A 57,671-nucleotide genomic window follows, 5' to 3' on the forward strand; every position below is an offset into this window, starting at 1 on the left:
AACAGAAGATGGACGAAGCTTTGCCATGGCAGATTTACCGGGACTGATTGAAGGAGCCCATCAGGGTGTAGGCTTGGGGATGCAATTCCTTCGCCATATCGAAAGAACAAGAGTAATTGTCCATGTGATCGATATGTCAGGTATGGAGGGTCGTGATCCTTACGAAGATTACTTGACAATCAATGAAGAATTAAAGCAATATAATTTACGTTTGACTGAAAGACCACAGATTGTGGTTGCCAATAAAATGGACATGCCGGATGCGGAAGAAAACTTGAAAGAATTTAAAGAAAAAGTTGGAGATTCCGTAAAAGTATATCCAGTTTCTGCCGTTTCAAGACAAGGGTTGAAACCAGTATTGTTTGAAGTAGCGGACTTGCTTGAAGTTACACCTCATTTTGAATTACATGAAGTAGTTGCAGAAGATAGCGATGCAACGGTACTATATAAACATGAGAAAAAAGGTGAAGACTTCGAAATTACTCGTGATGATGATGGAGCGTATGTACTGTCAGGCTACTCCATTGAGCGTCTATTCAAAATGACTGACTTTAGCCGTGAAGATGGTATTCGTCGATTTGCAAGACAATTACGTGGAATGGGTGTCGATGAAGCCTTGCGTGAACGTGGAGCAAAAGACGGAGACATCGTCCGCCTGCTGGAGTTTGAATTTGAATTTGTAGAATAGTTTTGGATTTTTGTATCGGTACAGATTTTGGGGGGAGAGTATGAAAAACGTTGCCAATCAACGGTATTATTTAGTAAGGGAAGATGTGCTGACTGATGCAATGCAAAAAACATTAGAGGCAAAGCATTTATTGCAAAGTGGTGCGGTTTCTTCAATTTGGGATGCGGTAAAAGAAGTGGATTTATCGCGAAGCGCATTTTATAAATATCGAGATGCCGTTTTTCCTTTTCACTCCATTGTACGTGAACGAATTCTAACGATTTTTATACAATTGCAAGATGAAAAAGGAACACTCGCAAGCCTATTGGAAATTGTTACTGTTGCGCAATGCAATATTTTAACGATCCATCAAACCATACCTATACAGGGAAGAGCCAATGTCACCCTATCCCTGGATGTAACGAGCATGGTCTATGAACTGGATGAACTGATTCAACAATTGAAGAAATTGGAATTTGTCGAGTCTGCTGAAGTGATTAGTTCAGGTGCGCTTTAACCTATAAAAATAAAGAAGAGAGCAAAGGAAAATTTTGCTCTCTCTTTTTCAACATAAAATAGATTGAATAATGATACTTATTAGTTAATTCAAGGGGGCCAACATAGTGAAAAATGATGAAGCCAAACAACAGATTGCATATTTAGGACCGGAAGCTTCCTTTACATATTTAGCAACGAAGAGTTTATTTCCGAGTGACGACCTTCTGCCTTTTTCAACCATACCTGAGTGCATTGAAGCAGTATCCGAAGAGAAGGTCAACCTAGCCGTAGTACCTCTGGAAAACACGATAGAAGGAACAGTGCCACTGACAATCGATTATTTATATCATGAGGCCAATTTGTTCATTGTAGCCGATTGCCTATCTAAAATTCAACAGCATTTAATGGTACATAAAAATCAAAAAGACAATTGGGAAAAGATCGAAGAAATTTATTCGCATCCACATGCTTTAGCACAATGCCATAAATACCTGTACTACCGTTTTAGTTCTGTTCCGTTGAACCGATACTCTTCCACATCGGCTGCAGCCAAACTAGTATCGGAAAACCCGGATCGTTGCATTGCTGCCATTGGCAACAGTTCATCTGCAGAGAAATATGATCTGGAAATCGTGCAAAGAAATGTCCATGATTTTCAATTCAATCATACGCGTTTCCTGGTACTATCAAAAAAGAATATGCGTCTGCCCATCGAGAAATCAGAGGGAAATGCGAAGACCACTTTAATGATTACTTTACCCTTGAACGTATCGGGGGCACTACATCAAGTACTATCGGTTCTTGCTTGGCGTAAGCTGGATTTAAGCAAGATTGAATCACGTCCTCTAAAAACAGGTTTGGGGGAGTATTTCTTCATTATGGATGTACATGCGGATGAAAATGATGCTATGATGAAGGGAGCCATGGAAGAACTGGCGGCTCTGGGGTGCAGCGTAAAATCTCTTGGTACTTATTATACATACTTGACACAAGAGTGATAGAGGTGTGAATATGAACATTATTCTATTTGATGGAGAATGCCATTTTTGTGATGCCAGTGTTCAATTTATCATTAAGCGGGATAGAAATAAGTATTTTAAGTTTGCTTCGATTCAAAGTGATATCGGGAAAAAATTGTTAAAAGAATTCCAGGTTCCTGAAACAGTGGATAGCCTCGTATTCATTGAAGGGAAACAGTGTTATGTAAAATCAACGGCAGCATTGAAAGTTGCTCGAAGGTTGGATGGGCCGTGGAGTTTGTTTTACCCCTTCTTATTCATCCCTTCGTTTTTGCGGGATGCAATCTACGATATTGTCGCAAAAAATCGCTACAAACTAGGAAAACAAAACGAATGTAAAATTCCGACAAAGGAAGAATTGGAACGGTTTATAAATTAATAAAAGTGGGCTGCTCGCAATTGGAGAGCCCGCTTTTTTGTTTCATTTTATCCTTCTTCGACTAAATATCCTTTTTCGCGCAGCATGTGTTCTGCCAGGTCTAATAGTTCTTCGGAAGAAGCGGAAATCTCATGCAAATGTGTACCATCTGTTAAAACGGATAGATAATTTGCATTTGTCTCATTGATACGGTGCAGGAAACTTTTTACATCATGTCGGTTTGATAACATCATGGATGCGGTAATTTCACCGTAAACAGGATGGTCTATGATGACGCTTTTTAATGTAACCCCACAATCTACTATTGTTAACATTTCATCTTCAGCTTGTGCAGCTGTATGTAAACATACAATCTTTCGTTCGAAAATTTCCCTTTGCTCTTCGCTTTGCAGATAGACATAACCCTGGCTTGTCGCAATGATAGGTTCATTCCGTGCTTTTAATAAGTTCATATCATTGACAATTACCTGCCTCGAAACATTTGCGTGATTTGCTAGATCTGTTCCTGTTATGGGATGCCTGCTCGCTTTTAAAATTTGAAGCAATTCATGTCGGCGATCCTCGCCCAACATTTTTTTCATTTTCATACCTCTTTCATATGGAATTTCATGTATATACATCACTCTAACATTCATAGTTTATCACGAGGAACAACACAAAGCGTTTTATTTTTTTGTGTCCTTTTCCTATGACTCACATATTATAAAACGAGAAAAGGAGGATGTTTGTGCAAACTCATATTGTTCAAAAAGGTGAGACACTTTGGCGTATTGCTAAACAGTATGGTATAGGGCTTGATGAATTAAAACGTTTAAATACGCATTTGGCTAACCCTGATTATATTGTTCCAGGAATGGAGATTATTTTGCCTGAAGGTGGCACAGCTAACCCGAAATCATCGATGACAAAAGGGCAGCAAACCGCACCGATGCCATCCAAGGAAATGATGACTGCACCAAAAGAAAAATTAACTAGACCGGTAGAAAAAGAGCAACCGGTGAAAGAGGTCCCGAAAAAAATGGAAACTGCTCCGATTCCGGCACCAATCCCGCAGCCAATGCCGGTACCAATGCCGATGCCGATGCCAGCACCACAGGTCGATCTTATGCCGCAATTCCAATTCGATTTTGCACCACAAATGCATTTCGAGCACCCAAAAACTTTACCTGCACCGGCACCAATGCCGATGCCACAACCACAGCCAATCTATATACAAGTTCCACAACCAAAAGTAGAAACGAAGGTTGAACAAACTGTAGAAAAAGAAGTAGAGTACGTACAAGTACCGGTACCTCAACCACAAGTTATCTATGTCTGCTGTCCACAGCCACAGCCGATGCCATGTGGATGTCATGAGAAAATGCATCACCATAATCCGTGTCATGAAAAAATGCATCATCATCACCCTTGTGGATGTCATGAGCAGGTATATTACCATAACCCATGTGGTTGCCAAGAACAGCATTATCACCAACCACATCCATATGGATTTGATGAATACGGTGATTATGATCAGGCACCATATGGATACAATGAGCAGGATTATCAACAAATGCCGCAACAACATCATTACGATTGTGGCTGCGGTGGAGGAGGATACCCTTCTCAAGAAATGATGCATTATGGTATGGATAATTTTGAGCCAAACTATGATATGGCGCCAATGACGAATGTAGCACCCGCAATGGAAGAGCCATATGAAGACCAAGATGGATTGCCGGATTGGTTATTGGATTCTTCGGAAGTAAAAGCAAATATGGTTGTTCAAGATTATGAGCAAGGTGCAGGTGCACAAAGCTTCGATGATTATAATCCATACGACCCTATGGATGAAACCGGGCAAGGAGCTAACCCTTATCAAGAAGGATACAACTATGGAAACAGCGCTGCTCCATCTTCCCAAAACTATTACGGATCTTATGACATGCAACCAGGAATGCAGGGTACCATGCAGCACATGATGCCGCAGCACATGATGCCTCAACAAATGATGCCACAGCACATGATGTCACAAAACATAATGCCACCAAATTGCCAAGGATATCCTTATAACCCTTATTCATCTCAAAATAATCCTTGGAACTACTAAAATGCAAATTAAAAGCAATATATGGAAAAAGGAGACAGATCAAGGAACACTATTTATAAAAAAATATGATCATATAAAGGTTGCAGAAAAAGTTAAAACAATTCATCGGCAGCTGGGGGATATTAAGTTTCCATATGTTATTCCGTTAGTTAAAAGCAAGGATTCGGATTTAGTTGTTCAGTATTGGCAACATGGGAGTTTTAGCGCCGATTTCTCAAATTCAGCTCATCGAAAACAAAGCTTTAAAATTTTGAAAGCATTGCATAATACGAGTGAGAAGATTGATTGGAAAAGTCAAGCAACATTCCCGAGACAACAACTTTATCAAAAGTGGAATGCAAGATTGGAACGTTTCTTAATTAATGAAAAAGAATTGCTTCCGTTATTGCAGCATGCTTATTATGATATTACATTGTTTGCAAGCAGAGTATTAAAACAAATGCGTAAGCAAAAGAACAAAATAAGCGGGGAACTTACATTGCTTCATGGCGATGTAGTACATCATAATTTTTTAATTTGCAAAGATGGCAAAATGAAGTTAATCGACTTTGATTTAGCAGTTGTAGGTGATTCAGCGGAGGAAATGATTCTTTGGATGCACCGCGTATTGCCTACAATTGATTATGATTTGGAAAAACTATTGAATGAAAACCCCTATTTATATAAGCTTTGCTTGCAAAAAATTAATTATCTCCAATATCCTAATGAGCTATTAAGGGAATGGCTATATGTGCTGCAATTAGGTAAATATGAGCGGGAAGCTTTCTTAGACTATTTAATGCCATTTACCGAAAAAGCGTTAAGGCATTGGCCTGAATTAATAATAGAAACAGAAAAATTATATTCGAATCGTCACTAAGATTGCATAGTATGATAAAATAAGTAAGGCGTTTACTAAATATAAAAGTCAATTGGACCGTCTAATGGGACGGTCTCTTTTGTTGTTCATTTAGCTCATAGCGGAAGTTGGTTTATATTGTTCGGGCTATACCCGAACAATATGCTATAATCTATTCAGTGAATGTGGGGGATCTAGATGTATGATTATATAATTGGACAAATAAAACGGATAACACCGGAATATGTCGTTTTGGAACAACAGGGAATAGGATGGCAGATTTTCACGTCAAATCCTTTTGCCTTTCGTATAAGAGAAGAGCTTCAACAAATTTTTATACATATGCATGTACGGGAAGATGCCCAAATGCTATTTGGTTTTAAATCACTTGATGAAAGAGAGCTTTTCCGTAAACTCATTCTAGTGTCAGGGATTGGTCCTAAAGGTGCCTTGGCTATTTTAGCCAGCGGTAATCCTTCACAAGTTATTTCTGCTATTGAAATGGAAGATGAAGCCTTTTTAGTCAAGTTTCCAGGCGTGGGAAAAAAGACAGCCAGACAAATGATCCTCGACTTGAAAGGGAAGCTTGGTTCACTGCTGGATCAGGTGGAATTACCAAGCACGGAAGATGAATTGCCGTTATTCGGGGTTAACGCAAACAAACAAGAATTAGAGGAAGCAATTTTAGCTTTACTGGCACTTGGCTACTCTGAAAAAGAATTAACGAAAATCAGGCCGATCCTAGAGGAGAACGATGAACTGTCAACCACTGAAAGCTATATGAAACATGCATTACAGCTGTTGCTAAAAATGAAGTAAGGAGGAGGAAACATGTCCGATCGAATTATTTCAAGTGAATCGAATGACTTTGATGAGCAGTATGAGTTATCCCTCAGGCCACAAAAACTTTCACAATATATCGGTCAGCACAAGGTAAAAGAAAATCTGAACATTTTTATTGAAGCCGCAAAGCTGAGACAGGAAAGCCTTGATCATGTATTACTATACGGACCTCCGGGATTGGGGAAAACCACTTTAGCAACTGTTATTTCCAATGAAATGGATGTTAATATACGATTAACCAGTGGACCCGCAATTGAACGACCTGGTGATTTAGCTGCAATCGTCAGTTCGCTGGAGCCGGGGGACGTTCTATTTATTGATGAAATTCACCGACTCCCAAGAGCCATAGAAGAGGTACTATATCCGGCAATGGAGGACTTCTGCCTGGATATTGTGGTAGGAAAGGGACCTGAAGCACGCTCAATCCGCCTGGATTTACCACCCTTTACATTGGTCGGTGCTACAACAAGGGCCGGAGCATTATCTGCTCCATTAAGAGATCGATTTGGCGTGTTGCTAAGACTAGAATTTTATGATGAAGAGGCACTGGTTGAAATCGTCTTGCGCAGTAGCCAATTATTTAATGTTGAAATAGACCGGCTTGCCGCAAGAGAAATTGCACGCCGTTCAAGAGGAACTCCACGTATAGCAAATCGCCTATTAAAGAGGGTACGGGATTATGCCCAGGTGCTCGGGGATGGGACCATTTCACATCCATTGGCAAATCAAGCACTGGAATTACTGCAAGTAGACCCACTGGGACTTGATCATATTGACCATAAATTGATGGTGGGTATGATCGAACGATTCCGAGGCGGTCCGGTTGGCCTTGATACCATTGCTGCATCGATAGGTGAAGAAAGCCAAACAATCGAGGATGTATATGAACCCTACTTAATGCAAATCGGGTTTATCCAAAGGACGCCAAGAGGGCGCGAAGCAACAAAATTAGCATATGACCATTTTGGTTATACTTATCCAGAACAATCATAATGAAAGAAGATGTAGATATGAAAGTAGAAGATTTTGATTTCCATTTACCTGAAGAGCTAATTGCTCAAACTCCATTGGAAGATCGAACAGCAAGTCGGCTAATGGTAGTTGACCGTAAAACAGGAGAAGTAGAACATAGTCATTTCCCTCATATTGTAGATGAACTGCAAAAAGGGGATTGCCTTGTTCTGAATGATACACGAGTTATGCCTGCAAGACTATTTGGCGTAAAAGAAGAAACAGGGGCTCATATAGAAGTATTGTTATTGAAGCAAGGCAACGATGATGAGTGGGAAACATTGGTCAAGCCGGCAAAACGCGTAAAAGTTGGTACCGTAATTACTTTTGGTGATGGTTTACTTAAAGCCACTTGCACAGGTGAATTGGACCATGGCGGGCGATTATTTAAATTTAGCTATGAGGGAATCTTTTATGAAATTCTCGATCAGCTGGGGGAAATGCCTTTACCTCCTTATATCCATGAAAAACTAGAAAATCGCGAACGTTATCAAACGGTCTATTCGAAAGAGATTGGATCTGCAGCTGCACCGACAGCCGGATTACATTTTACCAATGAAATTCTGGAACAGATAAAAGAAAAAGGCGTGGAGATTGTTTTTATTACATTGCATGTTGGTCTTGGTACATTCCGTCCAGTAAGTGTAGACTCCATTGAAAGCCATGATATGCACTCAGAGTTTTACAGCGTAAATGAAGAAGCAGCAAAAACAATTAATCGAGTAAAAGCAAATGGCGGAAAAGTGGTTGCAGTGGGTACTACTTCCACACGTACACTTGAAACAATTGCACAAAAATACGATGGCGAAATTCGAGCAGAACAAGGCTGGACAAATATCTTTATCTATCCGGGTTTTGAATATAAAGCAATTGATGGATTAATAACAAATTTCCACTTACCAAAATCCACATTGGTCATGCTGGTAAGTGCGTTAACTTCTCGAGACATAATCTTGAAAGCGTATAATCAAGCAGTAGAGGAGCAATATCGTTTCTTCAGTTTTGGAGATGCGATGTTTATTCGACCAGCCCGCAATTGATTTTTGCGTAGAATGTTTAAGAAATTGGGGCAACCTAAAGAGAAATGATCGAAGACTAAGAGGGCCCCATCGTGTGGCAACGTCTTCGTGACCAACATCGTGTTGGCCCGAAGTACTGTTTTTACTTCACAAGAGAGGAATTATTTAGAATGACAACAAAACCAGCAGTAACTTATGAATTGATTAAAACATGTAAACAAACAGGAGCCAGACTCGGTATCGTTCATACACCACATGGTTCTTTTGAAACGCCAGCATTTATGCCGGTTGGGACACAAGCAACTGTAAAAACGATGTCGCCTGAAGAGCTTAAAGAGATGGACGCGGGTATTATTTTGTCCAACACTTATCATCTATGGCTGCGTCCTGGTAATGATATTGTAAAAGAAGCAGGCGGCCTTCATAAATTTATGAACTGGGATCGTCCAATTTTAACCGATTCAGGCGGCTTCCAAGTATTTTCACTAAGCGAGTTTCGTAAAATTGAAGAAGAGGGCGTTCATTTCCGTAATCATTTGAATGGGGACAAGCTTTTCTTGAGCCCGGAAAAAGCAATGGAAATTCAAAATGATTTGGGTTCCGATATTATGATGGCATTTGATGAATGTCCACCATACCCTGCAACTTATGAATATATGCTAAATTCCGTTGACCGTACATCACGTTGGGCAAAACGCTGTAAGGAAGCTCATTCCCGTCCAGAAGATCAAGGATTATTTGGAATTGTCCAAGGCGGGGAATTTGAAGAGCTGCGCAAACGTTCGGCGGAAGCTTTAGTGGAACTTGACTTCCCAGGATATGCAATTGGTGGACTATCTGTAGGTGAACCTAAGGACGTTATGAATCGTGTATTGGAATTTACGACGCCGTTATTGCCTGACAACAAACCGCGTTATTTAATGGGGGTAGGTTCTCCTGATTCATTGATTGATGGAGCCATCCGCGGAGTTGATATGTTTGATTGTGTATTGCCGACTCGTATCGCTAGAAATGGCACATTAATGACTTCCGAAGGACGTTTAGTCGTGAAGAATGCAAAATACGCTCGCGATTTTGGCCCAATTGATCCGAACTGTGATTGCTATACATGTAAAAACTATACACGTGCATATGTACGCCACCTAATTAGAACAGAAGAAACGTTTGGTATTCGTTTAACGACATACCATAATTTACACTTCTTGCTAAAATTAATGGAACAAGTTCGACAAGCAATCCGTGAAGATCGACTTGGCGACTTCCGTGAAGAATTCTTCGAAAAATACGGATTTAATAAGCCGGATGCTAAAAATTTCTAAAAACAGCTTTTTTAGTGGAGAAATGTGGAGTTTTATGAAAAAGCGTGATTATTTTCATAATTATAGTAGTTTCGTATCGCTTTTTCTATTCATTCTATACTATACTTATTAAGTAAGATTTAGAAAGGAGGACATAAAACTATGGATACAATCGTTGGTTTACTTCCAATACTTATTATGTTCGTTGCGATGTGGTTCATCTTAATCCGTCCAGCTCAAAAAAGACAAAAACAAACTGTACAAATGCAAAATAGCATAAAACGAGGAGACCAAGTCGTAACAATCGGTGGTCTACATGGCGAAGTAGATGCTCTAGAGGACACGGCAATTTACATTATTGTCGATGGTAAAACTCGTTTAAAATTCGAGCGTCAAGCAATCGGTCGAGTACTTACTGAGAAATAATGTTAAAATCAAAAGCTTACTAAAACGGACAAGCACCGTTCTAGTAAGCTTTTTTTCGTGCCAATAGGAATTCTTTTCAATGAATACTTACATGTCAGTATGCCCAAAATGTGTACTGAAGGATGTGGGTATATGGAAACTTATATTGAAATTTTTCTTAGAACTGTTTTTCTTTATATTTTTATATTAATCGTTTTTCGCCTGATGGGTAAAAGAGAAGTAGGCGAATTAAGCATAATGGACCTGGTAGTCTTTGTATTAATCGCTGAATGTGTTGCATTTGCATTGGAGGATGTAGATAAACCTGTTTTTGAGAACGTTTTTCCCATCATCATTTTACTGATCATTCAATTTATCAATTCTTTAATTACATTGAAAAGCAAAAAAATACGTGACATTATAGATGGCGATCCATCCCTGATCATCCGTGATGGTGTAATCAATCAAGAGGAAATGCGAAAGCAGCGCTACAACTTGGATGACTTGTTCCAGCAAATGCGCGAAGAAAGAGTCCCATCTGTCCAACAAATTGATTATGCTTTTCTAGAGCCATCAGGTAAGTTATCTATTTTCTTAAAAAGTGACAATCCACTTATATTATCACTTATTGTGGATGGTTATATCGTTGATAAACATTTAACAATAATGAACAAAGATAAAGATTGGCTAATGAACGAACTAAAAAAACTAGGGTATAGCGAAAGAATCAGGGACATTTTCTACTGCTGTTACGAAAACGATGAATTGCATGTACAATTAAAGACGACGGGAAACAATTGAGCGTAAAACCTTGAAATCACTCCACTTAATTTGATTTGTAAGAATTAATAATAGTGTCAGGATGAGTAATGTGAATGCACTATTTGTCCAAAAATCAAATGACGCCATAGGGATGAGGTAGGACTGTATAAAACAAGTTATAATGAAAATACCATACGGAATAGCAAAGAATCGAAAACCGGCAGCAATCATCTTGTGATTGCGGAGTGTAGCCATGTGTAAAAATGAAGTGACCAAAACACCAAAGCCTATCGCAATAATTGCACCGTATTCTTGAATAAATGGCTGCGAGGCTAGTACAAACATCACAAATAGCTTGCCAAGACCGCCATAAATTGAATTCATCATGGCAGGGCGTGCTTCATCGATTGCTTGTAAAATCGAGTGGAGCGGACTCTGGATATAGTAAAAGTAAAAGATCGGCGCCAAAATTTTCATAAATCCTCGGTTCTCTTCCAAATCGAAGAGCTTCATTGCAAGTTCATCGCCGTGGATGAAGAAATACGTTGCAGCATAACACCCGACCAAAGAAGATAAGCGCAAAGAAATGCCGATCCGTTCATTTAATAATTGCGTATTACTTCTGGCAACCGCATCACTAACAGCTGGAATCAATACGATTGCAAGTGCATTAGGAATGAAAGATGGGAATAAAAGCAGCGGTACATGAACACCGGAAATAATCCCGTATAAAGTAGTGGCTCCGACGGCTGTCAATCCTGAAACAGTTAATGCCTTCAAGAAAACGATAGGTTCCAAAAACCAAGTAAAAGTACCAAATAATCGACTGCCCGCAGATGGTACGGCAATTCTCAATAGTGGCATTGCTGGATAGGCTTTGTTTGATTCGTTTTTCTTGGCTTTCTTTTTCTTGTATTGATAGTGAATGTATAGGTAAATAAATGAGAAAACTTCCCCAAATGCAGTAATCGCCATCGCATATGCAGCCGTCAATGCAGGGTTGTCAGCTGTAACCAAGTATGGCAATAGCAGCGTAATGAGTGCGATTCGAATAGCTTGCTCCAACATCTGTGACCACGCAGTAGCAGAAATGACCGCGATGCCCTGCAAATAACCTCGTATCAGACCCGAAAAAACTACAATCGGTACAGCTCCCAAACCAATATAAAGCGTTAACCTTGTTGCATCATTATGTAAAAGTGTCCCAGCCAAGTATGGTATAAACAAGAACAGTAACGGTGTGAAGATAATAATGGAAAGTACCGACCATCTTGTAGCTGTTTTCATAACAGCCTGGAGTTGACCTTCTCTCCGTTTAGCATGCAGCTCTGCTATTACTTTTGCTACAGCTATCGGTATACCTAATTGCAATAAGGATACAAAGAAGATGAATGCTGGATAGGCAGTCATATATATACCTACAGCTTCTTCGCCAGCAACCCGCATAAACTGCATTCTGTATATGAAGCCGAACAGTTTAGATAAAAAAATAACAAACGTTAGAAAAATAGTCCCTTTAACAAATGAACTCATTCATTCAATCCCTTCTCATTTCAAGAAATTTCATATACAATATTTGTATGCTTGAATGTAGTGAGTTAAAACTATCGGTTGGGGGGATTGTAATGATTCAGTTCGAACAGCTATACAAAGAAGTTTTACCGGTATTACAAAGCAAAATGGAAGAAATAAATTATTATGAATACGATGGAATCAAATTAGAAGATATCTGGAATTTCTGCATCAAAAAAAAGTGGCGAAAGAAAAAAGTAGAAGACATGCATTTATATGAAATAGTGGAAACAATCTACTCGGTAAAGCCTTCCGAGATTGTCAGCTTCTTCCAGATCCAGCAATTTCGGACGGAGAATTGGTTTGGAGACATAAGCCGGGACGAATTGCAAGAGTTATTAAAGCCCAAAAATGCAGCAGATGCTAAATAAATCCATGTCCATTGGTTTGACAGCCAGCGAATCGTGTCTCATAATGAGTTTTGTACATAAACTATACTCGTTTAGTTTAAACCAAAACTAAACTGAAATTTTGATAGAAAACGCTAGATGCAGATCTCTAATATTGATTAAGGTTAGGTTATATATTAGAGATGCAACTTCGATTTAGCGCCCAAAAGCGGCAAATCGTGTTTTCTATCTGTGTATACATCAAGAGGTATACGCAAATTTGAGGAGGATTTATAGATGAAGCTTAAAAGCCGTATAATTACTTTTGTACTAGTGGCGGTAGTACTATTTGCTGCGATGGGTGCAACAGTACAAGGAGTTTTGAAGGATGTAAAACTCGGGCTTGATTTACAGGGTGGGTTCGAAGTTCTATATGAAGTAGACTCACTTGTTGACGGTCAGAAAATTACACAAGATGTTTTGACTGACACGACGTCGGCACTTACTAATCGAATAAACCAATTCGGGGTAAGTGAACCGAGCATACAAGTCGAAGGTGAGGATCGAATTCGTGTACAACTTGCTGGAATCGATGATCAATCTTCAGCTCGTGAATTATTATCAAGTACGGCGAACTTAACATTCCGAGACGTAAATGACAATATTTTATTGGATGGTACGGACTTAAAAGAAGGTGGGGCAGCTGCTTCCTTCGATCAGCAGAATCGTCCGATTGTAACACTTACATTGAAAGATGCTGCCAAGTTTGCAGAAGTGACGAAGAAAGTATCTCAAATGGGACCTGGTCAAAACCTTCTAGTTGTTTGGCTGGATTTTGAAGAGGGCGTTGATTCGTACGCTGCAGAAGCACAAAAGGAAGATCCGAAATTTGTATCCGCAGCCGGAGTAGATCAAGTATTAAATACGACGGATGTCATGATTAGTGGTAATTTTACTGTTCAAGAGACAAAAGATTTTGCCAGTGTTTTAAATGCAGGGGCATTACCGGTTAAGTTGACGGAAATTTATTCTACCTCTGTGGGTGCACAGTTTGGTGAAGAAGCATTGAATAGCACAGTATTTGCCAGTGTAGTCGGAGTTATTTTAATTTTCATCTTTATGCTCTTTTACTACCGTTTACCAGGCTTTATCTCGATCATTACTTTATCGGTATTTACTTATTTAGTCTTGGTTGTATTCAATGCAATAAACGCTGTCTTGACATTGCCGGGTATCGCGGCACTTGTACTAGGGATAGGGATGGCGGTAGACGCCAATATCTTGACTGCTGAACGTATACGCGAGGAGCTGCGAGTAGGTAGATCGGTAAAAGAGGCTTACCAACATGGTTCGAAACAATCCTTATCTGCTATTATCGATGCACAGTTAACAACCCTACTAGCTGCAGCAGTACTATTCTTCTTTGGTACAAGCTCGGTAAAAGGGTTCGCAACAACATTAATGATTACAATTGTACTAAGTTTCGTAACCGCTTTGTGGTTATCACGAATTTTATTGGGTTTACTAGTAAACAGTGGCTACTTCAATAGTCCATCACTTTACGGAGTACGAAAATCAAAAATACATGATGAATCAGAAGGAATCGAAACATTAGATTTATCTACAAATTTTGATCGATTGGACTTTGTTGGAAATCGTAAAAAATTCTATTCATTATCAATTGTCATCTTGATAGTCGGTGCTGTCATCATTGGTATTTTCAAGTTGAATCTAGGAATTGATTTCTCAAGCGGTACTCGTGTAGAAATTCTCTCAGATCAGCAAATTTCGCAGGAAGAAGTAACAGAGTATATCGATGAAATTGGGTTCCCTTCCGAAAAAGTGATTATTTCCGGGGAAGATCAAAATACAGCAGTAGTTACTTATAAAGAGGATTTAACTCAACAACAGATTCTTGATTTTAAAGCGGCAGTACTTGACGAGTATGGTCATGAGCCAAGCGTAAGTACAGTATCACCAACAGTTGGACAAGAGTTGGTGAAAAATGCGATTTATGCTTTAGCTATTGCTGCATTAGGAATAATCATCTATGTGGCGTTCCGTTTCGAATGGCGCATGGGTGTGGGCGCAATTGCTTCGTTGCTGCATGATGTATTCTTTATGGTTGCTATTTTCAGTTTCTTCCGATTGGAAGTGGATATTACATTCATTGCGGCCATTTTAACAATCGTTGGTTATTCCATTAATGACACAATTGTTACGTTTGACCGTATTCGTGAAAACGTGAATCGAAAAGGTAAAATTACGACAAGAGAAGAGTTGGCCGAGATTGTGAATAAATCGCTTCGCCAAACAATGGGCCGTTCAGTGAATACTGTACTGACAGTAATCATTGTAGTAATAGCCTTATTACTATTTGGTGCTCCAGCAATTCAAAACTTCTCAATCGCTTTACTGATTGGTTTAATTACAGGTATGTATTCATCCATTTGTATTGCAGCTCAAATTTGGTACACATTAAAATGTCGCGAAATGGACAAAAAAGGTACTGCAGTAGAAAGCAAAGAGAAGAAACAATGGGGTTCAGACGAGCCTGTTGTTTAATAAACTGATAAAAAGACAAAGTGTGGAATCTCTCACTTTGTCTTTTTTACTGTCTAGGCGCAGTCTAATAAACTTTGAAGTATGGAAAGATTCAATAAGCCAATTGGGCAAAAGTTTCTCAAAAGCGGGTATATTGTGACATAACGAGCTAGATTAAGAGAATGGAATATCACCAATGCCGGTGTAATGTGACAAAACTGGTTAGCAATGCTGATGAAGTGTCCTAAAACTAGGATTAATCCGACAAAACTAATCAACTGAATTAGCGAATGTCTTATTAAATTATGAAACTTTAATTGAGAAAAAATATATATTTATTAAATAACACTAATAACGAACATTCCATATATATAAAGCACCTATTCCTATTTTTATCAATTAATCTATTTTTATCGGTTAGTAGTTCACGAGATTTTTCGGTATAATGAAAACTTGAGGAAGTGAGCAAATGATACAATCAACAAAAAAATGGGTTGTCGAACAGCCTGATGAAGACCTAATCAAACAACTGCAAAGTGGATTAAATATATCATCCCTGGCAGCCAAAATATTATCTGCCAGGGGCTATTCATCTTCTGAACAAGCTAAAACCATTATTAATATGGATGAATCAAACCTGCACGACCCGTATTTATTAAATGGCATGAAAGAAGCGGTTGAGCGGATCGAAGAAGCTTTAAATAGTGGCGAGAAAATCTTAATCTACGGGGATTATGATGCTGATGGAATTACAAGCACAACCGTAATGATGAATGTATTGCTCGATTTAGGGGCTGATGTTGAATACTGCATTCCCAATCGATTTACACACGGTTATGGACCGCACGAAGAATTATTTCGGGAAGCACACAAAAATGGTGTCCAATTAATTATTACGGTCGACAATGGCATTAGTGGGATTGAACCTGTTCGAGTGGCTAAAGAGCTTGGTATGGATGTCATAGTAACTGATCATCACGAAGCGGGAGAGGTATTGCCGCCAGCGGATGTAATTATTCACCCTAGAGTGCCGGAAGGGCATTATCCTTTTGGGGAACTGGCAGGCGTAGGGGTGGCTTTTAAATTAGCCCACGCTTTATATGGTGAAGTTCCTGATCATTTATTTGAGTTCGCAGCTATTGGAACCATTGCGGACCTAGTACCGCTTGCAGGAGAAAATCGTTATATCGTACAGCAAGGGCTAAAGCAGTTGAAATCATCTTCTAATCCCTGGGTACGCGCATTATGTGATGTCACAAGCGTGAAACAACAGGAAATCGATGAAGAGGCAATTGGCTTCTATTTTGCACCAAGGCTAAATGCCATCGGGAGACTGGGCGATGCAGATCCTGGTGTAGCCTTTTTAATGAGTGAAAATGATGGCGATGCAGCAACCGGTGCAAAACTCTTGAATCAAAAGAATGTAGAACGAAAAGAAATTGTCAGTACCATAACCGATCAGGCGATTGAAATGATAGAAAACGACCCGGCAATTTCGAATTCGCTGGTTTTAGTACTGGCAAAAGAGGGATGGAACGCCGGTGTTATTGGAATTGTAGCTTCACGCTTGGTGGAGAAATATTATCGGCCGACAATTGTACTATCTCTTGATCCAGTAAAAGGAACAGCAAAAGGATCAGGTCGAAGTATCGAAGGTTTCCACCTATATAATGAGTTGGCTAAAAATCGCGAAATACTGCCTCATTTCGGTGGACACCCAATGGCGGCAGGAATGACCTTTGCAGCGGAGCATGTGGATGAGCTGCGAAGCCGTCTGCATCAGCAAGCATCAAAATGTCTAACGGATGAGATGTTGACGCCAAAGCTTTCGATTGATGTACCTGTGGAAATCAGCGAAGCCACTGTGGAAGCAATTGAGGAAATCAAGCAGCTTGGACCATTTGGGACTGGTTTTGCAAAGCCGAATTACGCTCTACAAAACGTCCAGGTTCGCTCGATGAGAAAAATTGGCGCCGGAGAAAATCATTTGAAACTAGAATTGGAAGATGCACATGGATTCATCGATGCAATCGCGTTTAGTAAAGGCTATTTGTACGATGAAATTACCTATGGTGTCAATCTCTCCTTTGTCGGCGATTTACAGATTAATGAATGGCAAGGAAAGAAAAAAGCGCAATTAATGATATCGGATGTCAAAACAAACGAATGGCAGCTTTATGATTATAGGGGCAAGAACCAAGTACAAAAATGGGTTCATTCATTGCCAAAAGAATGTAGTATTATTGCCTTCCAGCACTCAACAAAAGAATGCTTTGAAGGACAAATGGCAAATGAAATTCATCTTATAACGAATGAAGATAATATTTCTAACCTTTCGGCAAATATTTTGTTATTAGATTTGCCAAAAAGTGCACACACTTTAGAAAAGTTAATCTCAAAGAATAAGCCTGAACGAGTTTATGCTGTCTTTTATACGCCGGAGTCCAAATATTTCAATGGAATGCCTACAAGGGAGCATTTTGGCTGGTATTATGGTTTTTTGAAAAAACGTCCAAATTTCAATCTTCAAAAGCACATACAGCAATTGGCCCAACATATTGGCCTAAATGGAGAAGTAATAAAATTTATGACGAACGTGTTTTTTGAGCTAGGTTTTGTTACAATAGAAAATGGTCTGACAACAGTAAATAATAATGTCCCAAAACGATCGCTCTCTGAAGCAAGTGTCTATCAACAAAGAGCCGAACAGATTGAATTGGAACAACAGCTTTTGTATGCACCATATATAGAACTAAAACAATGGTTCAAAGAACGAATGAAGGAATATAACTATTCCTAAGGAGGACAAATTAGTAATGGATTTAACGCAATATGTAACAACTGTAGAAAACTGGCCAAAAGATGGCATTAGCTTCAAAGATATCACGACGATTATGGATAATGGCCCAGCTTTTAAATATGCGGTAGATAAAATTGTAGAATTTGCAAAAGAAGTAGGGGCTGATGTTATAGTTGGTCCTGAAGCCCGTGGTTTCATTATTGGATGCCCAGTAGCATATGCTCTGGAAATTGGTTTTGCTCCCGTACGCAAAGAGGGGAAGCTGCCTCGTGAGGTCGTACGCGTAGAGTACGGTTTAGAGTATGGACAAGACGTATTAACAATGCATATGGACGCAATCAAGCCAGGACAAAAAGTATTGATTGTAGACGACTTATTAGCTACTGGCGGAACTGTTGATGCTACAATCCAGTTAATTGAAAAATTAGGTGGCATTGTTGCAGGCTGTGCATTTATTATTGAACTACAAGAACTGGAAGGCCGCAACAAAATCGGAAATTACCCTGTTAAAACATTAATCGAATACTAATTCGAAGTAAAAGCTGTTTAAAAGTGAAAAGACTTTTAAACAGTTTTTTATTTTCAGCACTAAGCTCCTGTTATAGGTTTCATAATTACAAAATATTAACGTAAGGTTAATATTGTCTTTATTTTAATTTAGTAACATAGGTTTTAATTACATTTTCAATAGGGTATGTAATACCAACCAATTGAATGTCATGGAGGTAGCATTTTGGACTCTTTTGTTTCTTCGTTTCTTCATCATTTTAATTTTGTCACGTTTCTTATTTTTTTATTGTTTTATTCCTATCAGTTTGTCTATATGCTCGTTGCACTCAAGAGTAAACGGAAAAAAAGGAATGTGGCCAATAATCATCATCCAAACAAATATGCGGTAATTATTGCAGCAAGAAATGAAGAACTAGTAATAGGGGAATTAATCAAAAGTATCCGAAAACAAAGCTATTCCCAAGAATATGTCGATATCTTTGTTATAGCGGATAATTGTACGGATCAGACGGCTGAAGTAGCTAAACAGGCAGGGGCAATTGTCCGGGAAAGATTCAACAAGAATCAGATAGGCAAAGGCTATGCTCTTGATTTTATGTTCAAAATTATTGGCAATGAATACTCCTCCAAAGAATATGATGGGTATTTCATTTTTGATGCTGACAATCTGCTCGACGAGAACTATATTGCTGAAATGAATCGCACGTTCAACCAAGGTTATAGGGTTGTAACAAGCTATCGGAATTCTAAAAATTTCGATCAAAACTGGATTACTGCCGGCTATGCCATTTGGTTTTTGCATGAAGCAGAATATTTGAACCTTCCAAGAATGATACTGAATACGAGCTGTGCCATTTCAGGTACAGGTTTTCTAGTGCATTCCGATCTAATAAAAAAGAACGGTGGATGGAACTACCATCTCCTTACGGAAGATATTGAATTCTCAATTTCGCAGATTCTAAAGGGCGAGAAAATTGGGTATTGTCAGGATGCTGTTTTTTATGATGAGCAACCCATCACATTTAGACAATCTTGGAGACAGAGATTACGCTGGGCAAAAGGATTTTACCAAGTGCTGTCAAAGTATGGCAAAGATTTAATGCGCTGTATTTTTACAAGGAATCAAAATAGTTTTTCCTCTTTTGATATGTCGATGACCATCATGCCGGCGATGATTCTTACAAATCTCTCAATAGTAGTCAATGGGCTGTTTTATCTAGCGGTATTGTTTGATGTGTTAGAAGATGTGGGCGTAAGTGGTACAACACTTGTTATAATGCGATCAATCGGCATGTACTATTGTGTGATGTTTCTTATGGCGTTAATAACTACAATAACAGAATGGAGAAGAATACATTGTGCAGGATGGAAGAAAATTGCCTATTCATTTACATTTCCATTCTTTATGATGACCTACATTCCCATTGCAATCGTTGCTTTATTTAAAGAAGTGGAGTGGAAGCAAATCCAGCACACTGTCGTTAAATCCATAGATGAAGTTCAGTAGGTTGGTTATTTTGAAGCTGACTAGAAAAAAGGTTGTCTCATTTCGAAGTGAGATAACCTTTTTTGTACATGAATATTAATAATTTCACAGTATTTCTACAAAAAAGATTAAAATGTGTCATTTTTTATAAAGTATTTGTCGACGTGCCTTTACATCAAGCATAAATATTTTATACAATTATAACTATATATCCTAATCGGAAAATTTTTAACAAGGTGGACAACAAATGGCGAAAGAGCAAATATTGACGCCCGAAGATGTATTCGCGCTAGTCAAAGCATATATGAACGATGAACATGTTGCCTTTGTAAAGAAAGCTTACGAAGTAGCAAATGAAGCACATAAAGAACAATCACGCAGTTCAGGTGAACCATATATCATACATCCAATACAAGTTGCCGGCATTCTTGCGGAACTCCAAATGGATCCAGATACCGTTGCTGCTGGTTTTCTTCATGATGTAGTGGAGGATACGACTGTAACACGTGAAGATCTGGTAAATGAATTTAGTGAAGAAGTCGCAATGTTGGTTGACGGGGTAACAAAACTCGAGAAAATTAAATATTTATCCAAAAAAGAACAACAAGCTGAAACCCATCGAAAAATGTTTGTTGCCATGGCACAGGATATCCGTGTTATTTTAATCAAGCTTGCTGACCGACTTCATAATATGCGGACTTTAAAACATCTATCTGCTGAAAAACAAAGACGTATATCGAATGAAACCTTAGAAATTTTTGCACCACTTGCTCATCGCCTTGGAATTTCAAAAGTTAAATGGGAGTTGGAAGATACAGCATTACGTTACTTAAATCCTCAACAATATTATCGTATTGTTAGTTTGATGAAAAGAAAACGTGTTGAACGTGAAGCATATTTAGAAAATGTGATGAATGAAGTAAGGTCACAACTGGTCGATGTCGAGATACATGCAGATATTTCGGGACGACCGAAGCATATCTATAGTATTTATCGAAAAATGGTATTACAAAATAAACAATTCAATGAAATCTATGATTTACTTGCCGTACGCGTGCTGGTAGATAGCATTAAGGATTGTTACGCTGTCCTGGGAATTGTACATACATTATGGAAGCCAATGCCTGGTCGTTTCAAGGATTATATAGCGATGCCGAAGCAAAACCTATATCAATCGCTTCATACAACAGTTATTGGACCATATGGAGATCCTTTGGAGGTACAGATTCGTACGCGGGATATGCATCAAATCGCTGAGTACGGGATTGCAGCACACTGGGCATATAAAGAAGGTAAATCTGTTAACGGCGAAAAAGAAACGATCGACCAAAAACTAACTTGGTTCCGTGAAATCCTGGAATTTCAAAATGAATCTTCCAATGCAGAAGAATTTATGGAATCATTGAAATTCGATTTATTTTCGGATATGGTCTACGTGTTTACACCAAAAGGCGAAGTGATCGAACTCCCGTCGGGTTCGGTTCCAATTGACTTTGCGTACCGTGTGCATTCAGAAGTCGGAAATCGAACAATTGGTGCAAAAGTAAACGGGAAGATGGTTCCATTAGATACGCCTTTAAAGACTGGCGATATTATTGAAATTCTGACATCCAAACAATCCTTCGGGCCAAGTCGGGATTGGTTGAAGTTAGCCCAAAGCTCCCAAGCAAAAAATAAAATCAAGCAATTTTTCAAGAAGCACTTACGTGATGAAAATGTCGTCAAAGGTAAAGATTTGGTCGAGAAGGAAATTAAATCACAAGATTTTGACGCTAAAGAAGTGCTTTCCGCAGAAAATATAAAACGAGTACTAGAAAAGCTTAACTATACGAACGAAGAAGATTTATATGCTGCAGTTGGTGTTGGAGGCATTACTGCCCAGCAAATCGTAAACCGTTTAGCGGAGAAGAAAAGAAGAGAACGTGAACAGGAAGTTGCCCTGGAAAAAATCGTAAAAGAGATGCAAAATAATCAGGCAAAGAGAAGTCGAACTGAATCGGGTGTAATCGTGAAGGGAATCGAAAATCTGCTTATCCGATTATCACGCTGCTGTACACCTGTTCCTGGAGATGAAATTGTCGGATTTATTACAAAGGGCCGTGGAGTTTCTGTCCATCGTGCAGATTGCCCGAATATTGAAGAGGGCGAGAATGCAGATCGTTTAATCGAAGTGGAATGGGAACATAGCGAGACACCGATTCGAAAAGAATATCCAGTGGATATTGAAGTTTCGGCATTTGACCGTCCAGGCATTTTAAACGATGTTATGCATGCTGTAAGTGAAGCTAAAACGAATATTTTAGCCGTAACCGGCCGAGCAGACCAGGATAAGATTGCTACGATTCATCTAACGATCTCCATTTCGAATATTTCCGCTTTGCATAAAGTGGTGGAAAGAATTAAACAATTACCTGATATATATTCAGTGCAACGTGTAATAAATTAATAAGTCCGAGGTAGAAAAATGCGAGTAGTAATTCAAAGAAGCAAACAAGCATCAGTTGCAGTCGAAGGTCAAATAACCGGTGCAATTGAGTCAGGATACGTCTTATTGGTAGGATTGACTCATGACGATACACTGGAGGACGTAAAATACGTAGCAAAAAAAGTCGCGGAGCTTAGACTTTGGGAAGATCATGACGGCAAGATGAACCATTCGATTGTAGAAAATGGTGGGGCAATTCTATCTGTATCGCAATTTACTTTATACGCAGATACGAGAAAGGGAAGAAGACCAAGTTTTATTGATGCAGCAAGACCTGAAACTGCACTCCCTTTATGGGAGGCATTTAACGAAGAGCTGAAAAATACTCATAATTTAAAAGTAGAGACGGGTGTTTTTGGAGCAATGATGGATGTATCATTAGTAAATGATGGTCCTGTTACAATCATCGTCGAGTCTAGACCAAAAGAATAATGCCAAAAGGAGGTTGACTGAAGGGCTGTCAAAGTACGACTCTTTAGGATCAACCACTTTTTTTAATTCATAAAATGGAAAAAGAGGCATCCCCTAATTTTCGGGTTAGCCTCTTTTCATTATGGTTCTAGTTGTGCATCGAAGTAATTTAAGATCCCTTGATAAATTCCCAAAGTTGCTTGCTCGTGATAAAAGTCGGTCGTCACAACACTTTCCTCGCTTGGGTTACTTAGATAGCCTAGCTCAATTAATATTGCTGCTTGTTTGTTTTCGCGTGTTACCAAATAATTCCCTGGTTGAACTCCCCGATTTCGAATTGTAACCTTTTCAGAAAGTCCTTCATGGACATATTCCGCCAACTCTTGTTGATAACCATTTGTATAATAAGTGGTGAAACCAGATATCGAACTATCATCGGTTGCATCATAATGGATACTGATAAATGCGTCCGCAGCATACTGATGTGAGATGGACACCCTTTTTCTGAGGTCCACATAGGTATCCGATTCACGGGTCAGTATAACTTCGGCACCAGCAGAGCGTAATTTGGATTTCAGTAATTCAACCGTTTTTAGGTTAATCTCTTTTTCTTCCGTCCCACGGGCACCGGTTGTTCCTTTGTCATTACCACCATGGCCTGGGTCTATAACAAGGGTCAGACCTTTTAGCGTTCCTTTTTTACGTTCTTCCTTTTTTTGGGATTCTTTTCCCTCGTCTACTATGGAATTTGTATTTCCATCATCTGAAACGACCCAATTTGCCACATAGGCAGTTGTGGTTTTATCAACTTCCACCTTATACCATTCACCCTCGGTTGAAAGGATATTATACTTTTCTCCTGCGTCTGCGTGAACGACTACATTGGAAGAAGTGGATGGTTCATCACGAAGGTTTGTGCCATTATAGATGATTGTCACAAAAGGACTTTCGGTTTCAATCGTTTTTTCCGACTCCGTAGAAGTGAGGATTTTTTCATTCACTTGAAATGACCCGTAAAAACTATATACCCAACCTTCTTTTTTACCAAATCGAATTTTTACCCAATTGTTATTTCTCTCAAGAACATCGTATTGTTCACCCTCTTTCGCTGTACCAAGCTTCTTGGAGGATAAATCGGGTTTTTTTCGTATATTTACTACATCTACTGCAATAGTAAATAGATTCGGGTCAATCTTAACGTTGGTTTTTTCTTTTCCATCTTCATTAGTATCTGTCGTTTCTTCCTCAGAGGGATGGCTTTGTTGGTTCACTTCGTTTTTCTTGATTGTTACATAGTCTGTAGAAACCCATCCCAAGGCGCCATTAAATGAAATTTGGACCCAATTTGCCTCGCTCTCCAGCACTTTTGCCTCGTCACCAGTGTTTAACTGACTTAAAACAGGGGATGATACGGATGGTTCTGCCCGTAAGTTTAAATGGTCCACTTGTGAAATAACGGAATGAGTTTCGGTGTTATCCCCATTAGAGGAATCACTCGCCTTTGTGGCAGATGTTAGCCATGAAGCTACCCAACCTTCCATATCCTTCGTTTTTACATGATACCAATCATCCTGTTTCTCGATAAATGTAAGGCCTTGTCCTTCCTTTAAGGTCTCCATAATCGGATAGGATAACCCCGGACCTTCTCGTAAGTACAAAATATCTGCGGAAACGACTAAATCGGGCTCTTCACTTGAAGCAAAAGCTGATTTTGTTTCATATGTATAAGGAGACAGCAATGAAATAAGTAATATGAAAGTAATCCAGAATTTTAGCGATTTATGATACATTCATTATCTCCTTTCCAAAGAATTCTAATCATGGGCGTTAACCCGATATATACTCTTTTCATTTTAAATTCAAATAGACAATAAAATCTACACTTTTTTGAAAATAGTTGACAAATCTGCCATGACACAATTAAGATAGGATATATTATATAGAACAATGAATGCCATTGACCAAGCAAGTAGAAATTACCTCTGTAGACAAGAGAGGGAAAGACTAGGCTGAAATCTTTCCTGCTGCATGTAGTGACGAACAACACTTGAGAGGCTCTTTTTCGAAAAACAGCAATGTCTAGTAGGGAAAGACGGAAACGGCCGTTATCCGTTTACGAGAGGATGTACTTTAGTGTACATCAACTAGGGTGGAACCGCGGAAGTTAATATAAGCTTTCGTCCCTTGCAATATGCAAGGGACGGGAGCTTTTTTATTTTTTCCAAAAAAGTCCGCAAATCAATAAAGAATGAGAGGGGCATATTAATGGCTTTTAAAGTACCAAGAGGAACCCAGGATATTCTGCCTGAACAAACGCCGAAATGGCAAAAGGTTGAATCGATCCTGAGAGAATTAACTCACGTTTATCGTTATAAAGAAATTCGTACACCTATTTTTGAGCAAACAGAGTTATTTCAGCGAGGAGTAGGGGACACAACGGATATCGTTCAAAAAGAAATGTACACATTCGAGGACCGTGGAGGACGTTCATTGACTCTTCGTCCGGAGGGGACAGCATCTAGTGTTCGTGCTTATGTTGAACATAAATTGTTTGGTAATCCAGACCAACCAGTCAAGCTTTCGTATATGGGACCAATGTTCCGGTATGAACGCCAACAAGCAGGTCGTTATCGACAATTTGTACAGTTTGGAGTAGAAGCCATTGGCAGCAGTGACCCTGCAATCGATGCAGAAGTTATCTCACTTGCAATGGACATTTACCAAACAGTTGGTTTAAAAGATTTAAAATTGGTCATAAATTCTCTTGGAGATAAAGAAACAAGAGAGGCACACAGATCGGCCTTGATAAAGCATTTTGAACCTAGTATCAGTGAATTTTGTTCCGATTGCCAAAATCGTCTAGCGAAAAATCCTTTACGTATTCTAGATTGTAAAAAGGATCATGATCACCCATTGATGAAAACTGCCCCGGCATTAACGGATTATTTAACACAATCATCTGCTCAATATTTTGATCAAGTGAAAAAATACCTGGATGTGCTGGGCATCACTTATGTAGTTGATCCAAACTTAGTCCGTGGCCTGGATTACTATAACCATACAGCTTTTGAAATCATGAGTACTTCCGAAGGTTTTGGAGCGATTACAACACTGTGCGGCGGTGGCCGATACAATGGATTAGTTGAGGATATTGGCGGACCGGATGCACCCGGAATCGGTTTTGCAATGTCGATTGAACGTCTGCTTTTAGCTTTGGAAGCCGAGGGAGTAGAGTTGGATCTGGAAGATCGTCTGGATGTCTTTCTTGTCGCGATGGGTGATGAAGCGAAATTAAAATCTGCCGAATTAATCAGCTCTTTCCGTACAAAAGGGATTTCGGCCGATATGGATTATGCAGATCGAAAAATGAAAGCGCAAATGAAGTCAGCTGACCGACAGGGTGCAAAATATGTACTGGTTATTGGCGAATCAGAGCTCGAAGAAATGAGCGTCAACGTCAAGGAGATGGAAACAGGAATACAAGAAAAAGTTCCATTCCCTGAATTAGTGAATTACTTATTAAAACATAAATAATCAATTGGAAGCAAATTGGAGGAAAGATAATGGCTCAGAGAACACATGCATGTGCTGAAATAAGTGAACAACAGCAAGGTGAAAAGGTAGTTTTAAAAGGATGGGTACAGAAACGCCGTGACTTAGGTGGGTTAATCTTCGTGGATGTACGTGACCGTAGTGGAATCGTGCAAGTCGTATTTGGAGACGAAGCAAAAGACGCATTGGCGGTTGCAGAAAAAATTCGCAACGAGTATGTAGTTGAAATCGAAGGCACTGTTGTACTTCGTGATGAAAGTCAAGTCAACCCGAACATTGAATCCGGAAAAATTGAAGTAATCGCTTCCTCCATCAACATTATCAATGAAGCAAAAACACCACCTTTTGCAATCGATGATAAAGTGGAAGTATCAGAAGATATTCGTTTGAAATATCGCTATTTAGACTTACGTCGTCCGGTAATGTTCAATACGTTCAAATTACGCTCAGATATTACACGTTCGATTCGGAACTTCCTGCAAAACGAAGGTTTCTTGGAAGTAGAGACACCAATCTTGACGAAATCAACTCCAGAAGGTGCACGCGACTACTTAGTGCCGTCCCGTGTACATGAAGGCGAATTTTATGCATTGCCACAATCCCCACAATTGTTTAAGCAATTACTAATGGTTTCAGGGTTTGAGAAGTACTTCCAAATTGCTCGATGCTTCCGGGACGAAGATTTGCGTGCAGACCGTCAACCAGAATTTACACAGGTTGATATTGAAACATCATTTATGTCCATGGATGAAATTATTGAAATGAATGAGCGCTTAATCCAGAAAGTGATGAAAGAAGCAAAAGGTGTAGACGTACAGCTTCCATTCCAGCGTATGCCATACAAAGAAGCAATGGCTCGTTACGGTTCAGATAAACCGGACGTTCGCTTCGGCCTTGAACTTGTTGGGCTTTCAGAGATCGTCCGCGTTTCTTCATTCAAGGTATTTGCACAGGCTGTCGAGTCAGGCGGCGAAGTAAAAGCAATCAATGTAAAAGGAAATGCGGACAAATACTCTCGTAAAGATATTGATGCATTGACAGAGTTTGTTAAGATTTACGGTGCAAAAGGTTTAGCTTGGTTAAAAGTAACGGACGAAGGCTTGAACGGTCCGATCGCAAAATTCTTTGAGGGTGAAGTTGCCGAGAACTTAATCAATGCAACAAATGCTGAAAGTGGAGACTTGCTATTATTCGTAGCCGACTCATCCGATGTGGTAGCAGCGAGTTTAGGTGCTTTACGAAATAAATTAGGAAAAGAACTAGAATTAATCGATGAATCTGTTTATGCTTTCCTATGGATTACTGATTGGCCATTGCTTGAGTACGATGAAGAAGCAGGCCGTTATACAGCTGCCCACCATCCGTTTACACGTCCGTTTGAAGAAGATATCGATAAAATGGAAACAAATCCGGCGGAAGTACGTGCACAAGCTTACGATATCGTATTGAATGGGTACGAATTAGGCGGGGGATCATTACGGATTTACGAACGTGACCTTCAGGAAAAAATGTTCAAATTACTAGGTTTCTCTCAAGAAGAAGCACAAGAACAATTCGGATTCCTACTAGAAGCATTTGAATACGGAGTACCCCCACATGGAGGACTTGCATTTGGTTTAGACCGATTTGTTATGCTACTAGCAGGCCGTACAAACCTGCGCGACACAATCGCATTCCCGAAAACAGCTACAGCAAGCTGTTTACTTACTTCAGCTCCAAGCGAAGTATCGGATGCGCAATTACAAGAATTAAGCTTGGCTGTTACAAAGAAAAAAGAAGATTAATTTAATTTAAATGACGCAAATAGCTGTTTATGAATTTAGCCGTTTGCGTTTTTTTTTGTACGATATTGTAGTCTGCGAGTAGCCATATCGTGAACATGAGAAGGAATGAAAAACTGTTAAAAGTCTATGAGTAGCAAGATCACGGTCAATGAAGGAAAAGATAAGCTGCTACATTTCCATCAGAAAGATTCTCTATACGTTATTCTTAAAAAGTAAAATCCATAATCCTAAAATAGAGCTGTAAAGTACCTATTGTTAAGATATCTTAATTACCAAACAAGAAGCATAATTTTTTCCATATCGGTAATTCTGTATCAAAAACAAATCCCCTAATATAATTTTATTAGTATAATGAAAGTTCCCTTTTAACTCATAGTCTTTAGAAATACATTAACAAGAAAATGAGACAAATCTACCATTAGTTGTTGAAAAAGATTTTATAAGAAAAAAATTTAATATTTTTACTAATACATATTGAAAATTCAGATAATTATTGTTATTATAGATTTAACACGAATCCTAAGGTGTTTGTGAAGCTTATTTCACTGTTTTGACCGAACAACAAATCGTTGGGAATTCATATTTTGCTTTGGCGAACAAGCCCTGCAAACGGATGAGGGAAGTTTAAAGAAGTAAAGAGGGTACCCACCTGTGAATAAGCGGGTTCAAAACGATGCTTTCCATGCTTACGGCATTTTGGGATTCGTCATGCCAAAACTCTCCTAACAGTTTAGGAGGGTTTTTTATTTATCAATGTATACTTTCTTAGTCTTTTGATTCAAATTTACAGTAAGGATTCCGTATGTTATAATTCCGAGTAGTATAATATAGATTGAGAGGCATACAATTATGTTACATCAGTTTTCAAGAAATGAATTAGCCATTGGAAGCGAAGGACTTGAGAAACTAAGAAATACGACAGTAGCTATTTTAGGGGTCGGCGGTGTAGGTTCCTTTGCTGCTGAAGCATGTGCTCGAAGCGGTGTTGGTCGAATCATTCTAGTGGACAAGGATAACGTGGATATAACGAATGTAAATCGTCAGTTAGTGGCTTATCTTTCAACAGTTGGTAAATCGAAATCAGCTGTTATGAAGGAGCGTATTGCTGATATAAATCCCGATTGTGAAGTAATCGATATGCATATGTTCTATACAGAAGAAACATACGAGAACTTCTTTGCGCAAAATATTGATTTTGTGATTGATGCATCCGATACAGTGATGTACAAAATCCACTTGATGAAGGAATGCTTGAAGAGAGGGATTCCGATAATTTCAAGTATGGGTGCAGCGAACAAAATGGACCCTACCCGATTCCAGATCGCCGATATTTCGAAAACACATACTGATCCATTGGCGAAAGTAATTCGGACTAAGCTTCGCAAAGAAGGGATTACCAAAGGGGTTATGGTGGTTTTTTCTGATGAATCACCAATTGTCGTTCGTCCTGATGTTGTGGAAGAAGTAGGAAATCCAAATGCTCAAATTCGTAAAGCAAAAATGCCGCCTTCATCCAATGCGTTTGTCCCATCTGTTGCAGGTTTAATTGCAGCAAGCTGGGTCATCAACCAGATTTTAAAAGATGTAAAAATTACAAGAGTCAACGATTAATTCAGAAGGAGGTGTCTAGTTATAAATAGACACCTCCTTTCTTTATCCAATCCAAAAAGGAGAGAGAGCATGAGTGAAGTTCTAGAGGTTGAATATAGAGGGTTAAATATACTGGACGAAATTAGCACTGTGGAAATCGCATTAGATTATCAACACAATGCAATCCATATCTACGATAGAAATGAAGTGGTCGAGCCTGAATTTAATTTTTCTACAAGAAAGTACGAATTGAGTGAAGGGTTTTTTAAAATGGCTAAAGTATTGTATAATAAGCGATTTTTTGAAGTCCCGAGTCAAGCAGTGGAACAATGGATTGATGAAAGGATTTGGGTTTTTTATGGATCAAAAAAGTCTATTTTAAAGTTTGATAAGGCTGGCGTGATTGAGATTCCCAAAGATATATTTGGGAATGGAAAACAAATTCCTGGAGGACATCCTTTATATAATAAATATGTATTGAGAGTAATATAAATGATTTTGCTTTTCTTGAATAATAGATTTCGACAATTTTTACATTAAAAAATTCTGAATATAGAAGCGGAATTATCTCAAAAAAGAAACTTTTTTACATGAATATCGCATTATTTCGGTCAATTTTTAACTTCCCTAAAATTATGCCGACAAAATTGTTATAGTATTCTTACCTTTTTATAAGGGATGCAATGGGGAGGGGATTTATAAATGTCGACTAGAATTCCTATGGAGACTGCGGTAAATTTACTAGAGATGAAAGAGCAATTGGATGAGGTAGTATTTAATTACATTGATACGCAACAAAAATGGGAAGTTGCTTATTCCAAACTGGATTCATTATTGGAAAAAGTAATCAGTTATTACGAAAGCTACATGAAGGCGAATGGGGACAAGCCGAAGGAAAATACGACTGCGAACTTATTGCTGACTATGTCATACAAATTAATCTATTTCCATACGATTTCCAACTACCATTTAGAAGAAATGAATCAAGTTGAAAGTAAGGACCAAACTTTAGAGTTATTAACACTGGCTGCTAATTGTATTCCAAATATACAAAAAGAAAATCATGGAGAGGTTTTGTATGAGATTGCGAAAAGCTATGAAGAAATTTCGCAAGAACAAGGCACTCAACAAAAATTTGTAGATAGAATCCTGGAACAAAATAATAGAATAACGGATTGCTTTGCTTCATTTTCGAAAGCAGCAGGTCTATTGTTGAAATAGATTGTCTGAAAGGCAGAATCGCATTTTTGTGATTTTGCCTTTTTTTTACATAATACATATTCCTCATTTTGCAGTTTATCGTAGCAAGAAGGTTGTTATTTTTATGAAAGATTGTCCTTTATATAATACATAAACGCTAACTAACCTAATTTATTCAATCTTATTATAAAAAATAAGAGTTTACAAAAATGCTTCAGGAATTGACTCTTTACAAAAGTCCTACGTTTTACGGTCTAATACGAACATCTATTTTTACAAAATTGGTCGAAAGTATAGGATATTTTATTAAAAAAATCTTCAATAATTTGGTATATCTACTCTTTTAAGGATTTAGCATTATGACTATAATGAAACAAATGTTCTTTTAAGGGGGTATGAAAATGGTGGATACTCAATTTAAGAACCCGTTATTAAAAGCGTTTCTGGACGAATTGGAGCATTTGGAACTTTATCAACAATATTGTAAGTCACCAAACGAATGGTTAAAGAAACTGATTGATGAACGGTTTATGCAATTTTATATTCGAATTCGTGCGATTTCCTATTTTTCTAAAATAATTTATTTCACAGCTCGTCATTTTGATATGGAAAGGAGAAAATATGAAAAGCGGTACGTTTTGACTTTAGATGGATCTAGCAGTGATGGAAATGGAAGTAAAAAAGAAGGTACAAGTACATTAAAGGAATTGATTGTGGATGAATCGGCAACAGTACACTTTCCTGATAAGTTGAATGATGAATTAAACCAGTATATCCAACATCCTTTGCTCTATAAAGCAGTACAATCATTGAATAAAAGACAACAACAGATTTTATTTCTTGCCTACGTTTTGAATATTTCCGATACAGAAATCAGCAAAAAGTTGAATGTCACGCAGCAAGCTATATCAAAATCCAAAAATAACGCTTTAGCGAAAGTGAGGCGATTGATAAATGCTTGATGAACAATTCATTAACTTAATCAGCAACAACGGTTTTCCGATTGTCATTTCCATTTACCTATTGCTGAGGTTCGAAAAAAAGATTGAATGCCTGGAACAATCCATTCAAGCATTACGATACGAAGTGGATAGATCAAAGGATAAGGAGTGATTCCTATTAAAGATTATATTTCTCCTTTAGAGTTAATAGAGCTTCTTAAGCCAAAAATTAAAAAAGAATTAAACCAAACTGATCCAAAAAATCGCGATGATCTGGAACATGAAATCATTCTTAAAATTTTAGAAGGTCTAAAGACTAAAAAATTCCAAAGGATTCCAACGTTTTTCGAACTACTTGAAAAGGAGCGACATCAAGAATAGAAATTGGAGTGCTTGAACTTAACTGAATGAATACACATTTATAAAAAGGGGTTTAGGACCATTAAATCACAACCCTTTTACAAAAGATTTTTCTTCGCAGAAATAACGATATTTTATAATTCAGGAAAGGGGTTATCCGATTGTTAAAGGACAACTCCTTTTTTTGATGCCTTTTTAAGAATAAGTGTAGGACATCGACAAACAAAAAAACAAAAAGAAAAGAAAATTATTCAACACTATGTATTGGTTGAAAAAAGTGATGATTTATATATGTTAGGAAAAATCACATGATATCAGTATAGTAAGCGTTTTCTACTAATATTTAAGAAACTAAATATTGAAAATATTCATAAAAATTAGAAAATGATTATTTACACGAACGATTTAGGGGTGTATAATCAAAAACATTAAGAAATACGTTAGGAAAAGTGACGTGAAAAAACGACTGAACCTTATCTTGAATTATTAATACAACCAGCAGTTTGTTATATCAGTAAATTAATTTGGTAGTAAGGGTTTTTGCTCTTCTATATAAGTTCTACATAAAAAAGAGGGGGTATTAACAAGAATTATTGTAAACTCATCAAACCATAACCAATGAAGGGAGATCGTAATGATGAAACTACGAAAATTATCAATTTTGCTTTTAATTAGTATGTTCACACTAGTATTAGCAGCGTGTAGTGGAGGAGAAACAGGATCTTCATCAAAGAGCAGCAATTCACAATCTACTAATAACGGAGAGCCTCAATCCGGAGGCACATTGACAAGGGCGCATATTTATGGAGACCCCCAAAACTTGGACCCGATTATTCGTTCCCATGGTACAGCGACATCCATGATTACGTGGAATATATTTGAACCTCTTGTTCGCTATGATGCGGAGAAGGGTGAATATCTTCCCGGGAATGCAGAATCGTGGGAAAACAATGAAGAGGGGACTGTATACACATTCAAACTAAAGCAAGGTGTTAAATTCCATAACGGTAGAGAAGTTAAAGCGGAAGATTTTAAATACTCCTTAGAGCGGTTAGTGAATCCAGAAAATGCTTCCCCAAATGCGGGAAATCTTCAAATGGTTGTTGGTTATGAAGAGTATACAAGTGGTTCAGCATCAGAACTTACTGGAGTAAAAGTTGTCGATGACTATACGTTGGAAATTACGATTTCAGCTCCAAATAATACATTCCTTTCTATCATGTCTTTACCTTATACCGCTGCTGTACCTAAAGAAGTGGTTGAAGAACTGGGGGATGAATTTGGTTCGAAGCCAGTTGGTGCGGGTCCCTTCAAGTTTTCCAGCTGGGTGAGGGACAGTGAAATTGTACTTGAAAAATATGAAGATTATTTTGCTGGAGCCCCTTATCTAGATACAGTTGTATACAAGATATTAACCGACCAAGCAGCCCGCGATACTGCATTTAGTTCCGAACAAATCGACATGATGATACTGGGTGATGCGCAATATGCACAATACAAAAGCAATACTCAATATGCAGAACTTATGATAGAAGTTCCAGAGCTATTTATTCGTAATTTACGATTCAACCTGGAAAAAGAAGGTCCATGGCAAGATGTAAAGGTAAGACAAGCGATTAACTATGCAATAGACCGTGAGACGATTATTGCTACTGTCCTCGGAGGCAAAGCATATCCAGCAAAAGGTATATTGCCAACAAGCATTAAAGGCTACAACGAAGAAGTATTTAGTTATCCTTATGATCCAGAAAAAGCAAAGGAATTGTTGAAAGAAGCAGGCTACGAAAATGGATTTACGCTGCCAATTCTTACAACATCCCATTCCGCTTTTGGTGTAACGGCTGTAGAAGCAATGAGCGGCTACCTTGAAGAGGTAGGCATCAAGATTGAAATTGAGCAAGTAGATATGGCTACTCTTGCTGACCGAGCTAGCTCAGGCGATTTTGACACAATGATGTATTCAAATGGAGGAATGACAAATCTCGTTGAATTTATCTCTAAATATTTCCATAGCGACAACTTTGGTGCTACAGGCAATACAGGCTATTACAAAAATGAGGAGGTTGATGCTTTATTGGATAAAGCATTAACAACTACTGATGAGAATGAAATGATTGAGCTTTCTAGGCAAGCAGAGGCAATTGTTGTGGAAGAAGCCCCTATGTGGTTCTTCAACTATAACAAAGCTGTAATCGTTCATCAGCCATGGGTAAAAGGGCTGCAACCTGTACCAACGGATATCGACTATCAAGACTTAAGGAAAGTCTGGATTGACGAATCGGCCAAAAACTAGTTGATTGGTGAAAATAGGAGAAAGTCAAAATCATTTAATGGATTTGCTTTCTCTTTATTAAAAAGGAAGGGAGCGGAAGCAGATGATTCAATATACATTAAAGCGTTTATTAGAAACAATCCCTATCTGGGTTGCCATCACATTAATCGTTTTTTTATTAATGAACTTTATTCCGGGGGATCCAGTCATGCAGTTGATGGATGCCCGCTCCGGTGCAATTGATGAACAAGTTGTAGAACAAATTCGAGAAGAATGGGGATTGAATGATCCTTTGTATATGCAATACCTAAACTTTCTCACGAATTTAGTACAGGGTGATCTAGGTACTTCTTTTCAATCTCGAATGGAAGTTACATCAGTTTTGCTGGAGAGGATACCCGTCACGATTCAAGTAACACTTCTTGGATTATTCTTTGCGATTGTGATAGGAGTTACGGCAGGTATCATCAGCGCCATGAAACGCGGTAATTGGTTAGATACTTTTGTTAGTACATTTTCTATTGCAGGCGTTTCCCTGCCAGCATTCTTCTTAGGCCTTCTATTAATGTATATCTTCTCTGTCAAACTGAATTGGCTCCCTGCTTCAGGATATAAATTGGGAGAAGTGAAGTTTCTAATATTACCAGCCATAACATTGGGTCTTTCGGTTAGTGGAATTATTGCACGCATAACGCGTTCTTCCATGATTGATGTTCTAAAGATGGATTATATGGTTACCTCATATGCAAAAGGACTCTCAAAATATCGTATTCTCGGTATTCACGCCATGAAAAATGCACTTTCACCAATTTTAACGATTATAGGGGTGCAACTAGGTTTATTGCTTTCAGGAGCAGTTATAACAGAAACAATATTTGGACTTCCAGGGATTGGTCGATTGTTGATTGATGGAATATTGCAGCGCGATATTCCTGTTGTGCAAGGGTGTGTGATTTTTATTTCAACGGTGTTTTTAGTTGTCAATCTACTTACGGATATTTGTTGCCGTTTAGTTGATCCACGAATTCGCAGTGAACATTAACCAAAAGGAAGGAGCTGCTGCTGATGGTGAAGTTGGAAACGTCTAGTGGAAATTTAGAGGTTCAAAGTACACAACCACTCCAGAAAGTTAAAGCCAGAAGGAAGTTTAAGATCTCGCTTTCCAATGTATTAATAGGTTTGACTATGGTGATTTTTGCAACTGTTCTATGTGCGCCGCTTATTACAAGTTACAATCCCAATGAAAATGATTTAACCTCTGTACTGCAAGCACCCTCTGCTGCACACCTGATGGGTACGGATCACTTAGGGAGGGATATTTTTACTAGGGTATTATTCGGTGGACAAAAATCGTTGCTTATCGCACTTCTTGTACAAGGAATTGCTGTTTCTGTCGGGGCTTTGCTGGGATTGATAGCAGGATATATAGGTGGTAGAACGGATAAATTCATTATGGCACTAACAAATATTATTTTCAGTTTCCCAGGAATCCTTTTTGCCATCGCCATTATGGCTGCACTAGGCACTAGTGTATTTAACTTGATTCTCGCTTTAAGTTTGGTAAGCTGGCCGGAAATGTGCCGACTTGTACGTTCGCAAACCATGGCATTGAAGGAAAGGGAGTTTGTTGAAGGCGGCTATGCACTTGGAGCTAGTGTTTATCGCATTCTATTTAAATACATCCTGCCAAATTGCTATGGAAATATTGTTGTTATAGCGACATTAGGGATGGCAGGTACTATGTTGGCAGAAGCAAGTCTGAGTTTTTTGGGGCTTGGTGTACAGCCTCCGGATGCAAGTTGGGGTTCCATGGTAAATACGGGGAAGGATTACTTATATCAAGCTCCTTGGTATGTATTTTCTCCAGGAATCGTAATGTTCATCACAATATTAGGTATCAACTTAATGGGTGATAAACTTCGTGATTACTTCGATCCGAAGATGTAAGAAGGATGGAAGTTAACGATTATTTCCGGAACAAACCTTTCGAATGTACTAATAATGATAAAAGGGAGGTCTTGCAATGAGCAAATTACTTGAAATTTGCGATTTAAAGGTGGGCTTTACAAAAAACGATGAATTTACTCCTGTCATCAAAGGAATCAATTTTTCACTAAATAAAGGTGAAAATTTAGGCATAGTCGGTGAGTCAGGTTGTGGAAAGAGTATGACCTCCCTTGCAATTATGGGCTTATTGAAACATAAAGGGTTGACTGTTTCCGAGGGTCAAATTAAATGGAATGGCAGAAATTTAATAGATCAAAGTGAAAAAGAGCAAAAAAGCATGCTTGGAAATGAAGTGGCGATGATTTTTCAGGAACCGATGACCGCATTGAATCCAATGTTAACGGTTGGTACACAGATTGTGGAGCAAATCCGTGCCCACCGAAAAGTCTCCAAAAAGGAAGCAGAGGCTCATGCCATACAAATGCTGAAAAAAGTCGGAATTCCTTCCCCTGAATCAAGGATGAATGTATACCCACATGAAATGTCCGGAGGCATGAGACAGCGTGTCATGATTGCAATGGCAATAAGTTGTGAACCGGAACTATTGATTGCGGATGAACCAACGACAGCACTCGATGTAACAATTCAGGCCCAGATTTTAGATCTGCTTTCAAATTTAGTAAGCGAAACAAACCGTTCAATGATTTTGATTACACATGATTTAGGAGTGGTTGCAAATTATTGCCAGCGTGTGATGGTGATGTATTCAGGAAAAGTGATGGAGGAATCTCCAACAAATGAATTATTTGATAAACCGTTGCATCCTTACACTAAAGGATTGATCGAATCGGTTAAATCAATCGAAGAAAATAGTGAACGCATTGCATCGATACCCGGAATGGTCCCATTGCCAGGTGAAGTAATCGCCGGTTGTGTATTTTGTGAGCGTTGTCCATATGCAACCGATATCTGCAGCCAACAAGAACCGCCTATTGAAACGACTGATGATGGTCGTAGGGTAAGCTGCTGGAATTACAAGAATCTTTCAGAGGTGGTGGGGGCATATGAATGAGGCATTTAATATGAAAGCAATACAAGAACCGTTAATGGAGATTAAAAAGTTGAAAAAACACTTTCCAATAAAAAAGGGCTTTTTTGATAAGTTAAAAGATAAAACGGAGCTTTCTGTGAAGGCGGTCGATAATGTAACGTTCACTATTTATAAAGGGGAGACATTAGCATTGGTGGGTGAATCAGGATGCGGTAAAAGTACGACTGGCCGTTCGCTCCTTCGTTTAATAGAGCCGACTGAAGGAGAGGTTACTTTCGAAGGGAAAAACATCCTGTCTATGAAGAAACAGGACATGAAAGATATCCGCAGGGAACTGCAAATTGTTTTTCAAGACCCGTATGCCTCCCTCCACCCTCGGATGACAGTTCGTGAGATTATTATGGAGCCATTGATCATACACAATGTGGGATCGGCCAGTGAACGTGTAAAACAAGTTGAGGAGTTAATGGAAATTGTCGGTTTGTCCAGCAAGATGAAAAATCGCTACCCCCATGAATTTTCCGGTGGACAGAGACAACGTATCGGCATAGCGAAGGCATTGGCACTAAAACCAAAGATTATTGTGTGTGATGAAGCAGTGTCTGCTTTAGATGTTTCGGTTCAAGCAAACATTCTGAATCTATTGAAAGATTTACAGGATGAATTTCAATTAACCTATCTATTTATTTCACATGATTTAGGCGTAGTAAAAAATATCTCCAATCGTGTAGGGGTTATGTATCTTGGGAAATTAGTGGAAATTGCGGATACACATACATTATTTACAAACCCTCGCCATCCCTATACTCAAGCACTGTTATCCGCAAGGCCGGTTATTGATAAGGGATTGCAGACAGAAAGGATCGTATTGGAAGGAGAAATCCCGACACCTATTAATCCTCCGTCAGGTTGCCGTTTCCATACAAGGTGTCCATTAAAAACAGAACGGTGTATGAAAGAATCCCCAGAAATGGTGAATCTACAAGGCGGCCATAGTGTTGCATGTTTTTTAGCGAATTAGAAGAACACGATTACTTTTCTATATCTAATAGGAAGAAGTGTTGATGGAATGCCAAAAAAAACCTTTCTATTGCTTTTGTTCATCATGTTTTTATCCATGACAGGTTATGGCATTGTCCTTCCCGTCTTGCCATACTTCGCGGAAGAGCTCGGGCTTACCTCGTTTCAAATGTCCAGTTTAATTACTGGATGGGCATTTACGCAATTTTTGGTGCTTCCATTATGGGGCAAGATTATAGATAAAGTTGGCAGGAAACCTGTGCTCCTATTTGGTATGGTGGGCTTCGGAATTGCATTTGTGTTAATGATCTTGGCCGAAAGTTACTGGCAATTATTAAGCATTCGTATTATCGGGGCTATTTTGTCGAGTGGGACATTGCCAGCGGTTTTAGCACTTGTTGCAGATACGAATGACGACCAGACACGAGGAGCAGCAATGTCAAAAATGTCCGCTGCAAATGGAATAGGATTCTTAGTAGGGCCGGCAGTAGGAAGTGCATTTGTACCCTTTGGAATCACAATACCATTTATAGTTGCAGGGGTTCTTAGCTTAATTACAATCCCGTTTGTGGCACTTTTTATTCAGGAACCAAGCAAAAATAATCAAGGGCAAGAACAGATTCCCATTACTAAATCCTTGGTATATTCCTTTAAACCAGGGTACTTTATGTTATTTATGATCACTCTTGGGATTTCAATTTCAATATCCAGCATTCTCGGAATACTCGGCTATTTTATGATTGAAAAATTTGACTCTTCCGCGACGTTGACAGGATGGGCATTTACTGCACAATCAGCAGCGGCAGTGATTGTTCAAATCTTTCTAATGAGTTGGCTATATAGACATATTAATGAGGAAAGCATTACGAAATACGGAATTATAATAACAGCGGTGGGCTTTTTGTTCCTCGTACTTCCTGTACATGTCAGTTTCGTTTTTATAGGTGTTTTTATCATAGGTGTAGGGCAGGCGTTGATCCGTCCGACTCTATTAACATTGCTTTCAAAGAAAGAGGATCTTGGGCGGGGAATGGTGATGAGCTTGCATGGTGCTTATGATAGTTTGGGTCGCAGTATCGGTCCATTAATCGCGGGTTGGTTGTTCATGGTGAATGAAATTGCACCTTTTATCATGTCATGCATTCTTTGCCTAATACTGTTCCTCATAATGTTATCTCAGGATGTAAAGCTATATCGATTTGAAAACAAAAGCAAAGAGGTGTAAAGGATGGATATTCTGTTCAACAATCAAATTGTATCACGGGACTCGGTCAGCATAGACATTGAAGATCGAGGCTATCAGTTTGGTGACGGTATTTATGAAGTGGTATCAATCTATAATGGAGAACTCTTTGAATGGGAGGCACACCTGGAACGTTTTGTACGAAGTGCTAAAGAAATCGCATTAACATTACCTGAACAATTTGATTTGCTTAAGGAAAATATAATGCGATTAATAGAGGACAATCACATTGAGGAAGGCTATGCCTATTTCCAGTTAACCAGAGGGACTGCACTTCGAATGCATGCATTTCCGGAACCTCAAGCAGAACCTGTGTTAACCGGGATGGTAAAGAATGCAACCAGCCCTCCAATTACTGCGGTGAAGGCTATTACAACAGAAGATATACGATGGCTTCGGGTTGATATAAAAAGCCTTAATTTATTGCCGAACTGCATGGCAAAGCAAAAGGCGGTAGAAGCAGGGGCTCAGGAAGCAATATTCATAAGGGATCACTATGTTACAGAAGCGAGCAGCTCCAATGTATTTGGCGTAAAAAATGGAGTTCTTTATACACATCCAATCAATAACCTCATATTAAATGGCATTACACGGCAAGTGGTCCTGCGCCTGGCTGGAAATCTGCATTACAAAGTAGTTGAAGAAGCTTTCACAAGAGATGAACTGATGGACATGGACGAAGTATTCATCACGAATACAGGCCTTAATGTCTGTCCTGTAATTGAAATAGACGGCATGTTAATCGGAGAAGGGGTTTGTGGACCAATCACTTCCTCACTTATGTCTGCCTTTGGTGAGCTAATACAGCGTAACGGAAAAGAAAAAGTTTATACGGAATAATAAGGAGGAGATTTAATATGAAAGAATTACAACCATTTAAGATGTCGAAACGTTTTGAAAATGTAAAGTTGATCAGTGCAGCGGCAGCAAAGACGCCACATGATTTAATTCCTCTTTCTTTTGGATTTCCTGCTAAAGAAGCCTACGATGTATCCCTTATGGCAAAGTGTTCCTCTAAGGCTATTGAAGAAGGGGGTTATAAAAGTTTTGAATATGGAGGGGCAACTGGTCCTTCCAGAATTGTCAAATGGCTAAAAAAACGTTCCGAAATCCGTGGAATATATGCGCCGGAAGAAAATATTCTTGTCACAACCGGTTCTGGTCAGGCCATGGATATTCTGGCACGCGGTTTAACTAATGAAGGGGATGAGGTATGGGTTGAAGCCCCAACATTCTTCGGTGCTCTACGAAACTTTACTTTAGCTGGTTTAAAGTGTCGAGGGTTTGAGATTGATGAAAACGGACTTAAGGTAGATTTAGTTGAAGAAGCTTTGGTTGCAGCAAAGAATAATGGGTTGCCAATGCCAAAATTTATTTATATCATGCCAAATTTCCACAATCCTGGTGGCGTGACATTATCACTGGAGAGAAGAATGAAATTGGCAAAGCTAGCATTAGCATACAACTTTTTTATAATAGAAGACGATGCTTATACGGAGCTTAACTTTTCAGAACGGGTGCTCCCTGCAGTATATCAATTTGCACCTCAACGTGTGATTTATATGAGTACATTTTCTAAAACAATAGCACCTGCTATTCGAATGGGATGGCTTGTGGCACCACCAGAAATTATTATGCAATTACGATCCTTAAAGGCTGATGGCTCAACGAGTGTGTTGATGCAGGAAATTGTCGCCGCCTATTTGGAAACAATTGACTTCGATGACCATGTGGGGAATATTTCCAAACTTTATAAATCTAGATTGGACGCTATGATTAAAGCAATCGATGATTATTTAGGTGATGAAGTTACCTATACGGCACCTGAGGGTGGTTTCTTCTTATGGTTAACCTTTAAGGAAGAAGTAGCAACGTCTTTGTTTGAAGAACTTGCATTGGAAAAAGGAGTAAGTTTTATTTTAGGTGAGCATTGTTATGCTGAAAATGAGGAAAAAAATCATATACGATTGTGCTTTTCCTACTGTGATGAAGAAATGTGCAAAGAAGCAATTAAACGAATTGCGGAAGCCTACTATGAAAAATATCCAGTGAAAAAGCTTGTTTAAGGAGGATGAGGATATATATGTCAAGTCAAACAGCCAATGCAGTCAGAACACCTTTTATTTATATACGACGGGATTTGCCTGAAATTTATATTGAAGAGATGAAAAAATTAGGTGCAAAGGTTGCAGTTGAACCTTGGGAGTGGAATAAAGAAGAACCAACACCCAAAATCGATTTAACAAATTGTGATGTCCTGTTAACTCTCGGCATGCGAGATGATTTGTCGGTATTGAAGTATGCACCGAATGTAAAATGGGTCCATTCATTTAGTGTTGGAATTGAAGCAATGATAAAAAGCAATTTTCAAAATAATAGTGATATCATCGTAACAAACTCCAAAGGCTGTACGGCAATTCCTATTGCCGAACATACATTGGCGATGATTTTAGCATTTTCGCGGGGGTTGCAAACGATGATAAATAATAAAAAAGATTGTTCGTGGGAAACAATACCTACTATCGATTTAGCGTTAGCAACTGTTGGAATTATCGGTTACGGCCAGATTGGGCTAGCAATTGCGGAGCGTTGCAAGGCTCTTGGAATGCGTGTTATAGGCTGTAAACGCAATCCCGATAAGAAACTGGAAGAACATGATGATGCGGATGAAATTGTTGGGATGGGAGAATTGGACTCAGTACTCGCTCAATCAGATTTTGTGGTGCTGTCCTTGCCGTCAACCAAAGAAACAAAATACTTATTCGATAAAGAAAAATTGAAGAAAATGAAAAAAGGAAGTTATCTGATTAATGTTGGACGAGGCGATGCGATTATTGAATCAGATCTTGTGGAAGTGTTGAATGAAGGTTTATTGGCCGGAGCTTCTTTAGATGTATTTGAAGTTGAACCGCTTCCCGTGAATCATCCATTTTGGACAATGGATAATGTGATAGTTTCCCCTCATAATGCCTACTTCTCCTCGCAGCATATGGAGCATAACATGGAACTGTTCATGACAAATCTAAAAAATTATATGGAAGGTAATTCATTGATCAACGTGGTTGATAAACAATTAGGTTATTAATGATAGAGTAATATTTGTTCCTGGATAATCTTTTTTTATGAATTTAAAAAATATAATGTAGACAAAGTCCATTATTGACTTTGTCTACATTATAGATGATACATAGATTTCACGATTTATTTTTAAATGACTTCAATTTATCATAAATGCCGGCCATTCTCTTTTCTTCGCCTGCTAAGACTGGTTTGTAGAACTCGATATTTTCGATTTTTTCAGGCAGGTATTCCTGGTTGACCCAGCCTCCGAATGTGCCGATTGGATAGTCATGAGGATATTGATAGCCAACATGCCCCAAGACTTGAGCACCTGCATAATGTGCATCCCGAAGATGTGGAGGGATATCCCCCGTTTTTCCTTCATGAATTGCAGCAGTTGCCGCATCCAATGCAGAGTAGGCAGAGTTTGACTTCGGCGATAAGCACATTTCGATTACAGCATTGGCCAAGGGAATCCGGGCTTCCGGCAATCCTAAAGTTTTAGCTGACTCAGTAGCTGAATAGACATGGGCACCTACCGCCGGATTTGCTAGTCCCACATCTTCATAGGCCATAACGAGCAACCTTCTGCAAACTGCAATTAAATCTCCGTTTTCAAGCAGGTGTGCCAAATAATAAATAGCCGCATTTGTATCGCTGCCTCTTACTGACTTTTGGAGCGCAGACAGTAAGTTATAGAAATGGGAACCACCCTTGTCCCCGTAGACTCCAATCCTTTTTGAAAGATGTTCAATGATATGATCTTCCACGATTGCTTGTCCATCAACCTCATTGGAAGCATAGAAAATAGATTCTAATAGGGTCAAGGCTTTTCTTGCATCACCATTCGCTGCAAGGGCAATCTTATTAATTTGCTCTTCGGTAATCAAAATGTTTTCTTTTCCGAGTCCACGCTCTACATCGGTTAGGGCAGTGGCAATTAATTGTGCAATGTCTTCGATCGTATGCCGTTTAAGCTGAAGTATTTCTCCGCAACGGGAACGAATCGCTGGATTTACATCATGGAACGGGTTTTCTGTGGTAGCCCCAATCAAAACAATAGACCCATTTTCTACATGGGGCAAAAGAGTGTCCTGCTGTAATTTATTGAAACGATGAATTTCATCTAAGAATAAAAGTACTTTTCCTGCAATTCTTGCTTCAGAAACGATTTGCTCAACGTCCTTTTTTCCTGCATTTGTTGCATTAAGAGCGAAAAAGGGTAATTTCGAGCTGCCTGCAATAGCATAGGCAATCGAGGTTTTCCCAATTCCAGGCTCTCCGTAAAGAAGCATTGAAGGGACATGGCCATTATGGATCATCTTGTACAGTGCTGTATCTTTTCCTATTATATGCTGTTGCCCGATCACCTCATCCAGATTTCGCGAGCGCATTCGGTATGCCAACGGTTCATTGTGCATGTCTTCCTCCTCCAATTTTTCGTGTCCTCCCTCTATATTAGTGCTTTTCCAAGTGGAATTAAAGGATTTATGTTATACTTGAGCATAGAAATGGACAAGAAAAATAGAGGTGTTATAATGAAAATTTCTACAAAGGGTAGATACGGATTAACTATTATGATTGAATTAGCAAAACATTTTGGAGACGGACCGATTCCGTTGCGTCAGATTGCGGCTGAAAAAGATTTGTCGGAAGCCTATCTAGAGCAGCTTGTTTCTCCGCTTCGTATTGCCGGTCTAGTAAAAAGTGTCCGTGGTGCATATGGCGGTTACTTATTGGCACTGCCTCCCAGCCAAATCTCGGCTGCAGATGTCATTAAAGTATTAGAGGGACCGATCCAGCCAGTCGAAGGAATTGAAAATGAAGAAGTGCCACAACAGCAGCTTTGGATGAGAATCCGCGATGCCGTAAAAAATGTACTTGATACAACATCAATAGAAGACTTGGCTAATTATAATGACGATACCGATGTAGATGGCTATATGTTCTATATTTAAGCATAGAGTTAACATGTAACCGAACTTATATATACTATGAACTGTTCATACAGTTTTTAAAGGAGCTTTTGATTTACAATGGAAACAATCTATCTAGACCATGCCGCAACTTCACCGGTCCATCCCGAGGTGATTGCAGTGATGACTAAAGCTTTTGAGCAAACTTTCGGTAATCCTTCCAGTATCCATACTGCCGGTAGACAGGCGCGAAAGGTTTTAGATGATGCGCGCACTAGTTTAGCCCGTGCAGTTGGTGCAAAAGATACCGAAATTATATTCACGAGTGGTGGAACGGAAGCGGATAATACCGCGATCTTTGGTGTTGTCAATATGCTTGGCTCAAAAGGCAAGCACATTATCACGACGCAGATCGAACATCATGCGGTGCTCAATGCATGCGAAAAGCTTGAAAAAGAAGGATATGAGGTCACTTACTTGCCTGTAGATGAAAGTGGGCTTATCTCTATTGATGCCTTCAAGAATGCCCTGCGTGAAGATACTATTCTTGTAACGATTATGTATGGGAATAATGAAGTCGGGACAGTCCAGCCTATCGCAGAAATTGGACAGATCCTGAAAGAGCACCAAGCCGTTTTTCATACTGACGCAGTACAGGCATTTGGTTTGGAACTGTTAAATGTTGATGAGCTTCAGGTCGATTTACTTAGTGTTTCAAGTCATAAATTAAACGGACCAAAAGGGATCGGTTTTTTATATCAAAGAACAGGTACACCGCTAAGTGCGACATTTTTAGGCGGCTCCCAAGAGAAAAAGAGAAGAGCGGGCACTGAAAATGTTCCTGCGGCAGTCGGTTTTGCCAAGGCGGTTGAAATTGCGCAATCCGACATGGAAGCCAAAGTGGCACAATATGAACAGTTCCGCAGTACTTTCGTAACTGTCCTTGATGGAGAAGATATTGAATATAAAGTAAATGGCAATGCCAAGCATTCATTGCCGCATGTTTTAAATATTAGCTTTAAAGGAATGGATGTAGAATCCTTCCTGGTAAACTTAGATATGTCCGGCGTTTATGCATCCAGTGGTTCTGCGTGTACAGCTGGTTCAATTGATCCATCCCATGTGCTGGTAGCGATGTTTGGAGCGGACCGTGACGAGCTTCGCAACTCCATTCGTTTTAGTTTTGGGCTGGGAATAACAGAAGAATTGGTAAAAGAAGCAGCCATACGCACAGCAAAAATTGTGAAAAGGCTTGCGAAATAATAGAGAAAAGGTGAAACAACAATGGTAGAAACAAGAGACCCATCACAAATCCGTGTAGTTGTTGGTATGTCTGGTGGGGTCGATTCGTCAGTTGCGGCCTACTTGCTTAAAAAGCAAGGGTACGACGTCATCGGGATATTTATGAAAAACTGGGATGATACAGACGAATTTGGTGTATGTACAGCAACAGAGGATTATGATGATGTTATTAAAGTGTGTAATCAAATCGGCATTCCGTATTATGCCGTGAACTTTGAAAAACAATATTGGGACAAAGTATTTACTTACTTCCTTGAAGAATATAAAGCAGGTCGCACTCCAAACCCTGATGTTATGTGCAATAAAGAAATCAAATTTAAAGCATTTCTGGACCATGCCATGAAATTAGGGGCGGACTATTTGGCAACCGGGCACTATGCACGTGTTGAAGAACGCGACGGTGAAGTAGCAATGCTGCGCGGTGTTGATAATAATAAAGACCAAACTTATTTCCTCAACCAATTATCACAAGAGCAATTAAAGCATGTAATGTTCCCGATCGGGGATATTGCGAAGCCCGAGGTGCGCAAAATTGCGGAAGAAGCAGGTCTTGCAACGGCCAAGAAAAAAGATTCCACAGGTATTTGCTTTATCGGCGAGCGCAATTTCAAAGAATTTTTAAGTCAATACCTGCCAGCGCAGCCTGGGAAGATGGAGACTTTTGATGGACGGGTAATGGGTACGCATGATGGTTTAATGTATTATACAATTGGTCAACGCCATGGCCTGGGCATCGGTGGAGATGGAGATCCATGGTTTGTTATTGGAAAAGATCTTGAACGAAATGTATTATATGTTGAACAAGGCTTCCATCATGATGCATTATATTCCACTTCCTTGAAAGCAGTTAAAATGGGCTTTACATCGAACAAGGAAAGACCTTCTAAATTTAGCTGTACGGCAAAGTTCCGTTATCGACAAGAAGATACACCTGTTGAAGTAGAGCTTTTGGAAGATGGGACAGCTCATATTACTTTTGAAGAACCAGTTCGTGCCATTACACCTGGTCAAGCCGTTGTTTTATATGATGGCGAGGAATGTCTGGGTGGCGGTACAATTGATGAAGTATTCAAAGCTAGTGAAAAATTAACGTATGTAGGCTAATGAAAATTAGCGAGTTAGGAACACTCTCAATTAGAGTAAGCAAGGAAGACGGTTGCTAATTTGCATAGGGCTTATCGGTTAAAAACATAGGTAAGCTCCGATTCTAGAGGTGAAAAAATGGATTATAACGAAATCGGAATACTTGCATTCCAGGAAAAAAGATATGAAGATGCTGCAAAAGCGTTTACTGAAGCGATTGAAAATAATCCGGATGATGCCATCGGATATGTGAATTTCGGGAACTTATTAGCTTCAATGAATGACAATGAACGAGCAGAACGCTTTTTTCAAAAAGCGATTACAATTGATGAAACGGCAGCAACTGCCTACTATGGCCTAGCAAATTTATATTTCAATGTAGAACGCTATATTGAAGCTGCAAAGCTCTATCAAAAAGCGATCGAGCATGGAATCCAAGGGGCAGATGCTTATTATATGCTGGGGAAATCCTTTGAACGCGATGAAAAGCCGAAGTTAGCTCTGCCATACATGCAAAGAGCGGCTGAACTTGAACCGAATGACCTGCAAATTCGTTTGTCGTATGGAATTCTGCTTTGTACCCTGGAAATGTTCGATGTGGCAAAAGGTGAACTAGAATTTGTTCTGGAACAAGATGCAAATAATGCAGATGCCCATTATAACTTGGGTGTCCTTTATGCCGTATCCACTGAAGAAACAGAGTTGGCTTTGGAGCATTTAAAAAAAGCATATACAATTGATTCCAACTTCGATCAAGCGAAATATATATACGATATGATCAGTCAGAGAAATAATTAAAAAACATGCCGGCCCATCGTAGGTCGGCATGTTTTTTATTTTAGAAGGAACATTTATATGATTCCCATTTCGTGGCGCTATTCTTTCACTGCACAAAACTTTACAACTTCGCTATAGTCTAAATCTCCTCCGAAAATATCCAGTGAACTGCCGATTGTGACATGAAGTCGTCCATTTGTAAGGTCTCTGAATTTTTGAAGATCCTCCAACGATCTTACACCGCCAGCATAGGTCGTCGGAATAGATGTCCAAGTTGCTAAATCCTTTACCAATTCTTCTTGCATCCCACTTCGTTTTCCTTCTACATCCACTGCATGAATAAGCAATTCATCACAAAATTGCTCAATAAAAGCGATGGATTCTTGGTTAACTTCGAAATCACTGAATTTCGTCCATTTATCTGTTACGACAAACCACTTGTCATCAGCTTTTTTGCAGCTTAAATCAATAACAATATGCTCTTTGCCAACCGCATTCACAAGTTTCTCCAATCGAGCGTTATCCAATTTTCCATCATGAAAAATAAAGGAGGTAACAATAACGTGGGATGCCCCAGCATCGATATATTTTTTTGCATTATCAGCAGTGATCCCGCCGCCGATTTGTAAGCCGTTTGGATAGGATTGTAGAGCAAGCAGTGCAGCTTCTTCATTACCTGAACCGAGCATTATGACGTGGCCGCCAGTTAGGCGATCCCTTTTGAACATATTCGCGAAATAGGCTGAATCGTTATCGGATATAAAGTTCTCGACAACACTTTTGTCCTGATGGCCCAATGTACTTCCTATAATTTGCTTGACTTTTCCATCATGTAAATCGATACAAGGTCTAAATTCCACTATTTTTCACAAGTCCCTTCTATTCTCAACTATGTATTTAAATACGAATATCTTCATAATTATCATAGCATTCCGAAATGAAAAATTCGAGAGCCGCAATCTTTTTCATTGTAGGACAGTAATCCATTGATATGGTAAAATCATATGTATCAAAGCATGAAAGAGGTAATAGGGATGGCAGAAAATCTTAATTTATTTGAAGTGAATAAATTGTTTATTCTTGGCCGTCCAGTTGTGTCGATTTTTCATAATGCGACAAATATGTATTCAATTGTTCGAGTGAAAATACAAGAAACAAATTTACAGTATGACGACAAGGAAATGATTGTCGTAGGCTATTTTCCAAAATTAAACGAAGAAGAATTGTATCGATTTACAGGTACACTGAAAACTCATCCAAAGTACGGACAACAATTTCAAGTAGAAACATTTGTCAAAGAGGTGCCAGCTACAGAACAAGGAATCATTCATTACTTATCAAGTGATTTGTTTTCGGGGATCGGTCGAAAAACCGCGGAATTGATTGTCGAGAAATTAGGCGTGGATGCAATTCGTATTATTATGGAAGACCCCTACGCATTAGACAGCGTTCCCAGATTAAATGAAGAGAAGAAGTCCAAGATCCGTGAGACACTGGAACAAAACCTGGGTCTGGAAAAAGTCATGATTAAGTTGAATGAGTGGGGTTTTGGTCCACAACTTGGAATGAAAATCTATCAAACTTATCGTGAAGAAACAATTACCCTATTGACCGAAAATCCATATCGTCTCATAGAAGATGTGGAAGGCGTCGGATTTGGACGAGCAGATGAGCTGGGCAGTAAGTTGGGAATTACTGGAGCACACCCAGACCGTATAAAAGCAGCAGTATTGCATGTGCTGACAAACGCTTCGCTTTCTGATGGACATGTGTACTTAGATGCAGAACATGTTCTGCCTGAAGTAAAGTCGATGCTCGAACAGCGCCAACATCAGGAAATCCCCTATGAGAGCATTTCAAAAGCGATTATTGAAATGAGGGAAGAAGGCAAAATCTGCGGAGAAGAAACACGACTTTATTTACCTTCCCTTTACTTTAGCGAAGTGGGGATCGCCTCCAAGATATTGGAGTTATTGAATCAAAACGGCAAACAACGTTTTTCAAAGGATGAAGTTCGCAAGGCGATTGGAGAAGTTGAGGATCGCTTGGATGTTTCATACGCAGAAACACAGGCCAAGGCCATTGAATGTGCACTTAATTCTTCTTTAATGATTCTGACTGGTGGTCCAGGGACAGGAAAAACAACAGTCATTCGTGGTTTCGTCGAGGTATATGCAGAACTTCATGGGTTGTCTTTAAACCCCAAGGAGTACGCACAAAAAGAAGAGCCGTTCCCAATTGTTTTAGCAGCACCTACTGGAAGGGCGGCAAAAAGATTGGCAGAGTCTACTGAACTTCCCGCCATGACGATCCATCGATTACTTGGGTTCAATGGTCAGGAAAAAGAAGAGGAGACAGAACGGGAAATCGAAGGGCGACTCATCATTATTGATGAGATGTCGATGGTCGATACATGGCTTGCGCATCAATTGCTTAAAAGTATTAGTGAAGATGTACAGGTCGTTTTTGTAGGAGACCAAGACCAATTGCCTCCAGTTGGACCTGGACAAGTATTAAAGGATTTGTTGGCATCCAAGAAAGTGCCTACTGTTGAATTGACGGATGTCTACCGTCAGGCTGAAGGTTCAACAATTATCGAATTGGCCCATCAAATCAAAAAAGGCAATATTCCTCAATCAGTTGAAAACAAAACAAGCGACCGTTCCTTCATTAAAGCTTCGGCTGACCAAATTGCAAGCGTAGTGACGCAGGTTGTCAAAAGTGCGGTTTCGAAGGGGCAATCGATACGCGATATTCAGGTGCTGGCTCCTATGTATAAAGGGCCGGCCGGAATCGATATGCTGAACAAAAGAATCCAGGAACTAGTAAACCCAAATGATGACGGGCAAAGAAAAGAGCTTGTCTTTGGTGATGTAACATATCGAATTGGCGATAAAGTTTTGCAGCTTGTTAATCAGCCTGAAAGTAATATTTTCAACGGTGATATGGGAGAGGTTATTGCAATCATCCGAGCCAAGGAAAATATTGAGAAGCAGGATTTACTTGTCGTTTCTTATGATGGCAATGAGGTTACCTACCAGCGAGGTGATCTAAATCAAATTACGCTTGCCTATTGTTGTTCCATTCATAAGTCACAGGGAAGTGAATTCCCAACGGTTATTATGCCGATTGTACGGGGCTATTCAAAGATGCTTCGTCGTAATCTTCTCTACACCGGGATTACAAGAGCTAAGAACTTTTTAATTCTTTGTGGCGAACCTGATGTCTTCACAGCCGGTCTTTCGAAAACCGATGATTTACTGCGGCTAACTAGTTTGAAAGCTAGATTAAATCCATTGGTGATAGAGGAAGAAAAGGAGAAGAAGGTCGAAGTGAAGCAAGTTCCTAATGAAGGGACAGATGAACAATCAGATGCAAACAAGCAACCGGAAGCCATCTCCGCAAAAGTGGATATGCTAACCCCGGTGCTAAATGCAGAAACCGCTCCATATATCCACCCGCTCATTGGGATGAATGGTTTATCGCCTTATGATTTTCTTGAAGAGGAAAACTAACGCGTAAGATGCAGGATAGCGCACAAAATGTGAGCAAGGCCATGCCAACTTGATATAAATTATCCACCTAGAAAAATTGCAAATATTATCCTTTCCAGGCATATAGTAGTTTTATGGAAAAAAGGAAGGTGATATTTGTGAATCAGATAGGTGGAAATCAGTTCCCCTCGGATACAAAACGGGTAATCACGGTGGAAGGCAATAGCAAATTTGAGGTGAAACCGGATTTTGCTGCATTGCAAATAGACGTTGTTACTCAATCGGAAGATTTAAGCGAAGCTCAAAGAGAAAATTCCACTAAAATGAATCAAGTCATTCAGTCTCTGCTGGCACTAAATATTGACAGAAACGATATTCAAACCGCTTTTTTTAATGTCTTTCCAGGATACGACTATGTAGATGGAAGACAAGTATTCAGAGGATATGAGGTAACCAATGCGATTACAGTCGAGGTTCATGATTTAAATAAAATGGGATTAGTGATTGATACCGCAATCCAGAATGGTGCGAATCGTATCTCGCAATTGGAGTTTAAACTGGAAAATGATTCGGCGTACTATCAAAAAGCATTACAATTGGCACTTCACAATGCACATGAAAAAGCAAACGCCATTGCCTCATCATTAAGGCTATCCTATATGCCGGTGCCTATCGAGATTACAGAAGAAACTACAGGTGGGCCGATCGTGGTAAAATCAGTATCCGTCTCAGCAGCAAGAACTGTAGAGACACCTATTGAACAGGGATTGATATCGGTAGAGGCAACCCTAAAGGTCAAATATCAGTTCTAGGGGACAGGCTAGGACAGAAGTAAGAATTCTTTGAATGATGGAAGAATCCATATTAAGAAATTGATACTGTGTAAATTGATTGGAGTGGAGGGGCGACTCCTGGGGGAACAGCACGAGGGAGAGACTACAGGCTCGAGCCGTGCCCGAGGATGCGCGTCCCCGCGACGGAAATCAATTTTAGCTATATCAAAAAAACATCATTTTCCTACTCGAGGAAAATGGTTTTTTCGGGTTATGTCCCAGCCTCTTTTTTGGAGGGAATAATTAGCCTCATGCCGAAGTGAGTATAATCAATTGATACAAGGAACAATGCATGAAAATACAAAACAATAAAAACAGCGCAGTAAAATAAAGAAAGTGGGAGCGAATTGACGAAATACGAGCAAAAAACAAAAGAAACAGATAATAGTGTCATCGAATTTATTGAAACAGTAGAAAGCTCGAAAAAAAGAGAAGATGCTTATAAATTATTGGAAATATTCGAGGAGACTTCCGGCTTTCAAGCTAAGATGTGGGGACCAAGCATTATTGGATTTGGTTCTTATCATTATAAATATGAATCGGGCCATGAAGGCGACGCACCACTAGTAGGGTTCTCTCCAAGAAAGGCTAAAATCAGTTTATATTTTGCTACAGGCGATACTGAGAGGGAAAAAATAATGGAACGTTTCGGAAAACATACATCTGGCAAGGCTTGTGTGTACATTAATAAACTAGCAGACGTGGACGAAGATGTATTAAGGGAGCTCATTCAACAATCTATCGCATTTTTGAAAAAAATGTATCCGTAAGGCTGAAACTTTTGAAAGCCTGAAGCGTAAAAAGAAGAGATTATATTTTATGATGGGAGTGCTTGAAATGGCGTTTTTCAAAAAGTTGGGAGCAAGTATTGGGATTGGTTCCGCAAAGGTAGATACGAAACTGGAAAGTTCCTCTTATCAAGCCGGCGAACAAATAAAGGGTGAAATCGAGATCTATGGAGGAAATGTCGAACAGCAGATTAATGCCATTTATTTAACTTTATATACAACATATATAAAGGAAGTCGACGACAATAAATATACTGCTAACGCTCCGATCCAGAAGTTTAAGGTTAGTGATCCGTTTATCATTAATGCGAATGAAACTAAAACCATTCCATTTTCTTTTGCTATTCCTTTGGATGTCCCAATTACGGTAGGAAAAACGAAAGTGTGGGTTGCTACTGAATTGGATATTAGAAGCGGCGTGGATTCAGAAGACAAGGATTACATTGATATCCGACCATCCAAAATTGCTTCAAGGGTACTGGATGAAGTAGAACAATTAGGATTTAAATTGCGCAAGGTAGAATGCCAGCAGGCTTCATACAAATATCGAAGCAACTATTCATTTATTCAGGAATTTGAATTTGTTCCAACTACTGGCGCTTTTAGAGGTCGACTAGACGAGCTAGAAGTTGTTTTCCTTTCTCAATCTCAAAGCCAAGTTGAATTACTAATGCAAGTGGACCGAAAAGCAAGAGGACTCGGAGGATTCCTGGCAGAAGCGTTGGATGCTGATGAAACCCACGTGAAAATGACGGTTTCACAACAGGATCTGTATACGTTAGGTGAACAACTAAGACAAGTCATTTCGAGATATTCTTAAAAATAGTAGCCGCAATAAGCCAAAAGCTTATAGCGGCTTTTTTACATTTTTATCTATTTATTCAAACAAGAAGTATGCTATGATTCAAACTATATTGGAGGTTGAATGCAATCATGAACGATCAACGTTGGTTGTCCCGGAATTTCTTTATCTTTTTCTTTACCTGGGGCGTATATTTGCAGTATTGGTCAGGTTGGCTGAGTGAAGCAAAAGGATTATCGGTACAACAAGTAAGTCTCATTATGGGCTTTGGATTAGTAGCACGGGCCTTCTCGACCATGTTTGTTTTTCCAGTGGCTTCGAAATATTTAAGCGACAAAAAATTAACGCAATTTTTAGTAATTAGTGCATTGATTTCTGCCATCTTATATATCCCGTTTACTAATTTCGTCGCAATATTCATTGTAACGATGATATTCAGTTTATTCTATCCGTCGTTATTGCCCGCAATCGAGAGTAATGCATCCACACTTGTACAGCAAGGGAATGTCCACTATGGAAAGAGTCGCTCCTATGGGTCGATCAGTTTTGTAATTTCTGTTTTTATACTTAGCCTTATTATTGGCATTCTGGGTGAGAGTGTAATCTTATGGTGCATGATTGGCTATCTGATCATCATGCTGAGTCTGCAAGCCATGCCTGCTCCGGAAGTACTGAATATGAAGCCTACAGTAGAAGATCGCTCACAAGAATTCTCGATGAGAAGCCTGTGGAAAATAAAAGGATTCCCGATTGTAATGGTGATTATTATCCTGCTGCAAGGATCCCTTGCCTCTTATTACAATTATAGTTACATCTATTTACAGAAATATTTGGAAGTAAATACTTTTTACATCGGGATGATACTGAACGTTGCAGTATTATTTGAAATTTTATTCTTTTTAAAGGTCGATCAATTATTTTCTAAATGGAAAACATCTTCATTGCTGCTTCTTGCAGGTTCCGGTTCCACTCTGAGATGGGTGATGATTTTCGCATTTCCGAATGTGTGGATGTTCATTCTATCACAGGCTTTGCATGCACTTGCATTTGCGATGTCCCATTATGCCTTTGTTCAATACATAACACGTAATTTGCCAAAACAGCAACTATCCAATGCGCAAGGATTATACTCTGCGTTAGCAACAAGTTTGAGTGCGGCTGTTCTCACGTTATTTGGAGGATTCCTATATGACATCGAGCCCGGTCTTGCCTTCTTGGGAATGACAGTCGCTACTGTTCCGGCCATAATCATTATTCTTTTAACTAAAAAGAGCTATCAATATTAGAAAAAGTCGCCCTTAGTTGGGGGCGACTTCTTTACGTTTTAATAAGAATTTTACGGAAAGGCCAATAATCATAACCACCATCACAACTATGATTTCAAATTTATATATTGCTTCCTGTGAAGTGAAAAAGTGTGCCACATAGTTGTCTTTTACGATCATTTTCGCAGCTGTCCACGTTAGAAGGGCTGACCCCAGTACAATAATAACCGGGAATTTTTCCATTAATTTGGTTACAAATGCACTGCCCCAAACAACAATGGGAATGGAGACAATGAGACCGATAATAACGAGCAGGATACTGCCGTGAGCAGCACCAGCTACAGCGATTATATTATCCACACCCATCAATAGGTCGGCTAGGAGAATTGTTCCGATTGCACCCCAAAAATTCTTCTTGCTTGGTTTTACATTCAAGTCTTCTTCTGTCAGTAGGAGTTTGTATGAGATATACAATAGCAAGATACCACCTACCAATAAGAGACCATCGTACTGAAGTAGTTTAACAGCGACCAAAGTTAGTAGGATGCGAACCAGGATGGCACAAAATGTTCCCCAAAAAATAACGGACTTTTGCTGGCTCTTTGGCAAGTTTTTCGCAACCAGCCCGATCAGTAAAGCATTATCGCCAGCAAGAATTAAATCGATAAAAATTATAGTGATCAGGGCAGATAAAAATTCACCAGATAAGATTTCCACTACATTTTCGCTCCAATCTTTTTTAGCAATGTTCGTCCACTTATCAATCAATATATGAAAAGGCTAGTCTTTTAAGAAGGGGAATGTGGAATCTCTATTGAACTAAGTACTAATTTATGGTAATTTCTTAATAATTTTATTGTCATTGTGAGGGATGAACATGATAAAAAAACTTACGGAAGCAAATCGAAAGCAGCTGATGGAATTCGTTTGCATTAAGCCAGCCGAGAACTTATTCATTATCGGTGATGTTGAAGCATTCGGGTTTGATAATGAGTTTCAAACGATCTGGGGGGGATTTGACGAAGCTGGAGAACTTATTGCAGTGCTACTGAAATATGAAACTAATTATATACCTTATGCGACAGGGCAATATGATATGGAAGGCTTCGCTGAAATCATCAATAGTGACCCGAATATGCGTGAATTATCGGGTTTGAAAGAAATAGTAGAAAGGCTGGAGCCTCTAATTCCAAAGAAAAAACGAAGCAGCAATTCATTTTACTATGCGAAGTGTCAAAGGTTGCTGGAAAATAAGAGTGCTGAGGAGTTAGGGAAGGTTGAAAAGCTTACTTTAGATGAAGTTGAAGAGAATGTCGATCTTCTAAAGGGAATACCTGAATTTCAGACTAGCAATATTAGCGTGGAATCAAAGAAACGCATGATTGAAAATAAAACAGGGCGAACATACTTTATTCGAGTGGATGGTGAAATGGCAACAACTGCGTCGACTACGGCAGAAAATAGTTCCTCGGCTATGATTATTGCTGTTGCAACAAGAGAGAATTTCAAACGGCAGGGACTTGCTACAGATTGTATGATTAAGCTTTGTAAAGACCTTTTGGCTGAAGGAAAAGAGCTTTGTTTATTCTATGATAATCCGGAAGCAGGAAAAATTTATAAGCGTCTTGGCTTTGAGGATATCGGATTTTGGAATATGTATCGTTATGAGTAAAGGATAAAGTAAAATAGTTATAATTGACACAATGTCATCCATTTCATATAATTTATTAGAAAATACGAATTTATTTTCTATAGGATTTCCGCGATGCTGTTTTTTATAGAAGGCATCTTAAAATCAGTAGTGTAGAATAATACTAAAACAATGATGGAAACAGTAAGTTTATGCGGGGCGGACAGAAAGAGATTCCTTAGGCTGAAAGAATCTTGCGTACAGCATTAACCGAAAGCTACTCCTGAGTGCAGCTAATCCCTGCCGTTCACTTACGTTACAGTGCTTGAGATATAAGTTTGGTGACTTAAGCTTCTTAATCAACAGAGGCTAAAAAGAAATCGCTTGCCAGTCAAGGCGTGACGAGTGAAATAACCGGAGTGACCATAAAGGTCATGAAGATTTTTTAACGAGTAAGAATGAAAGTGATTGTCTTTAGCCGACTTATAAATTAGGGTGGTACCGCGAAATGACAGTCTTCGTCCCTTTACCTGGGATGGGGGCTTTTTATTTTGCTAAAAATATGAATTGCCGGAACTAGCCGGCATTTTTGTTGGGAAAACTGTGATAGTCTCGGGGTAAGTCCATTGTACAGGCGGGTTTACAATCCGAAAATATGGTAACGAACTTAAACTTTGCGCCATCTTGTAAAAAACAAATTGAACTTAATTTTGGAGGTAGATTTAAATGAAAGCATCAGATATTCGTCGCAAATATTTAGAATTTTTTATTGAAAAAGGACATGCCCAAGAACCAT

The 57,671-nt window shown here is 39.1% G+C and carries 53 protein-coding genes, 1 other RNA gene and 1 other annotated feature (2 of these 55 cut by a window edge); of the genes, 48 read left to right on the forward strand and 6 right to left on the reverse strand.

What is annotated here, in order from left to right:
* The 4 genes from obgE to QYB95_RS13450 all read left to right on the forward strand — a co-directional run.
* Positions 1–688 carry the 3' portion of a GTPase ObgE gene (gene obgE / locus QYB95_RS13435; RefSeq protein WP_301138848.1) on the forward strand. It extends 602 nt beyond the left edge of the window, so the window shows 688 of its 1,290 coding nt (coding positions 603–1,290); its start codon lies beyond the left edge, outside the window; its stop codon occupies positions 686–688.
* 40 nt (positions 689–728) lie between these two features.
* Entirely contained in the window at positions 729–1,184 is a 456-nt protein-coding gene (locus tag QYB95_RS13440; protein WP_301138849.1) for an ACT domain-containing protein, read from the forward strand.
* A gap of 106 nt (positions 1,185–1,290) precedes the next feature.
* Complete coding sequence (gene pheA, locus QYB95_RS13445; protein WP_301138850.1) at positions 1,291–2,163, forward strand: prephenate dehydratase; 873 nt, start codon at positions 1,291–1,293, stop codon at positions 2,161–2,163.
* A gap of 13 nt (positions 2,164–2,176) precedes the next feature.
* Positions 2,177–2,563 carry a thiol-disulfide oxidoreductase DCC family protein gene (locus QYB95_RS13450; RefSeq protein WP_301138851.1) on the forward strand — a complete coding sequence of 129 codons (387 nt, stop codon included), beginning with the start codon at positions 2,177–2,179 and terminating at the stop codon, positions 2,561–2,563.
* A gap of 47 nt (positions 2,564–2,610) precedes the next feature.
* Here QYB95_RS13450 and QYB95_RS13455 read toward each other — a convergent pair whose 3' ends face one another.
* The gene (locus tag QYB95_RS13455) at positions 2,611–3,144 is read right to left on the reverse strand and encodes a transcription repressor NadR (RefSeq protein ID WP_301138852.1); all 534 of its coding nucleotides are present in this window, start codon (positions 3,142–3,144) and stop codon (positions 2,611–2,613) included.
* A 146-nt stretch (positions 3,145–3,290) separates the two neighbouring features.
* Here QYB95_RS13455 and QYB95_RS13460 point away from each other — a divergent pair, with 146 nt between their 5' ends.
* The 8 genes from QYB95_RS13460 (at position 3,291) to QYB95_RS13495 (ending at position 10,867) form a co-directional block, all read left to right on the forward strand.
* On the forward strand, positions 3,291–4,652 hold the full coding sequence (locus QYB95_RS13460) for a LysM peptidoglycan-binding domain-containing protein (RefSeq protein WP_301138853.1): 1,362 nt from the start codon (positions 3,291–3,293) through the stop codon (positions 4,650–4,652).
* 1 nt (position 4,653) lies between these two features.
* A complete protein-coding gene (locus QYB95_RS13465) occupies positions 4,654–5,511 on the forward strand; it encodes a phosphotransferase (RefSeq protein ID WP_301138854.1) in 858 nt (285 codons plus the stop codon).
* Positions 5,512–5,688: 177 nt separating this feature from the next.
* Positions 5,689–6,309, forward strand: a complete 621-nt coding sequence (gene ruvA, locus QYB95_RS13470) for a Holliday junction branch migration protein RuvA (protein ID WP_301138855.1) — start codon at positions 5,689–5,691, stop codon at positions 6,307–6,309.
* A gap of 12 nt (positions 6,310–6,321) precedes the next feature.
* A complete protein-coding gene (gene ruvB, locus QYB95_RS13475) occupies positions 6,322–7,326 on the forward strand; it encodes a Holliday junction branch migration DNA helicase RuvB (protein WP_301138856.1) in 1,005 nt (334 codons plus the stop codon).
* Positions 7,327–7,343: 17 nt separating this feature from the next.
* Positions 7,344–8,384 carry a tRNA preQ1(34) S-adenosylmethionine ribosyltransferase-isomerase QueA gene (gene queA, locus QYB95_RS13480; RefSeq protein ID WP_301138857.1) on the forward strand — a complete coding sequence of 347 codons (1,041 nt, stop codon included), beginning with the start codon at positions 7,344–7,346 and terminating at the stop codon, positions 8,382–8,384.
* A gap of 149 nt (positions 8,385–8,533) precedes the next feature.
* The gene (gene tgt, locus QYB95_RS13485) at positions 8,534–9,682 is read left to right on the forward strand and encodes a tRNA guanosine(34) transglycosylase Tgt (protein ID WP_301138911.1); all 1,149 of its coding nucleotides are present in this window, start codon (positions 8,534–8,536) and stop codon (positions 9,680–9,682) included.
* Positions 9,683–9,823: 141 nt separating this feature from the next.
* The gene (yajC, locus tag QYB95_RS13490) at positions 9,824–10,087 is read left to right on the forward strand and encodes a preprotein translocase subunit YajC (RefSeq protein ID WP_301138858.1); all 264 of its coding nucleotides are present in this window, start codon (positions 9,824–9,826) and stop codon (positions 10,085–10,087) included.
* 132 nt (positions 10,088–10,219) lie between these two features.
* Positions 10,220–10,867 (forward strand): DUF421 domain-containing protein, encoded by a 648-nt coding sequence (locus QYB95_RS13495; RefSeq protein ID WP_301138859.1) that lies wholly within the window; start codon positions 10,220–10,222, stop codon positions 10,865–10,867.
* Here the strand turns inward: QYB95_RS13495 and QYB95_RS13500 are convergent.
* Positions 10,844–12,361 carry a putative polysaccharide biosynthesis protein gene (locus tag QYB95_RS13500; protein WP_301138860.1) on the reverse strand — a complete coding sequence of 506 codons (1,518 nt, stop codon included), beginning with the start codon at positions 12,359–12,361 and terminating at the stop codon, positions 10,844–10,846. The genes QYB95_RS13495 and QYB95_RS13500 overlap by 24 nt on opposite strands.
* A 92-nt stretch (positions 12,362–12,453) precedes the next feature.
* Between QYB95_RS13500 and QYB95_RS13505 the strand changes: the two genes are divergently transcribed.
* From QYB95_RS13505 to dtd, 7 genes are all read left to right on the forward strand, one after another.
* Positions 12,454–12,771, forward strand: a complete 318-nt coding sequence (locus QYB95_RS13505; RefSeq protein ID WP_301138861.1) for a post-transcriptional regulator — start codon at positions 12,454–12,456, stop codon at positions 12,769–12,771.
* Positions 12,772–13,026: 255 nt separating this feature from the next.
* Positions 13,027–15,294, forward strand: a complete 2,268-nt coding sequence (gene secDF, locus QYB95_RS13510) for a protein translocase subunit SecDF (protein WP_301138862.1) — start codon at positions 13,027–13,029, stop codon at positions 15,292–15,294.
* Between the two features lie 448 nt (positions 15,295–15,742).
* Positions 15,743–18,073 carry a single-stranded-DNA-specific exonuclease RecJ gene (gene recJ / locus QYB95_RS13515; RefSeq protein WP_301138863.1) on the forward strand — a complete coding sequence of 777 codons (2,331 nt, stop codon included), beginning with the start codon at positions 15,743–15,745 and terminating at the stop codon, positions 18,071–18,073.
* 16 nt (positions 18,074–18,089) lie between these two features.
* Positions 18,090–18,602 (forward strand): adenine phosphoribosyltransferase, encoded by a 513-nt coding sequence (locus QYB95_RS13520; protein ID WP_301138864.1) that lies wholly within the window; start codon positions 18,090–18,092, stop codon positions 18,600–18,602.
* Between the two features lie 204 nt (positions 18,603–18,806).
* Entirely contained in the window at positions 18,807–20,090 is a 1,284-nt protein-coding gene (locus tag QYB95_RS13525) for a glycosyltransferase family 2 protein (protein ID WP_301138866.1), read from the forward strand.
* Between the two features lie 226 nt (positions 20,091–20,316).
* Entirely contained in the window at positions 20,317–22,515 is a 2,199-nt protein-coding gene (locus QYB95_RS13530; protein WP_301138867.1) for a RelA/SpoT family protein, read from the forward strand.
* Between the two features lie 18 nt (positions 22,516–22,533).
* A complete protein-coding gene (dtd, locus tag QYB95_RS13535; protein ID WP_301138868.1) occupies positions 22,534–22,986 on the forward strand; it encodes a D-aminoacyl-tRNA deacylase in 453 nt (150 codons plus the stop codon).
* Between the two features lie 119 nt (positions 22,987–23,105).
* Here the strand turns inward: dtd and QYB95_RS13540 are convergent, their stop codons facing one another.
* The gene (locus tag QYB95_RS13540; protein WP_301138870.1) at positions 23,106–24,755 is read right to left on the reverse strand and encodes an N-acetylmuramoyl-L-alanine amidase family protein; all 1,650 of its coding nucleotides are present in this window, start codon (positions 24,753–24,755) and stop codon (positions 23,106–23,108) included.
* A gap of 158 nt (positions 24,756–24,913) precedes the next feature.
* Positions 24,914–25,153: a binding site (T-box leader), on the forward strand.
* A 77-nt stretch (positions 25,154–25,230) separates the two neighbouring features.
* Here QYB95_RS13540 and hisS point away from each other — a divergent pair.
* The 18 genes from hisS to QYB95_RS13630 all read left to right on the forward strand — a co-directional run bounded on the left by hisS (position 25,231) and on the right by QYB95_RS13630 (position 43,010).
* Positions 25,231–26,499, forward strand: a complete 1,269-nt coding sequence (gene hisS, locus QYB95_RS13545; protein ID WP_301138871.1) for a histidine--tRNA ligase — start codon at positions 25,231–25,233, stop codon at positions 26,497–26,499.
* A gap of 29 nt (positions 26,500–26,528) precedes the next feature.
* Complete coding sequence (gene aspS / locus QYB95_RS13550) at positions 26,529–28,301, forward strand: aspartate--tRNA ligase (RefSeq protein ID WP_301138872.1); 1,773 nt, start codon at positions 26,529–26,531, stop codon at positions 28,299–28,301.
* A 513-nt stretch (positions 28,302–28,814) separates the two neighbouring features.
* Positions 28,815–29,008: non-coding RNA, 6S RNA (ssrS, locus tag QYB95_RS13555), on the forward strand.
* Positions 29,009–29,150: 142 nt separating this feature from the next.
* Entirely contained in the window at positions 29,151–29,912 is a 762-nt protein-coding gene (locus QYB95_RS13560; RefSeq protein ID WP_301138873.1) for a tRNA threonylcarbamoyladenosine dehydratase, read from the forward strand.
* A 69-nt stretch (positions 29,913–29,981) separates the two neighbouring features.
* Entirely contained in the window at positions 29,982–30,383 is a 402-nt protein-coding gene (locus QYB95_RS13565; protein ID WP_301138874.1) for a hypothetical protein, read from the forward strand.
* A gap of 210 nt (positions 30,384–30,593) precedes the next feature.
* Entirely contained in the window at positions 30,594–31,112 is a 519-nt protein-coding gene (locus tag QYB95_RS13570) for a hypothetical protein (RefSeq protein ID WP_301138875.1), read from the forward strand.
* Positions 31,113–31,492: 380 nt separating this feature from the next.
* Positions 31,493–32,053 carry a sigma factor-like helix-turn-helix DNA-binding protein gene (locus tag QYB95_RS13575; protein ID WP_301138876.1) on the forward strand — a complete coding sequence of 187 codons (561 nt, stop codon included), beginning with the start codon at positions 31,493–31,495 and terminating at the stop codon, positions 32,051–32,053.
* Positions 32,046–32,204 (forward strand): YvrJ family protein, encoded by a 159-nt coding sequence (locus QYB95_RS13580; protein ID WP_301138877.1) that lies wholly within the window; start codon positions 32,046–32,048, stop codon positions 32,202–32,204. The genes QYB95_RS13575 and QYB95_RS13580 overlap by 8 nt, the downstream gene beginning before the upstream one ends.
* Positions 32,201–32,413: a hypothetical protein gene (locus QYB95_RS13585; RefSeq protein WP_301138878.1), complete on the forward strand. Its 213-nt coding sequence runs from the start codon at positions 32,201–32,203 to the stop codon at positions 32,411–32,413. Before QYB95_RS13580 ends, QYB95_RS13585 begins: the two co-directional genes overlap by 4 nt.
* 613 nt (positions 32,414–33,026) lie before the next feature.
* Positions 33,027–34,685, forward strand: coding sequence for an ABC transporter substrate-binding protein (locus QYB95_RS13590; RefSeq protein WP_301138879.1), 1,659 nt, complete (start codon positions 33,027–33,029; stop codon positions 34,683–34,685).
* Between the two features lie 82 nt (positions 34,686–34,767).
* The gene (locus tag QYB95_RS13595; RefSeq protein ID WP_301138880.1) at positions 34,768–35,706 is read left to right on the forward strand and encodes an ABC transporter permease; all 939 of its coding nucleotides are present in this window, start codon (positions 34,768–34,770) and stop codon (positions 35,704–35,706) included.
* Positions 35,707–35,729: 23 nt separating this feature from the next.
* Entirely contained in the window at positions 35,730–36,611 is an 882-nt protein-coding gene (locus tag QYB95_RS13600) for an ABC transporter permease (RefSeq protein ID WP_301138881.1), read from the forward strand.
* 76 nt (positions 36,612–36,687) lie between these two features.
* The gene (locus QYB95_RS13605; protein ID WP_301138882.1) at positions 36,688–37,683 is read left to right on the forward strand and encodes an ABC transporter ATP-binding protein; all 996 of its coding nucleotides are present in this window, start codon (positions 36,688–36,690) and stop codon (positions 37,681–37,683) included.
* A gap of 19 nt (positions 37,684–37,702) precedes the next feature.
* Positions 37,703–38,683, forward strand: a complete 981-nt coding sequence (locus QYB95_RS13610; protein ID WP_301138912.1) for an ABC transporter ATP-binding protein — start codon at positions 37,703–37,705, stop codon at positions 38,681–38,683.
* 48 nt (positions 38,684–38,731) lie between these two features.
* Entirely contained in the window at positions 38,732–39,907 is a 1,176-nt protein-coding gene (locus tag QYB95_RS13615; RefSeq protein WP_301138884.1) for an MFS transporter, read from the forward strand.
* A 3-nt stretch (positions 39,908–39,910) separates the two neighbouring features.
* Positions 39,911–40,765, forward strand: coding sequence for a D-amino-acid transaminase (dat, locus tag QYB95_RS13620; RefSeq protein ID WP_301138886.1), 855 nt, complete (start codon positions 39,911–39,913; stop codon positions 40,763–40,765).
* 17 nt (positions 40,766–40,782) lie between these two features.
* Positions 40,783–41,991 carry an aminotransferase-like domain-containing protein gene (locus QYB95_RS13625; protein WP_301138888.1) on the forward strand — a complete coding sequence of 403 codons (1,209 nt, stop codon included), beginning with the start codon at positions 40,783–40,785 and terminating at the stop codon, positions 41,989–41,991.
* Between the two features lie 17 nt (positions 41,992–42,008).
* Positions 42,009–43,010 carry a D-2-hydroxyacid dehydrogenase gene (locus QYB95_RS13630; RefSeq protein ID WP_301138890.1) on the forward strand — a complete coding sequence of 334 codons (1,002 nt, stop codon included), beginning with the start codon at positions 42,009–42,011 and terminating at the stop codon, positions 43,008–43,010.
* Between the two features lie 109 nt (positions 43,011–43,119).
* Here QYB95_RS13630 and QYB95_RS13635 read toward each other — a convergent pair whose 3' ends face one another.
* A complete protein-coding gene (locus tag QYB95_RS13635; RefSeq protein WP_301138892.1) occupies positions 43,120–44,406 on the reverse strand; it encodes a replication-associated recombination protein A in 1,287 nt (428 codons plus the stop codon).
* 117 nt (positions 44,407–44,523) lie between these two features.
* Here QYB95_RS13635 and cymR point away from each other — a divergent pair, with 117 nt between their 5' ends.
* The 4 genes from cymR to QYB95_RS13655 all read left to right on the forward strand — a co-directional run bounded on the left by cymR (position 44,524) and on the right by QYB95_RS13655 (position 48,084).
* Positions 44,524–44,943, forward strand: coding sequence for a cysteine metabolism transcriptional regulator CymR (gene cymR, locus QYB95_RS13640; RefSeq protein ID WP_301138894.1), 420 nt, complete (start codon positions 44,524–44,526; stop codon positions 44,941–44,943).
* Positions 44,944–45,021: 78 nt separating this feature from the next.
* Positions 45,022–46,164 carry a cysteine desulfurase family protein gene (locus QYB95_RS13645; RefSeq protein WP_301138895.1) on the forward strand — a complete coding sequence of 381 codons (1,143 nt, stop codon included), beginning with the start codon at positions 45,022–45,024 and terminating at the stop codon, positions 46,162–46,164.
* Positions 46,165–46,185: 21 nt separating this feature from the next.
* A complete protein-coding gene (mnmA, locus tag QYB95_RS13650) occupies positions 46,186–47,307 on the forward strand; it encodes a tRNA 2-thiouridine(34) synthase MnmA (RefSeq protein WP_301138897.1) in 1,122 nt (373 codons plus the stop codon).
* A gap of 117 nt (positions 47,308–47,424) precedes the next feature.
* Complete coding sequence (locus QYB95_RS13655) at positions 47,425–48,084, forward strand: tetratricopeptide repeat protein (RefSeq protein WP_301138898.1); 660 nt, start codon at positions 47,425–47,427, stop codon at positions 48,082–48,084.
* Positions 48,085–48,161: 77 nt separating this feature from the next.
* Here QYB95_RS13655 and hisA read toward each other — a convergent pair whose 3' ends face one another.
* On the reverse strand, positions 48,162–48,923 hold the full coding sequence (gene hisA / locus QYB95_RS13660; protein ID WP_301138899.1) for a phosphoribosylformimino-5-aminoimidazole carboxamide ribotide isomerase: 762 nt from the start codon (positions 48,921–48,923) through the stop codon (positions 48,162–48,164).
* A 174-nt stretch (positions 48,924–49,097) separates the two neighbouring features.
* Here hisA and recD2 point away from each other — a divergent pair, with 174 nt between their 5' ends.
* The 5 genes from recD2 to QYB95_RS13685 all read left to right on the forward strand — a co-directional run bounded on the left by recD2 (position 49,098) and on the right by QYB95_RS13685 (position 55,266).
* Entirely contained in the window at positions 49,098–51,578 is a 2,481-nt protein-coding gene (gene recD2 / locus QYB95_RS13665; RefSeq protein ID WP_301138900.1) for an SF1B family DNA helicase RecD2, read from the forward strand.
* 137 nt (positions 51,579–51,715) lie between these two features.
* Entirely contained in the window at positions 51,716–52,369 is a 654-nt protein-coding gene (locus QYB95_RS13670; RefSeq protein WP_301138901.1) for an SIMPL domain-containing protein, read from the forward strand.
* A gap of 368 nt (positions 52,370–52,737) precedes the next feature.
* Entirely contained in the window at positions 52,738–53,160 is a 423-nt protein-coding gene (locus QYB95_RS13675) for a DUF1801 domain-containing protein (RefSeq protein ID WP_301138902.1), read from the forward strand.
* Positions 53,161–53,227: 67 nt separating this feature from the next.
* Positions 53,228–53,998, forward strand: a complete 771-nt coding sequence (locus QYB95_RS13680; RefSeq protein ID WP_301138903.1) for a sporulation protein — start codon at positions 53,228–53,230, stop codon at positions 53,996–53,998.
* Between the two features lie 113 nt (positions 53,999–54,111).
* Complete coding sequence (locus QYB95_RS13685; protein ID WP_301138904.1) at positions 54,112–55,266, forward strand: MFS transporter; 1,155 nt, start codon at positions 54,112–54,114, stop codon at positions 55,264–55,266.
* Positions 55,267–55,278: 12 nt separating this feature from the next.
* Here QYB95_RS13685 and QYB95_RS13690 read toward each other — a convergent pair whose 3' ends face one another.
* A complete protein-coding gene (locus QYB95_RS13690) occupies positions 55,279–55,962 on the reverse strand; it encodes a TerC family protein (protein WP_301138905.1) in 684 nt (227 codons plus the stop codon).
* Positions 55,963–56,122: 160 nt separating this feature from the next.
* Here QYB95_RS13690 and QYB95_RS13695 point away from each other — a divergent pair, with 160 nt between their 5' ends.
* Both QYB95_RS13695 and alaS read left to right on the forward strand, forming a co-directional pair.
* Positions 56,123–56,917 (forward strand): GNAT family N-acetyltransferase, encoded by a 795-nt coding sequence (locus QYB95_RS13695; RefSeq protein WP_301138906.1) that lies wholly within the window; start codon positions 56,123–56,125, stop codon positions 56,915–56,917.
* Between the two features lie 684 nt (positions 56,918–57,601).
* Positions 57,602–57,671, forward strand: partial view of an alanine--tRNA ligase gene (alaS, locus tag QYB95_RS13700; protein WP_301138907.1) — the 5' portion only. Its footprint extends 2,591 nt past the window's final position; the window shows 70 of its 2,661 coding nt (coding positions 1–70); the start codon lies at positions 57,602–57,604; its stop codon lies beyond the right edge, outside the window.

Source organism: Ureibacillus aquaedulcis (assembly GCF_030418165.1).
Taxonomy (GTDB): Bacteria; Bacillota; Bacilli; order Bacillales_A; family Planococcaceae; genus Ureibacillus; species Ureibacillus aquaedulcis.

What these genes read in the sequence shown, in the direction of transcription:
- QYB95_RS13440 (WP_301138849.1), top strand. Translation starts at nt 729, where the DNA reads ATGAAAAACGTTGCCAATCAACGGTATTATTTAGTAAGGGAAGATGTG.
- QYB95_RS13450 (WP_301138851.1), top strand. Translation starts at nt 2,177, where the DNA reads ATGAACATTATTCTATTTGATGGAGAATGCCATTTTTGTGATGCCAGT.
- QYB95_RS13455 (WP_301138852.1), bottom strand. Translation starts at nt 3,144, where the DNA reads ATGAAAAAAATGTTGGGCGAGGATCGCCGACATGAATTGCTTCAAATT.
- QYB95_RS13465 (WP_301138854.1), top strand. Translation starts at nt 4,654, where the DNA reads ATGCAAATTAAAAGCAATATATGGAAAAAGGAGACAGATCAAGGAACA.
- ruvA (WP_301138855.1), top strand. Translation starts at nt 5,689, where the DNA reads ATGTATGATTATATAATTGGACAAATAAAACGGATAACACCGGAATAT.
- ruvB (WP_301138856.1), top strand. Translation starts at nt 6,322, where the DNA reads ATGTCCGATCGAATTATTTCAAGTGAATCGAATGACTTTGATGAGCAG.
- queA (WP_301138857.1), top strand. Translation starts at nt 7,344, where the DNA reads ATGAAAGTAGAAGATTTTGATTTCCATTTACCTGAAGAGCTAATTGCT.
- tgt (WP_301138911.1), top strand. Translation starts at nt 8,534, where the DNA reads ATGACAACAAAACCAGCAGTAACTTATGAATTGATTAAAACATGTAAA.
- yajC (WP_301138858.1), top strand. Translation starts at nt 9,824, where the DNA reads ATGGATACAATCGTTGGTTTACTTCCAATACTTATTATGTTCGTTGCG.
- QYB95_RS13495 (WP_301138859.1), top strand. Translation starts at nt 10,220, where the DNA reads ATGGAAACTTATATTGAAATTTTTCTTAGAACTGTTTTTCTTTATATT.
- QYB95_RS13500 (WP_301138860.1), bottom strand. Translation starts at nt 12,361, where the DNA reads ATGAGTTCATTTGTTAAAGGGACTATTTTTCTAACGTTTGTTATTTTT.
- QYB95_RS13505 (WP_301138861.1), top strand. Translation starts at nt 12,454, where the DNA reads ATGATTCAGTTCGAACAGCTATACAAAGAAGTTTTACCGGTATTACAA.
- secDF (WP_301138862.1), top strand. Translation starts at nt 13,027, where the DNA reads ATGAAGCTTAAAAGCCGTATAATTACTTTTGTACTAGTGGCGGTAGTA.
- recJ (WP_301138863.1), top strand. Translation starts at nt 15,743, where the DNA reads ATGATACAATCAACAAAAAAATGGGTTGTCGAACAGCCTGATGAAGAC.
- QYB95_RS13520 (WP_301138864.1), top strand. Translation starts at nt 18,090, where the DNA reads ATGGATTTAACGCAATATGTAACAACTGTAGAAAACTGGCCAAAAGAT.
- QYB95_RS13530 (WP_301138867.1), top strand. Translation starts at nt 20,317, where the DNA reads ATGGCGAAAGAGCAAATATTGACGCCCGAAGATGTATTCGCGCTAGTC.
- dtd (WP_301138868.1), top strand. Translation starts at nt 22,534, where the DNA reads ATGCGAGTAGTAATTCAAAGAAGCAAACAAGCATCAGTTGCAGTCGAA.
- QYB95_RS13540 (WP_301138870.1), bottom strand. Translation starts at nt 24,755, where the DNA reads ATGTATCATAAATCGCTAAAATTCTGGATTACTTTCATATTACTTATT.
- hisS (WP_301138871.1), top strand. Translation starts at nt 25,231, where the DNA reads ATGGCTTTTAAAGTACCAAGAGGAACCCAGGATATTCTGCCTGAACAA.
- aspS (WP_301138872.1), top strand. Translation starts at nt 26,529, where the DNA reads ATGGCTCAGAGAACACATGCATGTGCTGAAATAAGTGAACAACAGCAA.
- QYB95_RS13560 (WP_301138873.1), top strand. Translation starts at nt 29,151, where the DNA reads ATGTTACATCAGTTTTCAAGAAATGAATTAGCCATTGGAAGCGAAGGA.
- QYB95_RS13565 (WP_301138874.1), top strand. Translation starts at nt 29,982, where the DNA reads ATGAGTGAAGTTCTAGAGGTTGAATATAGAGGGTTAAATATACTGGAC.
- QYB95_RS13570 (WP_301138875.1), top strand. Translation starts at nt 30,594, where the DNA reads ATGTCGACTAGAATTCCTATGGAGACTGCGGTAAATTTACTAGAGATG.
- QYB95_RS13575 (WP_301138876.1), top strand. Translation starts at nt 31,493, where the DNA reads ATGGTGGATACTCAATTTAAGAACCCGTTATTAAAAGCGTTTCTGGAC.
- QYB95_RS13580 (WP_301138877.1), top strand. Translation starts at nt 32,046, where the DNA reads ATGCTTGATGAACAATTCATTAACTTAATCAGCAACAACGGTTTTCCG.
- QYB95_RS13590 (WP_301138879.1), top strand. Translation starts at nt 33,027, where the DNA reads ATGATGAAACTACGAAAATTATCAATTTTGCTTTTAATTAGTATGTTC.
- QYB95_RS13595 (WP_301138880.1), top strand. Translation starts at nt 34,768, where the DNA reads ATGATTCAATATACATTAAAGCGTTTATTAGAAACAATCCCTATCTGG.
- QYB95_RS13600 (WP_301138881.1), top strand. Translation starts at nt 35,730, where the DNA reads ATGGTGAAGTTGGAAACGTCTAGTGGAAATTTAGAGGTTCAAAGTACA.
- QYB95_RS13605 (WP_301138882.1), top strand. Translation starts at nt 36,688, where the DNA reads ATGAGCAAATTACTTGAAATTTGCGATTTAAAGGTGGGCTTTACAAAA.
- QYB95_RS13615 (WP_301138884.1), top strand. Translation starts at nt 38,732, where the DNA reads ATGCCAAAAAAAACCTTTCTATTGCTTTTGTTCATCATGTTTTTATCC.
- dat (WP_301138886.1), top strand. Translation starts at nt 39,911, where the DNA reads ATGGATATTCTGTTCAACAATCAAATTGTATCACGGGACTCGGTCAGC.
- QYB95_RS13625 (WP_301138888.1), top strand. Translation starts at nt 40,783, where the DNA reads ATGAAAGAATTACAACCATTTAAGATGTCGAAACGTTTTGAAAATGTA.
- QYB95_RS13630 (WP_301138890.1), top strand. Translation starts at nt 42,009, where the DNA reads ATGTCAAGTCAAACAGCCAATGCAGTCAGAACACCTTTTATTTATATA.
- QYB95_RS13635 (WP_301138892.1), bottom strand. Translation starts at nt 44,406, where the DNA reads ATGCACAATGAACCGTTGGCATACCGAATGCGCTCGCGAAATCTGGAT.
- cymR (WP_301138894.1), top strand. Translation starts at nt 44,524, where the DNA reads ATGAAAATTTCTACAAAGGGTAGATACGGATTAACTATTATGATTGAA.
- QYB95_RS13645 (WP_301138895.1), top strand. Translation starts at nt 45,022, where the DNA reads ATGGAAACAATCTATCTAGACCATGCCGCAACTTCACCGGTCCATCCC.
- mnmA (WP_301138897.1), top strand. Translation starts at nt 46,186, where the DNA reads ATGGTAGAAACAAGAGACCCATCACAAATCCGTGTAGTTGTTGGTATG.
- QYB95_RS13655 (WP_301138898.1), top strand. Translation starts at nt 47,425, where the DNA reads ATGGATTATAACGAAATCGGAATACTTGCATTCCAGGAAAAAAGATAT.
- recD2 (WP_301138900.1), top strand. Translation starts at nt 49,098, where the DNA reads ATGGCAGAAAATCTTAATTTATTTGAAGTGAATAAATTGTTTATTCTT.
- QYB95_RS13680 (WP_301138903.1), top strand. Translation starts at nt 53,228, where the DNA reads ATGGCGTTTTTCAAAAAGTTGGGAGCAAGTATTGGGATTGGTTCCGCA.
- QYB95_RS13685 (WP_301138904.1), top strand. Translation starts at nt 54,112, where the DNA reads ATGAACGATCAACGTTGGTTGTCCCGGAATTTCTTTATCTTTTTCTTT.
- QYB95_RS13695 (WP_301138906.1), top strand. Translation starts at nt 56,123, where the DNA reads ATGATAAAAAAACTTACGGAAGCAAATCGAAAGCAGCTGATGGAATTC.